The 56,648-nt window shown below is 75.8% G+C and carries 48 protein-coding genes; 25 read left to right on the top strand and 23 right to left on the bottom strand.

Translation table 11 applies throughout. From position 1 onward, the window contains the following. Nucleotides 1-848: 848 nt before the first annotated feature. From ACIQUR_RS32555 to ACIQUR_RS32565, 3 genes are all read right to left on the bottom strand, one after another. Nucleotides 849-2,546 carry a GAF domain-containing protein gene (locus ACIQUR_RS32555; RefSeq protein ID WP_403672327.1) on the bottom strand — a complete coding sequence of 566 codons (1,698 nt, stop codon included), beginning with the start codon at nt 2,544-2,546 and terminating at the stop codon, nt 849-851. A gap of 143 nt (nt 2,547-2,689) precedes the next feature. Further along, on the bottom strand, nt 2,690-3,676 hold the full coding sequence (locus tag ACIQUR_RS32560) for an Acg family FMN-binding oxidoreductase (protein ID WP_403672330.1): 987 nt from the start codon (nt 3,674-3,676) through the stop codon (nt 2,690-2,692). Nucleotides 3,677-3,790: 114 nt separating this feature from the next. Continuing rightward, complete coding sequence (locus ACIQUR_RS32565; protein ID WP_403672333.1) at nt 3,791-4,135, bottom strand: zinc ribbon domain-containing protein YjdM; 345 nt, start codon at nt 4,133-4,135, stop codon at nt 3,791-3,793. Between the two features lie 103 nt (nt 4,136-4,238). On the opposite strand from ACIQUR_RS32565, the gene ACIQUR_RS32570 reads away from it, so the two are divergent. Continuing rightward, nucleotides 4,239-4,538 carry a dsRBD fold-containing protein gene (locus tag ACIQUR_RS32570; RefSeq protein WP_403672336.1) on the top strand — a complete coding sequence of 100 codons (300 nt, stop codon included), beginning with the start codon at nt 4,239-4,241 and terminating at the stop codon, nt 4,536-4,538. Nucleotides 4,539-4,769: 231 nt separating this feature from the next. Here ACIQUR_RS32570 and ACIQUR_RS32575 read toward each other — a convergent pair whose 3' ends face one another. The 6 genes from ACIQUR_RS32575 to ACIQUR_RS32600 form a co-directional block, all read right to left on the bottom strand. Beyond that, on the bottom strand, nt 4,770-6,164 hold the full coding sequence (locus ACIQUR_RS32575) for an NADP-dependent succinic semialdehyde dehydrogenase (RefSeq protein WP_403672338.1): 1,395 nt from the start codon (nt 6,162-6,164) through the stop codon (nt 4,770-4,772). A 151-nt stretch (nt 6,165-6,315) separates the two neighbouring features. Further along, nucleotides 6,316-9,372 carry a poly(A) polymerase gene (locus tag ACIQUR_RS32580; RefSeq protein WP_403672341.1) on the bottom strand — a complete coding sequence of 1,019 codons (3,057 nt, stop codon included), beginning with the start codon at nt 9,370-9,372 and terminating at the stop codon, nt 6,316-6,318. Then, nucleotides 9,372-11,252, bottom strand: a complete 1,881-nt coding sequence (locus tag ACIQUR_RS32585) for an RNA ligase family protein (protein ID WP_403672344.1) — start codon at nt 11,250-11,252, stop codon at nt 9,372-9,374. Before ACIQUR_RS32585 ends, ACIQUR_RS32580 begins: the two co-directional genes overlap by 1 nt. A 241-nt stretch (nt 11,253-11,493) precedes the next feature. Beyond that, entirely contained in the window at nt 11,494-12,495 is a 1,002-nt protein-coding gene (locus ACIQUR_RS32590; protein WP_403672347.1) for an NAD(P)-dependent alcohol dehydrogenase, read from the bottom strand. 154 nt (nt 12,496-12,649) lie between these two features. Then, nucleotides 12,650-14,146 (bottom strand): tetratricopeptide repeat protein, encoded by a 1,497-nt coding sequence (locus ACIQUR_RS32595; RefSeq protein ID WP_403672349.1) that lies wholly within the window; start codon nt 14,144-14,146, stop codon nt 12,650-12,652. A gap of 560 nt (nt 14,147-14,706) precedes the next feature. Further along, nucleotides 14,707-15,504, bottom strand: a complete 798-nt coding sequence (locus ACIQUR_RS32600; RefSeq protein WP_403672351.1) for a DeoR/GlpR family DNA-binding transcription regulator — start codon at nt 15,502-15,504, stop codon at nt 14,707-14,709. A gap of 69 nt (nt 15,505-15,573) precedes the next feature. On the opposite strand from ACIQUR_RS32600, the gene galT reads away from it, so the two are divergent. Together galT and galK are read left to right on the top strand one after the other, a co-directional pair. After that, nucleotides 15,574-16,605 carry a galactose-1-phosphate uridylyltransferase gene (gene galT, locus ACIQUR_RS32605; RefSeq protein WP_403672354.1) on the top strand — a complete coding sequence of 344 codons (1,032 nt, stop codon included), beginning with the start codon at nt 15,574-15,576 and terminating at the stop codon, nt 16,603-16,605. A 26-nt stretch (nt 16,606-16,631) separates the two neighbouring features. After that, the gene (gene galK / locus ACIQUR_RS32610) at nt 16,632-17,783 is read left to right on the top strand and encodes a galactokinase (protein WP_403672356.1); all 1,152 of its coding nucleotides are present in this window, start codon (nt 16,632-16,634) and stop codon (nt 17,781-17,783) included. 107 nt (nt 17,784-17,890) lie between these two features. Here galK and ACIQUR_RS32615 read toward each other — a convergent pair whose 3' ends face one another. Further along, the gene (locus ACIQUR_RS32615) at nt 17,891-19,000 is read right to left on the bottom strand and encodes a PP2C family protein-serine/threonine phosphatase (protein WP_403672358.1); all 1,110 of its coding nucleotides are present in this window, start codon (nt 18,998-19,000) and stop codon (nt 17,891-17,893) included. A gap of 114 nt (nt 19,001-19,114) precedes the next feature. On the opposite strand from ACIQUR_RS32615, the gene ACIQUR_RS32620 reads away from it, so the two are divergent. Both ACIQUR_RS32620 and ACIQUR_RS32625 read left to right on the top strand, forming a co-directional pair. Further along, complete coding sequence (locus tag ACIQUR_RS32620; RefSeq protein ID WP_403672361.1) at nt 19,115-20,209, top strand: magnesium and cobalt transport protein CorA; 1,095 nt, start codon at nt 19,115-19,117, stop codon at nt 20,207-20,209. Further along, nucleotides 20,200-20,562, top strand: a complete 363-nt coding sequence (locus ACIQUR_RS32625) for an NTP pyrophosphohydrolase (protein ID WP_403672364.1) — start codon at nt 20,200-20,202, stop codon at nt 20,560-20,562. Before ACIQUR_RS32620 ends, ACIQUR_RS32625 begins: the two co-directional genes overlap by 10 nt. Nucleotides 20,563-20,626: 64 nt before the next feature. Here the strand turns inward: ACIQUR_RS32625 and ACIQUR_RS32630 are convergent, their stop codons facing one another. Beyond that, a complete protein-coding gene (locus tag ACIQUR_RS32630) occupies nt 20,627-21,982 on the bottom strand; it encodes an MFS transporter (RefSeq protein ID WP_403672704.1) in 1,356 nt (451 codons plus the stop codon). Nucleotides 21,983-22,050: 68 nt separating this feature from the next. Continuing rightward, nucleotides 22,051-22,755, bottom strand: coding sequence for a helix-turn-helix domain-containing protein (locus ACIQUR_RS32635; RefSeq protein WP_403672367.1), 705 nt, complete (start codon nt 22,753-22,755; stop codon nt 22,051-22,053). A 273-nt stretch (nt 22,756-23,028) separates the two neighbouring features. Here ACIQUR_RS32635 and ACIQUR_RS32640 point away from each other — a divergent pair, with 273 nt between their 5' ends. Beyond that, nucleotides 23,029-23,568, top strand: coding sequence for an HPP family protein (locus ACIQUR_RS32640; protein WP_403672370.1), 540 nt, complete (start codon nt 23,029-23,031; stop codon nt 23,566-23,568). Between the two features lie 24 nt (nt 23,569-23,592). On the opposite strand, the gene ACIQUR_RS32645 is transcribed toward ACIQUR_RS32640, so the two are convergent. After that, nucleotides 23,593-24,585 (bottom strand): BadF/BadG/BcrA/BcrD ATPase family protein, encoded by a 993-nt coding sequence (locus ACIQUR_RS32645; protein ID WP_403672373.1) that lies wholly within the window; start codon nt 24,583-24,585, stop codon nt 23,593-23,595. Nucleotides 24,586-24,904: 319 nt separating this feature from the next. Here ACIQUR_RS32645 and ACIQUR_RS32650 point away from each other — a divergent pair, with 319 nt between their 5' ends. The 5 genes from ACIQUR_RS32650 (at nt 24,905) to ACIQUR_RS32670 (ending at nt 31,544) form a co-directional block, all read left to right on the top strand. Next, nucleotides 24,905-25,294, top strand: a complete 390-nt coding sequence (locus tag ACIQUR_RS32650; protein WP_403672376.1) for a tyrosinase cofactor — start codon at nt 24,905-24,907, stop codon at nt 25,292-25,294. A 164-nt stretch (nt 25,295-25,458) separates the two neighbouring features. Continuing rightward, on the top strand, nt 25,459-26,286 hold the full coding sequence (locus ACIQUR_RS32655) for a tyrosinase family protein (RefSeq protein ID WP_403672378.1): 828 nt from the start codon (nt 25,459-25,461) through the stop codon (nt 26,284-26,286). A gap of 162 nt (nt 26,287-26,448) precedes the next feature. Further along, a complete protein-coding gene (locus ACIQUR_RS32660) occupies nt 26,449-28,089 on the top strand; it encodes a peptide-N4-asparagine amidase (protein ID WP_403672381.1) in 1,641 nt (546 codons plus the stop codon). Nucleotides 28,090-28,294: 205 nt separating this feature from the next. Next, nucleotides 28,295-29,536 (top strand): helix-turn-helix domain-containing protein, encoded by a 1,242-nt coding sequence (locus ACIQUR_RS32665; protein WP_403672384.1) that lies wholly within the window; start codon nt 28,295-28,297, stop codon nt 29,534-29,536. Nucleotides 29,537-29,624: 88 nt separating this feature from the next. Then, a complete protein-coding gene (locus ACIQUR_RS32670) occupies nt 29,625-31,544 on the top strand; it encodes an ABC transporter ATP-binding protein (RefSeq protein WP_403672386.1) in 1,920 nt (639 codons plus the stop codon). Here the strand turns inward: ACIQUR_RS32670 and ACIQUR_RS32675 are convergent. Together ACIQUR_RS32675 and ACIQUR_RS32680 are read right to left on the bottom strand one after the other, a co-directional pair. Next, complete coding sequence (locus ACIQUR_RS32675; RefSeq protein ID WP_403672389.1) at nt 31,448-31,864, bottom strand: hypothetical protein; 417 nt, start codon at nt 31,862-31,864, stop codon at nt 31,448-31,450. The genes ACIQUR_RS32670 and ACIQUR_RS32675 overlap by 97 nt on opposite strands. Nucleotides 31,865-31,910: 46 nt before the next feature. Continuing rightward, the gene (locus tag ACIQUR_RS32680; protein WP_403672392.1) at nt 31,911-32,978 is read right to left on the bottom strand and encodes an N-acetylmuramoyl-L-alanine amidase; all 1,068 of its coding nucleotides are present in this window, start codon (nt 32,976-32,978) and stop codon (nt 31,911-31,913) included. A 504-nt stretch (nt 32,979-33,482) separates the two neighbouring features. On the opposite strand from ACIQUR_RS32680, the gene ACIQUR_RS32685 reads away from it, so the two are divergent. Beyond that, nucleotides 33,483-33,815, top strand: coding sequence for a response regulator transcription factor (locus ACIQUR_RS32685; RefSeq protein WP_403672395.1), 333 nt, complete (start codon nt 33,483-33,485; stop codon nt 33,813-33,815). Nucleotides 33,816-33,846: 31 nt separating this feature from the next. Next, the gene (locus ACIQUR_RS32690; RefSeq protein WP_403672398.1) at nt 33,847-34,119 is read left to right on the top strand and encodes a hypothetical protein; all 273 of its coding nucleotides are present in this window, start codon (nt 33,847-33,849) and stop codon (nt 34,117-34,119) included. 27 nt (nt 34,120-34,146) lie between these two features. Here the strand turns inward: ACIQUR_RS32690 and ACIQUR_RS32695 are convergent, their stop codons facing one another. Further along, on the bottom strand, nt 34,147-34,437 hold the full coding sequence (locus ACIQUR_RS32695; protein ID WP_403672401.1) for a hypothetical protein: 291 nt from the start codon (nt 34,435-34,437) through the stop codon (nt 34,147-34,149). Between the two features lie 127 nt (nt 34,438-34,564). On the opposite strand from ACIQUR_RS32695, the gene ACIQUR_RS32700 reads away from it, so the two are divergent. Then, nucleotides 34,565-35,650, top strand: a complete 1,086-nt coding sequence (locus ACIQUR_RS32700) for an S-(hydroxymethyl)mycothiol dehydrogenase (protein ID WP_403672403.1) — start codon at nt 34,565-34,567, stop codon at nt 35,648-35,650. A 200-nt stretch (nt 35,651-35,850) separates the two neighbouring features. Then, nucleotides 35,851-37,152 carry an alpha/beta fold hydrolase gene (locus tag ACIQUR_RS32705; protein WP_403672406.1) on the top strand — a complete coding sequence of 434 codons (1,302 nt, stop codon included), beginning with the start codon at nt 35,851-35,853 and terminating at the stop codon, nt 37,150-37,152. 47 nt (nt 37,153-37,199) lie between these two features. Here ACIQUR_RS32705 and ACIQUR_RS32710 read toward each other — a convergent pair whose 3' ends face one another. Further along, nucleotides 37,200-38,000 carry an MBL fold metallo-hydrolase gene (locus tag ACIQUR_RS32710; protein ID WP_403672409.1) on the bottom strand — a complete coding sequence of 267 codons (801 nt, stop codon included), beginning with the start codon at nt 37,998-38,000 and terminating at the stop codon, nt 37,200-37,202. Nucleotides 38,001-38,052: 52 nt separating this feature from the next. Between ACIQUR_RS32710 and ACIQUR_RS32715 the strand changes: the two genes are divergently transcribed. Beyond that, the gene (locus ACIQUR_RS32715) at nt 38,053-38,784 is read left to right on the top strand and encodes a PIG-L deacetylase family protein (protein WP_403672412.1); all 732 of its coding nucleotides are present in this window, start codon (nt 38,053-38,055) and stop codon (nt 38,782-38,784) included. 91 nt (nt 38,785-38,875) lie between these two features. Then, a complete protein-coding gene (locus tag ACIQUR_RS32720) occupies nt 38,876-39,709 on the top strand; it encodes an enoyl-CoA hydratase/isomerase family protein (protein WP_403672415.1) in 834 nt (277 codons plus the stop codon). Between the two features lie 125 nt (nt 39,710-39,834). On the opposite strand, the gene ACIQUR_RS32725 is transcribed toward ACIQUR_RS32720, so the two are convergent. Continuing rightward, nucleotides 39,835-40,425, bottom strand: coding sequence for an SMI1/KNR4 family protein (locus tag ACIQUR_RS32725; protein WP_403672418.1), 591 nt, complete (start codon nt 40,423-40,425; stop codon nt 39,835-39,837). 257 nt (nt 40,426-40,682) lie between these two features. Between ACIQUR_RS32725 and ACIQUR_RS32730 the strand changes: the two genes are divergently transcribed. Further along, on the top strand, nt 40,683-44,132 hold the full coding sequence (locus ACIQUR_RS32730; protein ID WP_403672421.1) for an NB-ARC domain-containing protein: 3,450 nt from the start codon (nt 40,683-40,685) through the stop codon (nt 44,130-44,132). 35 nt (nt 44,133-44,167) lie between these two features. Here the strand turns inward: ACIQUR_RS32730 and ACIQUR_RS32735 are convergent, their stop codons facing one another. Together ACIQUR_RS32735 and ACIQUR_RS32740 are read right to left on the bottom strand one after the other, a co-directional pair. Continuing rightward, nucleotides 44,168-45,166 carry an SDR family oxidoreductase gene (locus tag ACIQUR_RS32735; RefSeq protein WP_403672423.1) on the bottom strand — a complete coding sequence of 333 codons (999 nt, stop codon included), beginning with the start codon at nt 45,164-45,166 and terminating at the stop codon, nt 44,168-44,170. A 51-nt stretch (nt 45,167-45,217) separates the two neighbouring features. Beyond that, nucleotides 45,218-46,363 (bottom strand): hypothetical protein, encoded by a 1,146-nt coding sequence (locus tag ACIQUR_RS32740; protein ID WP_403672425.1) that lies wholly within the window; start codon nt 46,361-46,363, stop codon nt 45,218-45,220. A 231-nt stretch (nt 46,364-46,594) separates the two neighbouring features. Between ACIQUR_RS32740 and ACIQUR_RS32745 the strand changes: the two genes are divergently transcribed. The 6 genes from ACIQUR_RS32745 (at nt 46,595) to ACIQUR_RS32770 (ending at nt 52,238) form a co-directional block, all read left to right on the top strand. Next, complete coding sequence (locus ACIQUR_RS32745; RefSeq protein ID WP_403672428.1) at nt 46,595-47,566, top strand: NADPH:quinone oxidoreductase family protein; 972 nt, start codon at nt 46,595-46,597, stop codon at nt 47,564-47,566. Further along, the gene (locus ACIQUR_RS32750; protein ID WP_403672431.1) at nt 47,563-48,798 is read left to right on the top strand and encodes an acyl-CoA dehydrogenase family protein; all 1,236 of its coding nucleotides are present in this window, start codon (nt 47,563-47,565) and stop codon (nt 48,796-48,798) included. The genes ACIQUR_RS32745 and ACIQUR_RS32750 overlap by 4 nt, the downstream gene beginning before the upstream one ends. Then, the gene (locus ACIQUR_RS32755) at nt 48,795-49,898 is read left to right on the top strand and encodes an acyl-CoA dehydrogenase family protein (RefSeq protein WP_403672434.1); all 1,104 of its coding nucleotides are present in this window, start codon (nt 48,795-48,797) and stop codon (nt 49,896-49,898) included. Before ACIQUR_RS32750 ends, ACIQUR_RS32755 begins: the two co-directional genes overlap by 4 nt. Before the next feature lie 192 nt (nt 49,899-50,090). Continuing rightward, complete coding sequence (locus ACIQUR_RS32760) at nt 50,091-50,636, top strand: GNAT family N-acetyltransferase (protein WP_403672437.1); 546 nt, start codon at nt 50,091-50,093, stop codon at nt 50,634-50,636. A gap of 223 nt (nt 50,637-50,859) precedes the next feature. After that, complete coding sequence (locus ACIQUR_RS32765) at nt 50,860-51,300, top strand: tyrosinase family oxidase copper chaperone (protein WP_403672440.1); 441 nt, start codon at nt 50,860-50,862, stop codon at nt 51,298-51,300. A 74-nt stretch (nt 51,301-51,374) separates the two neighbouring features. Further along, nucleotides 51,375-52,238, top strand: a complete 864-nt coding sequence (locus ACIQUR_RS32770; RefSeq protein ID WP_403672443.1) for a tyrosinase family protein — start codon at nt 51,375-51,377, stop codon at nt 52,236-52,238. A 135-nt stretch (nt 52,239-52,373) separates the two neighbouring features. On the opposite strand, the gene ACIQUR_RS32775 is transcribed toward ACIQUR_RS32770, so the two are convergent. Both ACIQUR_RS32775 and ACIQUR_RS32780 read right to left on the bottom strand, forming a co-directional pair. After that, on the bottom strand, nt 52,374-52,649 hold the full coding sequence (locus ACIQUR_RS32775) for a chaplin (protein WP_403672446.1): 276 nt from the start codon (nt 52,647-52,649) through the stop codon (nt 52,374-52,376). Between the two features lie 93 nt (nt 52,650-52,742). Further along, complete coding sequence (locus ACIQUR_RS32780; protein WP_399950969.1) at nt 52,743-53,069, bottom strand: hypothetical protein; 327 nt, start codon at nt 53,067-53,069, stop codon at nt 52,743-52,745. A gap of 218 nt (nt 53,070-53,287) precedes the next feature. Here ACIQUR_RS32780 and ACIQUR_RS32785 point away from each other — a divergent pair, with 218 nt between their 5' ends. Then, complete coding sequence (locus ACIQUR_RS32785) at nt 53,288-54,691, top strand: carboxylesterase/lipase family protein (RefSeq protein WP_403672449.1); 1,404 nt, start codon at nt 53,288-53,290, stop codon at nt 54,689-54,691. A gap of 99 nt (nt 54,692-54,790) precedes the next feature. Here the strand turns inward: ACIQUR_RS32785 and ACIQUR_RS32790 are convergent, their stop codons facing one another. Next, on the bottom strand, nt 54,791-56,560 hold the full coding sequence (locus ACIQUR_RS32790) for an alpha/beta hydrolase-fold protein (RefSeq protein ID WP_403672452.1): 1,770 nt from the start codon (nt 56,558-56,560) through the stop codon (nt 54,791-54,793). Between the last annotated feature and the right edge of the window lie 88 nt (nt 56,561-56,648).

Here is a 56,648-nt window from a genome sequence, read left to right on the forward strand (position 1 = left end):
GGCGGACGCGACAGCGTCCGTAGGCCCACCAGACGGCACGGCGGCCTCCGGGCCAGCCGTGGCCGGACATAAGCCGCCACAGATCGCTACGCGCTCCCGCAGTCTCAGCGACCGCAGGCCGTCCGGGGCCGATCATCCCGCCAGCAGGGCAAAGCCGCCGGTTCTGAGCCCTCCCGGCGTCTGGGCCCGCGGATGACCGTTCGACAATTCCGCTCAGCGGACCTCAGGGCCCACCAGGTGCCGGATGACCCGGGCCGGGAGGGCGCGACGCTGTTCTGGTCATGCCGATAGGCGATTTGTGCTGGTTTCGAGCCCTCCTGGTGCCTGGGTCCGCGGATGACCGGTCGACAGTTCCGCTCAGCGGACCTCACCGCCCACCAAGTGCGGGATGCCCCGGGCCGGGAGGCCGCGACGCTGTTCCCGTCACGCCGGTGGGCGATTTGTGCCGGTTCCGAGCCCTGCTGGCGTCTGGGCCCGCAGATGACCGGTCGACAGTTCCGCTCAGCGGACCTCAGGGCCCGCCAGGAGCGGGATGACCCCGGCCGGGAGGGCGCGACGCTGTTCCCGCCATGCCGGTGGGCGATTTGTGCCGGTTCCGAGCCCTGCCGGCGTCCTGGCCCGCAGATGACCGGTCGACAGTTCCGCTCAGCGGACCTCAGGGCCCACCTGGTGCCGGAGGCCCCCGGCCGGGAGGGCGCGACGCCGTTCCCGCCGTGCCGGCCCGCGATTCGTGCCGGTTCCGGGCCCTCCCGGCGTCTGGGCCCGCACCCGACCCGCCCACAACCCCTCCCAGCGGACCCGGCCCGGCAGGGTGCCCCCGCACCCTGCCCCGCCGGTCCGCAAAGGGATCAGGCCGGGGACGACGCGCGGCTCGGCGTCAGCGGGGCCGTCCAGGCCAGCCGGCTGCCGCCGGTTTCCGGGCGCTCGATCGTGAACGCCCCGCCCACGCTGCGGGCCCTGGCCGCCAGGTTGCCCAGGCCGCTGCGCCGGCCCTGGTCCGGGATGCCGCGGCCGTTGTCGTCCACCGACAGCATTACCTCGTCGGCCGTGGCGCGCAGCGCCACCCGTACCCGGGTCGCGTGCGCGTGCCGCGCCGCGTTGCTCAGGAGTTCCGCCAGCGCCGCCAGGACGTGGTCCGCCACCTCCGGCGCCACATCCGTGTCCAGCAGCCCCTCCATGGTCAGCTGCGGGGCGAACCCCAGGGAGGCGGCGGCCTCCCCGACGGCCCGGGCGGCCCGCGCCCGCAGGCCCGGCTCCGAGGCCGGATCCGTCGCCCGCAGGCCGAAGATGGTCGAGCGGATGATCTTGATGGTCTCGTCGAGGTCGTTCACCGCACGCGACACCCGGTCCGCCGCCCCCTCGTGGGTGACCAGCCGCGCCGCGCTCTGCAACGTCATGCCGGTCGCGAACAGCCGCTGGATCGCCAGGTCGTGCAGGTCCCGGGCGATCCGGTCCCGGTCCTCCAGCAGCGCGATCTGCTCCGCGTCCCGCCGCCGGTCGGCCAGCTCCAGCGCCAGCGCCGCCTGCCCGGCGAACGCCGTCAGCGGCTGGATCTCCGCATCCGTGAACACCGGTCCGCCCAGGTCCCGGGCCAGCAGCAGCACCCCCCGGTGCCCGTCCGGACCGGTACCCAGCGGTACCGCCACCGCGGGCCCCAGACCCAACCGCGACCACAGCCCCCCGGCGTACCGGTCGTCCTCCGCCAGGCACCCCGACACCGCCGGCAGCCCGCTGGTCCGGCTCGCTCCCGCCAGCGTGCCCGACACGGACACCACGGCCCCGCGCCGTTCGCGCTCCTCCGCCCCGACCGCCAGCTCGACGATCAGACCGTCCGTACCCGCGAGCGGCACCACCAGGTCGGCCAGCCGGGCCCCGGTGATCTCCCGGGCCCGGCGCGCGATCAGTTCCATCACGTCCGTGCGCGGACCGTCCGACAGCAGCCGCTGGGTGATCTCCGCGTTCGCCTCCAGCCACCGCTGCTGGCGCTGCGACGCCTCGTACAGGCGCGCGTTGTCGATGGCCACCCCGGCCGCGACGGACAGCGTCGCGATCACCGCCTCGTCCTCGGCGTCGAAGTCCAGCCCGCCCCGCTTGTCGGTCAGGTACAGATTGCCGAAGACCTCCTCCCGCACCCGGATCGGCACCCCCAGGAAGGTCCGCATCGGCGGGTGGTCCGCCGGGAAGCCGTACGAGGAGGTGTGCGCCGCGATACTGGTCAGCCGCAGCGGCTCCGGGTGCCGGATCAGCTCGCCCAGCAGCCCGTGCCCGGCCGGCAGCGGCCCGATCCGGGCGATCTGCGCGTCCGGCAGACCCACCGTCAGGAACTGCGAGAGCGTACGGCCGTCCGGCCCGATCACGCCCAGCGCCCCGTACTCCGCGTCGACCAGCAGGGCCGCCGCCTCCACGATCCGGCGCAGCACCTGCGACAGATCCAGCTCCCGCCCCACCGAGACCACGGCCTCCAGCAGGCTGTGCACCCGGTCCCGGGTGCCCCGCACCGCGTCGATGCGGACCTGCAGTTCCTCCAGCAGCTCGTCGAGTCTCATCTTGGGAACCTTCGACAGCCCCTGGTCCGCCACGCCCACCAGCCCCTCCTGTGCACTTCACGCCGTGGGCCAGGGTATCGACGGCGGGGGGCGCCCGCAGGACGTTGACCGGCCGATGGGCAGAACGTGCCCCCGGGACCGGCTCAACGCCCCTCCAGTACCTCCAGCACCTCCGCCACCGGGCGCCGGGGCGACGCCGGGCCCGGAGGTCCGTACCCGTACCGGATCACCATCTGTACGTGCCCCGTGCCCCGCAGCGGATCCCTGACGGTGGGCCGGAGTTCGGGCCATTCCAGCGGCTGCGAGGTCATCGAGGTGGCCAGGCCGTCCGCCGTGGCGCGCAGCAGCACCCGGTGCAGTGCCTGCCCCGCCCGCAGCCAGTCCGCGGGCCCGTCGTCCCGCGTTCCCAGCAGCGCCAGGCCCGGCCGCCGCTCGAACACCGCCCGCCCGCGGTCCGGTACGTGCCGGGCGCGGCCGAAGTCCCGTACGCCCGCGGCCCCTCCGGACCGCGCCGGCCCGAAGGCCGCCGCAGGCACGCCGTCGGCCTCGCCCGTACCGGCGCCCCGCATCCACGCGGCGGTCTCGGCGCGCAGCTCTGCGTCCATGTCCTCACGGTGCTCGGCGTCCTGAACCAGCGTCAGCACGGTGTCGGTGTGCCAGTCGTCCGGCACCGTGAGCCGGCAGCCCTCCAGCAGCGCGGCCGCCCGCAGCCCGTCCACGACGGCCTCCGGCACCGCCTCGTCCCGGAACGGGAACCGGCTGGTGTGCCGCGCGCGCAGCGCCGGACGGAGCGCGGCGAGCTCCTCCTCGGGAACGCCTCCCGACAGCCGCACCGAGGCGAAGAGCCAGGGATCGGCGGGGTCGGGCAGCAGCTCCACGGCGCACGACAGCCCGGCCCGGGCGGCGGACACCCGCAGCCCGAACAGCGCCGCCCCGCATCCCAGACGCAGCGCCCGGTGCTCGGGATCGGCGTGCGGGACGGCCCGGCCGGGGTCCCCGCGCAGGTCGAGCGTGCCCGCCCGGTGCCGCAGCACGAACCGCCACGGCTGGGCGTTGTGCATGGACGGCGCACGGACGGCGTCCTCGACGAGCGCCACGACGGTGGCGAGGTCCGGAAGGGTGCTGACCATGGGACTCCTCCTGCCCTCGGTACCCCGCTTCCAGCCTAGGCAGGGGTTCGGACCCCGTAATAGGCCGAACGGCCCCCTCGGGGGGTCCCCACCGGACCTACCGCACGCCGACGCTCACACCTTCTTCACCACGCTGGACTTCAGCTGCATGGCGCCGAACCCCTCGATCCGGCAGTCGATGTCGTGCCCGTCGACCCCGTTGACGAGCCGGATGTTCCGCACCTTCGTCCCCGCCTTGATCCCCGAGGCGCTGCCCTTGACCTTCAGGGCCTTGACCACGGTCACGCTGTCGCCGTCGTGCAGCACGTTCCCGACGGAATCCCGCACCACCCGTTCCTCCGTGGCCCCGGCCTCGCCGGGCACCCACTCGTGCCCGCACTCGGGGCAGACCATGAGCGAGTTCATCTCGTAGGTGTACTCGCTGGAGCACTGGGGACACGGGGGCGGGGTCGCGGTCATGGTGTTTCCTGAGGACGCAGTAGTACGGACGCCCTCACGCTACGACAATGGACGCAGGGCGCGAAGCGCCGGGCCCAGCCGGCCCGCGCCGCTGGAGGAAGCCATGTCACACACGGTCGAATGGCAGGTCCGCCTCTCGCTCCTGGAGGACCGGGGCACGACCAGGGCCAGCCTGGAGGTCGACACCGGCACCGCCACGCTCACCGGCCACGGCACGGCCAGGTGCGCGCCCCAGGACACCGACATCCCGGCGGTGGGCGACGAGCTGGCGGCGGCCCGCGCCCTGGAAGACCTCGCGGTCCAGCTGCGCCGGACGGCGTACGGGGACATGCAGGCGGCAGGCGCGCCCTCGGCGGGCTCGCTGAAGCCGTACGCGGGCTGGCTGGACATGTCGGCGTCGTAGGAAGCCACCCCCCGGGCCCCGGGGCCGGGTGGGAGGGCCCCGGCGCGTGGGGATCGTCGGCGGCCCGTGCATGGGCGGCCTGGCCGGCCCGGAGGCCGCCGAGCCGTCCGGCGGGCCTACGGCCGCTGTCGCGTCCGCCCCCCTCGCGCGTCGCGTCCCCGCGTCGGCCTCCCGCGTCCGCCCCCCTCTCTCTCGTCCGCCCCCCTCGCGCGTCCGCCCCCCGCGCCCCAATCAGCCGGCCGCGTGCCAGACCGTCGTCACGTTGCAGAACTCGCGGATGCCGTGACCCGACAGTTCGCGGCCGTAGCCCGAGCGCTTCACGCCGCCGAAGGGGAACGCCGGGTGGGAGGCGGTCATGCCGTTGAAGAACACGCCGCCCGCCTCCAAGTCGCGTACGAAGCGGGCCACCTCGCCGTCGTCACGGGTCCACACGTTGGAACTCAGCCCGAACGGCGTGTGGTTGGCCCGTTCGACCGCCTCGTCGAGGTTGCCGACCCGGTACAGCGTCGCGACCGGCCCGAACGCCTCCTCCTGGTCGATCCGCATCCGGGAGGTGATGCCGGCCAGGACGGTCGGTTCGTAGTACCAGCCGTGTTCCTCCTGCGGCGGCCGCCGGCCGCCGCACAGCACCTCCGCGCCCTGCTCGACGGCGTCGTCCACCAGCTCCTCCACGTCCGCCCGGCCGCGCTCGGTGGCGAGCGGGCCCACGTCGGTGTCGTCGCGCATCGGGTCGCCGACCCGGAGCGCCGCCATGCCCTCGGTGAACCGGCGCGCGAACTCCTCGTACACGTCGGTGTGGACGATGAACCGCTTCGCGGCGATGCACGACTGGCCGTTGTTCTGCACCCGGGCGGTCACGGCCGTGCGCGCGGCCCGTTCGACGTCCGCCGAGGCCATCACCACGAAGGGGTCGCTGCCGCCCAGTTCGAGGACGGTCTTCTTCACCTCGTCCCCGGCCGCCGCCGCGACGGCGCGCCCGGCCGGCTCGCTGCCCGTCAGGGTCGCTGCGGCCACGCGCGGGTCGCGCACCACCGCCTCCACCTGGGACGATCCGATGAGCAGCGTCTGGAAGCAGCCGTGCGGATAGCCCGCCCGCTCGAACAGCTCACCCAGGTACAGGGCGGTCTGCGGAACGTTCGACGCGTGCTTGAGGAGCCCGGTGTTGCCGGCCATCAGAGCGGGAGCCGCGAACCGCACCACCTGCCAGAGCGGGAAGTTCCACGGCATCACGGCCAGGACCACCCCGAGCGGCCGGTAGTGCGTGCGCACGGAGGACGCGCCGCTGTCCCGTACGTCGGCCTCGGCGGGCCGCTCGTCGGCGAGCAGGGACTCGGCGTGGGCCGCGTACCAGCGCATCGCCTTGACGCACTTGGCCGCTTCCGCGCGGGCCGCGCCCAGCGGTTTGCCCATCTCGGTGGTCATCACCCGGGCGATGGCCTCGTTCTCCTCCTCCAGCAGTGACGCGGCCCGCTCCAGCAGAGCCGCCCGTTCGGCGAAGCCGGTCGTGCGCCACGAGGCGAACGCCGCCGCGGCGTCGGCGATGACGCGCTCGACCTCCTCGGGGCCCAGGGTGGGGAAGGTACGCACCGTCTCACCCGTCGCGGGATTCACCGTGGCCATGGACATGGTCGCCTCCACGTGGGACTCGGCCGCCTCTTCGACCCTCCTCCCTCCCGGCGGCCCGCGCAAACGCGGGGCCCGCCGGGGGGAGGGGCAGGGGTACGGTCACCGGCCACGGGCGGTCCGGCGTTGGGGACCGGCCCCGCGACGGCCCCGCTCAGGTGAGCGTCGGCAGTGCGCCGCCCTCCACGGAGGTGACCTCCACGCCGCGCAGGTCGTGGGACCAGGTGTGGGCCACGGCAGCGAGGGTGGCCGGGCCGGGTGGGGTGCGGCCCAGGCCGATCGCGAAGCGGGCGGTGCGGGGGCCGGTGCGGTACGGGCGCGGCCAGGCGTGCGCGTCCGGTGCCCCGGCCTCTTCCAGGGCGGTCAGCAGGGCGCGCGTCCGGCCCCGTACCCGGCCCAGCAGCTCGTCGAACTCCGCGTCGCCGTGCGCCCGTACGGTCACCACCGCCCAGGCCGCGTGGCGGCGGTGCAGCGGCGGCGGGCCCGCCCAGGCCGCGGTGTCGCCGGCCTCCAGCGCCTCCCAGGCCTGGTACAGCTCCTGGACCAGCAGGTCCCGGAACCCGGGGGAGACCTGCGCCGTGCAGCTGCGTACGGGCGCGGAGGGCGTCAGTACGGTGACGGCGCCCGGTGCCGCGGGCGGCGGCACGGGAACGTCGTCCGGGGCGGTCAGGGACACCGGGGCGTGCCAGTCCCAGGCGGCCCAGGTGGCGTGGAACTCCCGCAGCAGCGCGTCACCTCCGGCTCCCTCGGGCGCGTCCAGCACCGTCCGCGCGGCGAGGACCGTCCAGGCCAGGCCCGGCAGGCCGCCGTGCGGTGCGGAGTCCAGGCCGCGGGTGCGGGCCCAGGCCTTGACCCGCCGGGCCAGCTTCTCGAAGGCGGGCGCGCGGGTGCCGACGGCCTCCCGTACCGCGTCCGCGTCGGACACCGCGCTGAGCGCCACGGCCGCCGCCTCGCCCAGCTCCGTCCGGCGGTCCACCGCTGCGGCCGGCGGGAGCGGGCCGGCACCGACCACGACCAGGTCCACGTCGAGACCGCCGAGCGCGAACCGCAGCCCCGGGACGCGGGCGCCCCGCACCTCGCGGAGCCGGGTGAGGTCCGGCAGCGCGGCGGCGAGCCGGTCCGCCACGGCTGCGGCGTCCGCGGTCCCCGGCAGCACCGCCACCAGGTCCAGGTCCGCACCGGGCAGGGCGCACCCCATCCGGCGCGACCCGACGACCCGGACGACGGCGTCGTCCAGCACCCGTGCCACGGCCAGGGCCCCCACCTCCCCGGCGTCCGGTGCCGGGGCATCCGCCGAACCCGCCGCCGGCAGGGCACCCGCCGCGTCACCGGAAGCCCCGGCACCGGCCTCCGCCGCAGCCCCAGCGCCGGCATCCCCGGCCCCGGCACCGGCCTCCACCGCGTTCACCACCCCGGCATCCCCGGCCCCGGCCCCGGCACCGGCACGGGCGCCGGCACGCTCGGCCCCCGCCCGTCCCGGTGCTCCCGCCCCCTCCCCGGACTCCGGCAGCCACCGGACCTCGCCCGTCCCCAGGGCCACCGTCGCCCGGACCCGCATCGGTTCGTCGCCGCGGCGTGAGAGGAGGGCCAGGTCACCGACGCGGGCCGTCGACGGGGCGTCCGCCAGGGCTTCGGCGCAGGCGGCCGCCACCCGCTGCGGGTCCTCGGTACGTCCCAGCGTGAGGTGCGGGGTGAAGCCGCCGGCACGGCCCCGGCAGCGGGGGAAGCGGGCGACCAGGGCGGCCCGCAGCGCCTGCCACGGGGCGTCGCCGTCCGCGGCCGGGTCGAGCCACACCGTCGCGTCCTCGCGGTGCCCGAACGTGTCCACCCCGGACAGCCGCACCGGGAAGGAGGCGGTGCCGGCGGCCACTTCCGCCACCAGACCCGCGGCCCGCTCGAACTCGTGCTCCGGCACGAAGCCGAACAGCAGGTTCACGTGCGGCGGCCACCGCCGCACCGCCGGGTCGTGCGCCAGTCGCAACTCCTGCACGAAGGGCCACAGTTCGCGCGGCGGCAGCCAGGCGAGCGCGGTGCGCACGGTCGGCGGCACATCCAGCACGTCCAGCACGGGCGCGGCCGGAGCGTCGGCCGACTCCGGTTCCCCGTACGACAGTTCGGCCCGCACCCCGTAGTGGTCCGAGACGAAGAGACCGTCCGGGTCCGGCGCGTCGCCCAGCAGCCCCGCGCCCGTCACCCGGGCGGCTCCCCGCAGCAGGATCCGGTCCAGCCGCGAGGCCCGCCCCGAGAGGGAGGACACGGCGGCCAGGGGATTGGCGGCCGGATCGAAGGTCGGGGTGGCGTCGCCGGGCCCGTACGCCTCCTCCCACGCGTCCCGCAGCCCCAGCGCGGCCGCCGGCCCCGCGTCGCCCGCCCGGCCGTCGTTGAAGTCGCCGAGCAGCACCACGTCATCCGGCACCGACGCCAACGCCTCGCCCAGCCGTGCCAGTTCCTCCTCGCGCCGCTGCGGCCCGCGCTCGGAGTGATCGCTCGTCAGATGCGTGGCCGCCACCGTCAGCGACCCGGCCCCCGTGTCCAGCACCGCGGCCGAGACGGCCTTGTGCGGGCCGAGCACCTGGACGCCCGCCTCCCGGACCGGCAGCCGGCTCAGCACCACCAGCCCGTACTCCGCCACGTCCCGGCCCGCCGGGTCGGCGGTCAGCGTGTACCCGGCCCGCACCCAGTCGGCGGCGAGGAGCCGGACCAGCAGGGCGGGCTCCACCTCCTGGAGCGCGATCACGTCCGCGTCCGCCTCCGCCAGCGCGGCCAGCAGTCTCGGCCGCCGCAGCTCGGTGCCGATCCGCTCCGCGTCGTACCGGTCCCACAGGGTGTTCCAGGTCAGCAGCCGTACGCCGGTCCGCACGGGAGCGGCCGCCGGGCCCGTACCGCCGTCCACCGGCCGCCAGGCGTCGCCGTCCCACGCGCAGGGCGTGCGGGCGGCGAAGAACGGCGCACGCAGCCGCCGGGGCTCGCGCACCCGGCCGGCCTCCGACACGCCCACCCGGTCCAGGCCGCTCGCCCGGTCCCACACCAGCTCGCCGTCCGCCTCCACGAACAGCACCCGGTGCCAGGGGATGTCGCCCCCGGGGACGAACGCGGGCAGCGGGATCCGCTTCGGCGGCGCCCCGCGCTGGAGCAGCCCCAGCACGAACCGCGCCGGATCGAACCGCGGATCCCAGCGCACCTGGTGGTAGATCTCCTCACTGGTACGCATCAGTCACCCACACCCCACACATCGCTGTCTCCACGGGAGTCCCACGGCTCCCGCTCCACCAGGCCCCCGGCCCGGTCCCCGATCCCGCCGTCCGGACCGGCGTACCAGGTCCGGTGCGCCCGCCCGGGGTACGGCGGGCCGTACCGGCGCAGCTGCCGCTCCAGCACGGCGGCGGGCACGGGGTGCGGCCGGACGGCGTTGCGCCGTACCAGTTCATCCTCGCCCACCACCGCCAGCACCTGAGTGACCAGCGCATTCCGCCGCCGGGCCGCCTCCAGTACGGGCGTCCGCTGGCGCTCGGTGAGCGAGGTGGTGTCCCACACCACCGTGCCGCCGGCGGCCAGCGCCGCGTCCAGCCCGGTCAGGCCCTCCCGCAGCACCGCCGCGTTCGCGGACTGGTCGGCCCGGTCGCCGCGGTCGGCCCGCAGGTCGTCAAGGGAGACGCGGACCGCCCCCGGGATCCGCGCGGCCACCGTGCTCTTGCCGCTGCCCGACGGGCCGACGAGCTGGAACAGCCGCGGGAAGCGGCCGTCCCGCCACCGCCAGGTCAGCGCCACCGCCTCCGGAACGGTGGAGATCCGGCCCGCCGCGTACGCCTCACGGGCCTCGGCCCAGCAACGGTCGGCCGCGTCGCCCGTCACCCCCGCCCCCTCGAGCGCCTCCCGCAGGCCCTCGCGGAGGGGACCGAGGGGGTCCTCGCCCAGCAGGCCCGCCTCGTCGGCGACCAGCGCGGACCACTCCACCCGCTCACGGGCCGGGTCCGTACGCCCGGCCGGGACGGCGGCGGCGACGGCGTGCAGCACCCCGAGGTCGGCGGCCGACGCCATCCGCAGCAGGCCGGACCGGCGCTCCTCGTCCGGGAAGGGGGCGTGCAGCAGCGGGTGCAGCCCGGCCAGGTCGGCGACCCGGCGTGCCAGGGGCATGCCGAGCGGGCCGGCCAGGCGGGCCATGAGGCCCGCCCGCGGCCGGTCGTACGCGGCTGCGGCGAGCAGTCCGGCGAGCCGGCCGTCCCCGGTGCGGCCGAGCACGTCGACCCGCTCGGCGGCCGCCCGGACCACGTCGTCCCGGGGTACGCCCTCCGCCGGACCGGCCCCGGCCGCCGGGCCGGCCCCCGGTCCCGCACCCCAAGCCGCACCTCCACCCGCATCAGCACCGGCACCCTTCGCCACACCGGCACCCGTCTCCGCGCCCAGCCCCGCGGCCGCGAGCAGCGCCCGGGCATCCGGGGTGGCTCCCGAGCGGGCGGCCCACAGGGGCGCGGCCGGCCCGAGCCCGTTCTCGACCACCGCCGCGTGCATCCAGTGCGTACCGGTCGTGACGTGCCGCGGCCGCACCCACTTCGCGACCCGCGCCCCGAACTCCGCGCGGGGGAAGCCCTCTGCGGTGCGCACCACGTAGCCCTCCTCGCGGGAGGTGTCCACGCGCAGCCGGCGCAGGGCGCGTTCGTCGAAGGTGCCGCGCCACAGCACCCGGGGCGCGGGCACGCCGAGCCGCCGCAGGAAACGGACGGTGTCGTCCCAGTCCAGGCAGCGGTCGGCCGCGTCCCACACCGAGAACCCGTAGAAGTAGCCGTCGAGTTCGTCGTACGCGAGGGAGTGCCGTGCGTACAGGTTCTCGCCGCACACCCGCCACCCGGCCGGGATCCCCGCCCCGACCCGGCCCTGGAGGGCCTTCACCCAGGCGCGGGAGGGGTGGTGCGCGGAGTCGAGCGAGCGGGCGTGCAGCCCGTCCGCGTAGAGGGTGGTGTTCTCCCCGTCGAGCTTCTCGGTGACGACCACCTCGCGCCCGTCCAGCCCGCCGAGTCCGCCGACCCGTACGTCGTCGCCGGAGGCCCCTGGTGACCAGGGCAGATGGGGGGTCCGGGGATAGTGCGTGCGCATGGGGCGTCACTGTAGGAACCGGACACCACACCTGGCGACCGAATAACCCACCCCGGCCTCGGCTCCCGGCCTCGGCTCTCGATCTCACCCCCCGACCTCACCCCCCGACCTCACCCCCCGGCCTCGGCTCTCGATCTCACTCCCCGACCTCCCCCGACCTCCCCCCGACCTAGGCTCCCGACCTCGGCCCCCGACCCCGGCCCCCGCTCCCAAGTCCGGCCCCGCTCCCGCCCCCGCCGAACTAGCCCGTCCCCTCCGTCCCTTCCTCCGCCCCCGCCACCGTCACCACCAACTTGCCGCGCCCGTGCCCCCGCCCCAACTCCCGGAGCGCCTCCGGCGCGTCCCGCAGCGCGAAGGTGCGGCTGATCACCGGGTGGACGGTGTCCGCGGCTGCGAGGTCGGCCAGGACCCGTACGTCCTGGCCCCGCTCCACCGCGACCAGCGCCTTGGTGCGCTGCCGGGCGAACGGCGACGGCAGCGACGCCCGGAGGGTACGGCCCAGGGTGCCGAAGAGGCGTCCGCCGCCCTCCGCGCCCACGATCACCAGCGTGCCCGCCGGCCCGAGCACCCGGCGCAGCTCGGCCGGCGGCCGGTTGCCGGCGGTGTCGAGGACGAGGTCGTACCCCGTGCCCACGGCCTCGAAGGGCTCGCGGGTGTAGTCGACCACCCGCTCCGCCCCCAGGGAGAGGACCAGCGGAGCCTTGGAGCCCGAGCACACCCCGGTGACCCGGCCGCCCCCGGCCCGGGCGAGCTGGACGGCGTACGAGCCCACCGCGCCGCCCGCCCCGATCACCAGCACCCGCGCCCCGGCGGCCGGCGGACCGCCCGCCCGCAGGGCCTGCAGGGCGGTGCCGCCGGACACGGGCAGCGCGGCGGCCTCGATGAAGCCGAGCCCGGCCGGTTTGGCGGCGAGCCGGTCCTCCCGGGCGAGCGCGTACTCGGCGAACGTCCCCCTGCCGGTGCCGAGCACCTCGTCGCCGGGCCGGAACGCGGTGACGCCGGAGCCGACCGCCTCGACGGTGCCGGCGAGTTCCGTGCCCCTGACACGCTGACGGGGCCGCGTCAGGCCGAGCCCGAGACGGGCCACGGCGGGCAGCCCGGTCATCATGTGCCAGTCCCCGATGTGCGCCCCGGCCGCCCGTACCCGGACCAGCACCTCCCGCGGGCCCGGCACCGGCACGGGAACCTCGGCGAGCCGCAGCCCGTCCGCGGAGCCGTAGCGGTCCTGCACGATCGCCTTCATCCGCATCCCGTCCTTCCGGCGGGGTCGGGCGCCCGACGCGCCGCCGTCCCCGCGCGAGGCACCGCAGCACCCTCGCCCACCGCCACGATAGGTACGGGCCGGGCACCCCGGAATCATGCGCGGGTCGCAGCCGCCCCCTGACCCGGTGTCAGGGTCACCCCCTACCACCGGAAGGGTTGACACCCGTCCCCGGCTCCGTGTCCGTCCCCGCCTCCGTCCCCGCCCCCGGCCGGCCCCGGAGCGCTTCGGCTGCGGCCGCGGCGGAGGTCCGGGCGTGGTCGCGGGCGGTGGCGGCCCGGGCGGTGTCGCCCAGGGCGTCGGCGAGGCGGGCCCGGGCGGACCAGTTGTACGAGCTGTCGGGCCGCAGCCCGGTCCGCTCGCTGATGAGCACGCGGGCCAGGTCGTGCCGTCCGGCGCCGAGCGCGGAGTCGACGAGCGTCCGCTGGAGGGCGTCGCGCTGCGCGTGGCTGCCCCCGAACTCGTGCAGCCTGCGGCGCAGCGGCCACAGCAGCTCCACGACCCGGGTGTGGTCGCCCCGGCCGTGTGCGAGCAGCGCCTCGCACGCGGGCAGTCCGATGTCGGCCGTCATCCGGCGGTTGGTGACGACGTCGGCGCTTCCCGCGGCCAGCCACCGCCGCCGGTCGGCGATGAGCCGCTCCGCCGCCCCGAACCGCTCGGCGCCCACGTAGGACATGACCGCGTGGACGTCGTTGAACGCGTAGAACGGCGGGTCGGCCCGCGCGGCCCACGCGTCGGCCAGCGCCTCCCAGCGGGCCGTCGGCCGCGCTCCCGCGAGCCGGATCCGCCACAACAGCGCCGCCGCGTCCAGCAGTTCCATCGCCAGCCCCGCCGAACCCTCGTGGTGCAGGGAGGCGTCGTAGATCGCCAGCGCGGTGTCGGTGTCCCCGGCCTCCAGGGCGTACAGGGCGTAGTGCCACCAGTTGTGGACGTCGAGGTAGTTGTCCCGCGTCCAGTGGGCGCGCCGGGCGTCGAGGTAGCCGATGCCCTCGGAGACGCGCCCCTGCATCTCGTACGTGTGGACGACGGCGTGGATCGCCCAGACATCGCGCGGGTCCTGCTCGACCGCGGCCAGTCCGGCCTCCTCGGCCTGCCGGTAGTGCCCGGACTCCTCCAGCCCGAACGCGTACATGCCGAGCACCAGGCCCCGGTGCGGATCCTCGGTGTCCCAGGCGGACAGGGCCCCGCCGATCCGGTCGCGCAGGCGCACGGCGTCGCCGGTGAAGAAGTCCAACTGGTGTCCGACGGCCAGGGCCAGCGCGTCGGTCGGGTACGCCGCGGACAGCTCCTCCAGCAGTCCGGAGGCGCCCCGCAGGTCTCCCGCCAGCCATGCCCCGGCCGCCTCGACGTGCAGGCGCTCGCGCGGCGGCAGGGCCGGGAGGTCCGTGCCGGCCACGTACCCGTCGAACCGCCGCCGGGCCGCGGCGGCGTCGCCCGGCTCGGTCCCCAGCACGCCCAGGTACGCGCCGAAGGCCTGCGCGAGCGGCGAGGCGGGCCCGCTGTCGAGGGCGTCGCCGACGGCCCCCTCGACCTCGGGGCTGAAGTGGAGCAGCGCCTCGACGGCGCGGTCCAGGTGCCCGGCCGTCTCCGGGGTGCACTCGTGCAGGGGGTTGCCGTACCGGTCCGTCACCATCGGGGATCACCTCGGCGCGCCTGGGGGATGGGATGGCGGGCGAGGCACGGGCACGCCGCCGTGGTCATCCTGCGCCGGTCGGCCCCGCGCCACGCCGCGAACACCCCAAGGCCCCCCGGCCGGAGGACGCGGAACCGGCTGCCGCCGCCCACGCCGCCCACGCCGGCCACGCCGGCCACGCCGCCCACGCCTCCCACGCCGCCCACGCCGGCCACGCCTCCCACGTCGGCCACGCCGCCCGAAGCGGCACCGTCCGGCGCTGCCGGACCGGGCCGCCCCCGCCCGGGCGACGACCGTCTGCCGTGCCGCGGCGTCGCCCGCCGGCCCGGCGCCGCCCCCTGCCCCCGTGCAGTCCCCACCCCGAGCCCGCCCGGCCATCCGGCCGGACCACCTCGGCTGCGGCCACGCCGGTCCTGCCGTGCGGCCGTACCGGCGTGGTGCGTGCAGGCCGCCCGGGCCCGGGTTCGGCTCGGCCCGGTGCGTCCGGGACCGCCCGGGCGTGGGGTTCGGACCGTCCCGGTGTGTCCCGGACTGTCCGGGCGCGGGGTCCGAGCGGCCCCCTACGCCCCGTTCTCCGCCACCACCAGTTCGCCCACCGATTCCGCGAGGACCGTGCGGGCCTCCTCCGGCATGGCGGTGTCCGTGACGAAGCGGTCGATCCGGTCCAGGGCGGCGAAGCCGCTGAGGCCGACCACCCCCCACTTGGTGTGGTCCGCGACCACCACCACCCGGCGGGCCGCGGCGACCAGCGCGCGGTTGGTCTGCGCCTCGGCCAGGTTCGGCGTGGTCAGTCCGGCCCGCTCCGACACCCCGTGCGCGCCCAGGACCAGCAGGTCCACGTGGAGCGAACCGATGACCAGGTCGGCCAGCGGCCCGACCAGGGCCGCCGACGGGGTGGGGGAGCCGCCGGTGAGCAGCAGTTCCGGCACCCGGTCGGCGCCGCGCTCGCGGGCGGCCGTCCGTACCAGCTCGGCCACCGGCAGGGAGTTGGTGACCAGCGTCAGCCGCTCCACCTCCAGCAGCCGGGCGGCGACCGCGCAGGCCGTGGTCCCGGCCGACACCGCGACCACCGAGCCCGGTTCCACCAGCGCGGCCGCGGCCCCGGCGATGGCCGCCTTCGCGGCGCCCTGGAGGGCGGACTTGGTGTCGTAGCCGGGCTCCTCGGCCCGGGTGCCCGATACGGCGACGGCCCCGCCGTACACCTTCTCCACCGCGCCGCGCGCGGCCAGCGCGTCGAGGTCCCGGCGGACCGTCATGTCGGACACGCCCAGGCGTTCCACCAGGTCAGCGACGCGCACCGCGCCATCGCGGCGCACCGCTTCGAGGATCAACGCTCGTCTCTGCTGGGCCAGTTGCACCGGCACAAAATAACACGCCCGCACACCCCCGTCTGTTGGATTCTGCGTGATTGTGTTTAGTCTTGGGGCGTGAAGAAGAGCATCGCGAAGCTCGCCGACGGCCGCGAGCTGATCTACTACGACGCGGACGACAGCGCCGTACGCGAGGACGTGCCCGACCCGCGCCCCCTGGACCGCGTCGTGAGCAACCCCGAGATCCGCCTCGACGAGGCGACCGGCGACCACGTCACCATCGCCTCCCACCGCCAGGCCCGCACCCACCGCCCGCCCGCCGACGAGTGCCCCCTCTGCCCCTCCCGGGACGGCCGGCAGACCGAGATCCCGGCACCCGACTACGAGGTCGCCGTCTTCGAGAACCGCTTCCCCTCCCTCGCGGGCCAGGCCGGCCGCTGCGAGGTGGTCTGCTTCACCCCGCAGCACGACACCGGCTTCGCCGGCCTCACCCCGGAACGCGCCCGCCTCGTCCTCGACGCCTGGACCGACCGCACCGCACAGCTCTCCGCACTCCCGGGCACCGAGCAGGTGTACGTCTTCGAGAACCGCGGCGCGGAGATCGGTGTGACCCTCTCCCACCCGCACGGCCAGATCTACGCCCTGCCGTTCACCACCCCGCGCACCGCCAAGATGACCGCCGCCGCGGCCCGGCACCGCGCCGCCACCGGCCGCAACCTCTTCGAGGACCTGCTCGCCCGCGCCCGCGCGGCCGCCGGACGGGTGGTCACCGCCGGGGAGCACTGGACGGCGTTCGTGCCGTACGCCGCCCGCTGGCCGTACGAGGTGCACCTCTACCCGCACCGCCGGGTGGCCGACCTGACCGGGCTCACCGAGGCCGAGCGGGCCGAGTTCCCCGGCCTCTACCTCGACCTGCTGCGCCGCTTCGACCGGCTCTTCGGCACGGCCGCCCCCACCCCCTACGTCTCCGCCTGGCACCAGGCGCCGCTCGTCGGGGGAGACGAACTCGCCCTGCACCTGGAGCTGTTCACCGTCCGGCGCGCCGCGGACAAGCTGAAGCACCCGGCCGGCACCGAGTCCGGCATGGAGGCCTTCATGAACGACGTGGCGCCCGAGACCGCGGCCCGGCGACTCAGGGACGCCCGGTGACCGGGGGAGGGGCACCGGCCGGCGCCGTGACCCCCGTCCACCCGATCGAGGCCGCCTTCGAGGACCGCTTCGGCACCGCGCCCGACGGGGTCTGGGCCGCTCCCGGCCGGGTCAACCTCATCGGCGAACACACCGACTACAACGACGGCTTCGCCCTCCCCATGGCCCTGCCGCAGACCACCCGCGCCGCCGCCCGCCGCCGCACCGACACGCTCCTGCGCCTGCACAGCACCCGCTCCGAGGGCGCCGTCACCGAGGTCCGCCTGGACGCCCTCGCCCCGGGCACCGTGCCCGGCTGGGCCCGCTACCCCGCGGGCGTGGTCTGGGCGCTCGCCGAGGCCGGACACCCGGTCGGCGGCGCGGACCTGCACATCGACAGCACCGTGCCCACCGGCGCCGGCCTGTCCTCCTCCGCCGCCCTGGAATGCGCGGTGGCCGCCGCCTACGACGACCTGTACGGGCTCGGCCTCGGCCGCACCGAACTGGCCCGCGCCGCCCAGCGCGCCGAGCACGTCTTCGCCGGCGTGCCCTGCGGGATCATGGACCAGATGGCCTCCGTCTGCGCCACCGAGGGCGCCGCCCTGCACCTCGACAGCCGCACCCTGGAACACCGGCAGGTCCCCCTCGACCTCGCCGGCCACGGCCTGGAACTGCTGGTGGTCGACACCCGGGTGAGCCACGACCTGGCCGACGGCGCGTACGCCGCCCTGCGCGCCGGCTGCGAACGCGCCGCCCGGCTCCTCGGCCTGCCGGCGCTCCGCGACCTCGCCCCGGACGGCCTCGCCGCGGCCCTCACCGCGCTGCCGGCGGAGCTGGCACCGCTGGTGCGGCACGTGGTCACGGAGAACGCCCGGGTCGAGGCGGCCGTGGCCCGCCTCGACGCGGGCGACGTCCCGTCCCTCGGTCCGCTGCTGACGGAGGGTCACGCCTCCCTCCGCGTGGACTACGGCGTCTCGTGCGCGGAGACCGACCTGGCGGTCACCGCGGCCCTCGGCGCCGGAGCCCTCGGCGCCCGGATGACGGGCGCGGGCTTCGGCGGCTGCGTCATCGCCCTCACCCCGACCGCCCTCACCGGCACGGTCGGCGACGCCGTCACCACCGCCTTCCGCGCCGCCGGCCACCGCCCCCCGCACCTCCTCACGGCCACCCCCTCGGCAGGCGCGACCCGCACCGCCTGACCGGCCCGCGGCACGGGGACAGGAGACCCGTCGGCCGGGGGTCAGGAGGTCCACCGGCCGCGGTCAGGAGGTCCACCGGCCGGGGTCAGGAGGTCCACCGGCGGGCGTCAGGAGACCCGCGCCACCGCCACCAGGGCCGCGTCGTCGCCCAGGCGGCCGCCCGGGACGTGGGCCAGGAGGTCCGCGCGCAGGGCGTCCAGGAGCGCGCGGGGACTCCGGCCGGACCAGGACGCCAGGCGGTCGGCCAGCGGGTAGAACGCCCCGGCCTCGTCCCGGGCCTCGATCACCCCGTCCGTGTAGAGCAGCAGCAGGTCGCCCGGCTCGAAGACGAAGGCCTGCACCCCGTAGCCCTCGGGCGCGAACTCCGCCAGGCCCAGCGGCGGCGCCGGCTCCGCCACGTCGAGGCTCGTCACGGTGCCCCCGCGGAGCAGCAGCGGCGGCGGGTGGCCGCAGTCGACCAGGTGCAGTACGTGCTCCCCGTCCGGTACGTCGAGCACCGCGGCGGTGATGAACGCCTCCCCGCGGTCGTCCGCGGCATCGGGTTCCGGCTCCGGCGCCACCGTGCCCTCCAGGTACGCCACCAGGGCCGGCAGGTCCGCCTCCTGGTGGGCGGCCGCGCGGAACGCCCCCAGCACCAGCGCCGCGTCCCCGACCGCCGCCAGCCCCTTGCCGCGTACGTCGCCCACGATGAACCGGGTGCCCCGGGCGGTCCGCGCCGCCGCGTACAGGTCGCCGCCGATCCGGGCCTCCGCCTCCGCCGCCAGGTACACCGAGGCCACCCGCAGCGGCCCGAGCCGCTCGCGCGGCGGACGCAGCACCACCTGCTGCGCGGCCTCGGCGACCGTGCGCAACTGGACCACCTGGCGCTCGTGCTGCTCCCGCAGGTACGCGAAGAACGTGACGATCACCGAGATCAGGATCAGCGCGGTGATCTGGAAGGTGTGGTTCAGGTCGGTGAGGGTGGTACGGGTCACCGAGACCACCGCCTGCGCGAGGACCGCCACCAGCCCGACCAGTGCCGTGGCCCGGGGCCCGGCGAAGGAGGCCGTCAGCGCCGGGGCGGCCGCCAGGAAAGGCCCCAGGTGCACCTCGGGCGGCGCCAGCACGTCCACCACCGTCACCACCGCGATCAGCGCCAGCGGCACCGCGAGCAGCGCGTGGCGTGGTCCCTCCCCGGCCCTTCCGCGGCCGCGGCCCCCACGGGTCCAGTGATCCATCGTTCCTGCATACACCGTGACCGGGCCCCGCCGCCGCAGGCCCGCCAGGGGCCGTCGAAGCTCGCCCCCGGGCCCTGGCAGACTGGGCCCGCACCAGATGAAGGAGACGTCCGCATGTCCGTGGTCGGCAATCTGCGCAAGGTGGCCCGCATGGCCCGCCGCCTGCGCCCCGTGGACCTCAGCCATCCCGCGCGCTCCCCGCTCGGTTCCACGGTGGTCAACTGCATCACCTACCGCGACGGGCAGCGGCACGGCGGGTTCCGCTCGGTGTCTGAGGCGCTGGCCAGGGTGCGCAAGGACGGCGAGGGCTTCCTGTGGCTCGGGCTGCACGAGCCCGGCGAGGAGGAGTTCGCCGGGGTCGCGGAGCTGCTCGGGCTGCACCCGCTGGCCGTCGAGGACGCGGTCCACGCCCACCAGCGGCCCAAGGTCGAGAGCTACGGCGACGTGCTCTTCGCCGTCTTCAAGTCCGTCTGCTACGTCGAGCACGAGCGGCTCACCTCGACCAGCGAGGTGGTCGGCACCGGCGAGATCATGGTCTTCGCCGGGCCCGACTTCGTCGTCACCGTCCGGCACGGCCACCACGGCTCCCTGGGTCCGCTCCGCGAGGCCCTGGAGGCCGACCCGGACCAGCTCGCCAAGGGGCCGGCCGCCGTACTGCACGCCATCGCCGACCACGTCGTGGACGAGTACCTGGCCGTGGCCGACGCCGTCCAGAACGACATCGACCAGGTCGAGGCGGAGGTCTTCGCCGCGGACGGCGCGCGCGGCGCCGACCCGGGCCGCATCTACCAGCTCAAGCGGGAGCTGCTGGAGCTCAAGCGGGCCGTGGTCCCGCTGGCCCGGCCGGTGCAGCAGCTCGCCGGGCAGCCGATGGCCGGCATCGACGCGGAGATACGGACCTACTTCCGCGACGTCGGCGACCACCTGACCCGGGTCACCGAGCAGATCGCCTCGTTCGACGCGCTGATCGACTCGATCCTCCAGGCCCACCTGGCGCAGGTGACGGTGGCCCAGAACGAGGACATGCGCAAGATCACCGCCTGGGCCGCGATCGTCGCCGTGCCGACCATGGTGTGCGGCGTGTACGGCATGAACTTCGACCACATGCCGGAGCTGCGCTGGACCTACGGCTACCCGCTGGTCCTGGGCGTGATGGCGGTGGCCTGCTTCGTCATCCACCGCGGCTTCCGGCGGAACGGATGGCTGTGACCCCCCTGCTCGTGGTGGACGGCGCCAACGTCGTCGGCTCCGTGCCGGACGGCTGGTGGCGCGACCGGCGGGGCGCCGCCGAGCGGCTCCGGGACCACCTCGCCACCCGCGCCGAGGGCGAGGAGATCGTGCTGGTCGTCGAGGGCGCGGCCCGCGGCGTGGCCTCCGTGCCCGGGGTCCGCGTGGACGAGGCGCCGGGCAGCGGCGACGACCGGATCGTCGAACTCGCGGCCGCCGCCGCGGAGCAGGGCCGCACCTGCGTGGTCGCCACCGCCGACCGGGAGCTGCGCGAACGGGTCCGCCGGCACGGCGCGGAGTGCATCGGCCCGCGCACGGTCCACCCCAAGGGCTGACGGCCCTCCGTCCCCGGCCGCCCGGCTGACGCCCCTCCGCGCGGCGAGCACGCCGCCGACCGCGTCAACGGCCGCTCCGGCCGGCCGCCCCCGCCGCCTCCGGGCCGGGGACGGGTGTGCCGGCAGCGTCGGTACCGGCAGCGTCGGTACCGGCAGCGGCGGTGGCGGCCCCGGCCGTGCCGGCCTCGCTGGTGCCCTCCGCCCTGACGCCGCTCCCGGTGGTGTCCGGCCGCGGTGGGGAGCCGGGGGCCGGGGCGGGGCGGGTCCACAGCAGGGCGCCCGCCAGCAGGACCGCGGCGGCCAGCAGCCAGGGGCCCGGCCCGGCCGGCAGGGCGCTGACCACCAGGCCGGTGAGCGCGCCGGCCAGCTGGAGGGCCAGGGACTGCACGGACAGCGCGGTGGCGCGGCCCGCGCTCGGGACGCGGCCGTGCAGCAGCTCGTTCTCGTTCGGCCCGGCGATGCCGAAGCCGAGGTAGACCAGGCCGTATCCGGTGACGGCCAGGGCCGCGGGGGCCGGTCCGTCGGCGGCCGCGGTCACGCCGAGCAGGGTCAGCCCGCCCGCGCCGGCGGCGAAGCCCGCGAGGACGGCGCGCTCGCCGCTGCCGGTCAGCCGCGCGGCGAGCGGTGCCAGGTGACTGCCTGCCGCGGAACAGACGAAGCCCGCGCAGGCCAGGCCCGCGAAGAGCGCGGCGCCCGACTCCGGGGCCCCGGTGAGGGCCGCGGCCCGGCCCGGGGTGAGCAGTTCGAGCGCGGCCAGGCCGCTGCCCGCGGCGGCCGCGGCGAGCAGCACCCGCCGGACCAGCCGGTCGCGCCCGCCCAGCCGCAGTCCCGCCGCCACGGTGGCCGGTATGCCGCGCAGGACGCCGGCCACGGTGGCGGCCGGCCGGGGCGGCTCGCGGAGCGCGGTCAGCACGTACAGCACGAACACGAGCAGCCCGGCGGCACCCAGCAGCGGCGGTACGGAGAGCGGCAGGACCGGCCCGGGCAGGGCGGCGTGGCCCAGCAGCCAGGGCAGGGCGCCGCCCAGCAGGGTGCCCGCGGCGAGGGCGGCGGAGGTGGCGGCACTGCCGCGGGCCAGGCCGGTGCGCAGGTCGGCTTCGGGGCTGGCGGCCTGGACGGTGTCGACGTACCAGGCCTCGGCCGGTCCGCTGGAGAGGGCGCGGGCCGCGCCCATGAGGACCGTGCCGGCGGCGAGCACCCAGGTGGTGGTGCCGAGGGCCAGGAGCAGGAGGGCGGCGAGGTTCAGCAGTCCGGCGGCGGTGAGCACGGCGCGTCGCCCCAGGACGTCGGAGAGCCCGCCGGTGGGCAGCTCCAGGACGGCGGCGGTGAGGGAGTGCGCCGCGAGGAGGCCGGCCACGGCCGCCACGGTCATGCCGCGCTCGGTGAGCAGCAGGACGAGCGGGGCGATCGTCAGACCCATGGGGAGCCAGAACAGGGCGCAGGCCGTGGCGTAACGGCGGCGCGCGGTCCGGGAGTCGAGGGGGGCGGTCACTCGGCACCTCCGGCGTGCGCCGAGGCATCGGCCGCGGCCTCGGGGCCGGTCGCGGCTTCCGCTTCGGCCGCCGCCCCTGCGCCGGCCGGAGCCTCGCCGTCGGCCGGCGGGGCCGGCTGGTGCGGCGCCAGGGGGAAGCCGGCGGCGAGGAAGACCACCTGGGCGGCGCGCGGGTCCCCGGCGTCCCTGGCGGTCAGCTCGCCGAGGGTGCGCTCGACGACCGCCCACAGCTCGGTCAGCGACTCGGGCGTCAGCACGGGCAGCAGGTCGGTGATGCCGGACGGCTCCAGCCACTCCTCGCCCAGCCGTCCCTCGGCGACGTCCGTCTCGTGCCGCACGAGGGAGTCCTGCAGGTGCTCGACCTGGCGCCGTCGTGCGAGGCCGACGAAGGCGCGGCTGCCCGCGGTGGCCTCCATGGCGCGGTTGTCCCAGGAGGTGACCGCGTGCACGGCCTGCCAGCGGCGCTCCCGGCCGTCGCGGTTCCGGGCCCCGGCGACGAACGCGTACTTCGCCAGCACCCGCAGGTGGTAGCTGGTGGACGCGGAGGACTCGCCGGTCAGCACCGCGAGTTCGCTCGCCGTCGACGGACCGTGCTGCCGCAGCAGTCCGAGCAGCCGGATGCGCAGGGGGTGGGTGAGTGCCTTGAGTGCCGCGGCGTCCCGGCTGGGGTCGAGGACCCGTCTCTGCTCTTCGCTGACCATGCCCCCGAGCGTAGGGCCCGACGATCGGTCTGCAAAAGAATTTTTGCAAAAATCTTTTGGGGGACGGGTCCGGAACCCGGTCAATCCGGGCGCGCCGGGGGTGGGGTGGCCGGCGCCGGGGGCCGGGTGGCTAGTGTTCTGAGCGGACTGTGCCGGTTTCCACCGAGACGGGCGCATGGCCGGGCCGCCGTGGACCACGGCAGGCAGCGCGGCGCCGCGCGTCGGCCGTTCCTCCTGCCCCCCGTCCGCCGAGCCGCCCGAGACAGCCCTGCCATGCCCACGCACCCCGCGGCGCCCCTGCCGCACGCCCCCGAGCCCCCCGTCGCCGTGCCCGTACGGGCCCCCGCCCGGCCGACGCCCGTGGCCGCCGCGCACAGCATCAGCGCCGTGACCGCGGTCCTGCTGACCCTGGTCGGCATCGGCGCGATGATCCACGAGCCGGTGCTCATACCCTCCCTGGCCGCCAGCGCCGCCCTGGTCCACAGCGCCCCGGCGCTGCCCCTGGCCCAGCCCCGCAGCGTCATCGCGGGCCACCTGATCGGCGCCCTGGTCGGCTACGGCGTACTCGCCGGGCTGGGCAGCAGCCCCTGGGCGGCGGCCGTCGCCGGCGGCCTCACCCTCGCCCTCACGATGGCCGCGCGCACCCCCCACTCCCCGGGCTGCGCCAGTTCCGTGATCGTGGTGCTCCAGACCCCGGAACCGGACACCTTCGTGCCGCTCCTCCTCGGCGCCACCGTCCTCCTGGTCCTCACCGGCTGCCTGGCCTCCCGCATCCGCCCGGGCGCCACCCGCTACCCGGCGTACTGGTGGTGACCGGGAGTCGCACCGGTCCGCCCCTCAGCCGCCCAGGGTGAGGACGTCCAGCAGGGGCGGGGACGGCGGCCAGGGCGGGGACGGAAGGGCGGACGCCAGGCGCAGGGCGCCCAGCAGGGGCGGGCCGTCGGGGGCCGTCCAGCGGGCGTCCGGCAGGTGCGCGGCCACGTGGCGGCGTACCGCGTCGGCGAGCCCCGGAAGCCGGAACAGCCCACCCGTCAGGCACAGGTGGGGGGAGGGGAGTCCGGCCGCGGCGGCCGTCGCGCTCGCCGCGATCTCCTCCGCGGCCCGGTCGAGGACCAGTGCCGCCACCGGGTCGCCCTCCGCGGCGGCCCGGCCCACCGCGGGCGCGAACCCCGCCAGCAGCCCGGCCCGGTCGGCCCGCGGCTGCAGCGCCGCGGGCAGTCCCGCCACCGGGCCGAACTCCTCGGCGGCCAGGGCCAGCAGGGCCGCCGAACCGCCCGCCCGGCCGTCGTGCTGCCGCAGCGCCGCCTCCAGACCGGCCCGCCCGATCCACGCGCCCCCGCCGCAGTCGCCCAGCAACTGCCCCCATCCGTCGGCCCTGCGCCACCCCTCCGCCGGGTGGGAGCCGACGGCCACCAGCCCGGTGCCGCCCGCCACGACCACGCCGTGGCGGGTCCCCAGTGCGCCGATGTGGGCCGTGACCGCGTCGCTGGCCAGGGCGAGGTACCGGGCCCCGGTCTCCCGCGCCAGCGGCCCCGGCAGCCGGGCGGCCAGGTCGCGGCCCAGCAGGGCCATGCCCGTGGCGCCCACCGCGACGGCCTCCGCCCCGGCCGCGCCCGCCGCGTCCAGCAGCCCGCGCAGCGCGGGCAGCACGGCGGCCAGCAGTGCCTCCCCGTCGTGCCCGGCCGCCGTGATCCTGGCCGGGGCGGCGAGTTCGGCGGTCCGCGCCGCCTCGAGGGAGGCCGGCCGGCCGCTCCGCGCGAGGGCGATCCGGATCCCCGTACCCCCGACGTCGATCCCCGCGAACCAGGGCTCCCCGGCTCCGTCGGACATGACGTACCTCCTTCGCTTTCCGGCCAGCTTCGCGGTGTGAGGCCGACCATAGCGGCACCGTTTTGCAGAAGATCTTTCAGATCTACGCGGGAAGAATGAAAGATCTTCAGTTGGCGGGCCGGGGAACCACATCCTCCGCAAGATCCCCGAAATGGTTGCATGGACAACTTATGGGGTGATGTCCGGATCGCGGCCAACCTGCCGGCCGCCGTTTCCGGGCCGCCGTCACCCGCTGGTACTCATCGCCTTGCGCCGCGTACGACAAGCACACCGCGGCGCCGGAAACCCGTACCACCACGTACCACCAGGGGGGACACCCATGTCCGTCATGACCCGACGCCGCGCTCTCGGCGTCACCGCCTCCGCGGCCGCCGCGCTCGCCGTGGCCGGCGCCACCGGTGCCGCGGCCGCCGGCTCCGCGGACCACGCGGACCACACCGGCCACACCGCGCCCGGCTCCTTCGACGAGGTCTACAAGGGCCGCCGCATCCAGGGCGGTCCGACCGCCCACGGCGGCCACCACGGCGACCACGGCGGCGGCCACTCCGTCCGCATCGACGGCCAGGAGCTGCACATCATGCGCAACGCCGACGGCACCTGGATCAGTGTGGTCAACCACTACGAGACCTACCGCGACCTGCGCTCGCTCGCCCGGGCCGCCGTGGTCGAGCTCCAGGGCGCCAAGCTCGTGCCGCTCGCCACCGCCTGACGGCCTGACGGCCCGACGGCGGACCGACCGGGACCGCCCGACCGGGACCGCCCGACCGCCGGCCCCGGGCCGGGGCCTGCCGATGCGGGACACCCTGACCACGTGACCCCCGCACACCACCGACCGACCACCGCACCACCCCAGAAAGACACGGGGACGTACCAGTGACCATACGCAAGAACCAGGCCACGCTGACCGCCGACGAGAAGAAGCGATTCGTCAACGCGGTGCTGGAGCTCAAGCGCGCCGGGACCTACGACACCTTCGTCAGCACCCACAACTCCTTCATCATGAGCGACACGGACTCGGGCGACCGCGTCGGCCACCGCTCGCCCTCCTTCCTGCCCTGGCACCGGCGCTTCCTGCTGGAGTTCGAGCAGGCCCTCCAGGCCGTCGACCCGACCGTGGCCCTGCCCTACTGGGACTGGAGCACCGACCGCACCACCCGCGCCTCCCTCTGGGCCCCGGACTTCATGGGCGGCAACGGCCGCGCCCGCGACGGCCAGGTGATGGACGGCCCGTTCGCGTACTCCGGCGGCAAGTGGGAGCTCAACGTCCGCGTGGACGGCCGCCCCTACCTGCGCCGCGCCCTCGCCTCCTCGGTGGCCCAGCTGCCGACGAAGGCCGAGGTGGACAGCGTGCTCGCCATGGCCACGTACGACGAGGCGCCCTGGAACAGCGCCTCCAACGGCTTCCGCAACCACCTGGAGGGCTGGCGCGGCGTCAACCTCCACAACCGCGTGCACGTCTGGGTCGGCGGCCAGATGGCCACCGGCGCCTCGCCCAACGACCCGGTGTTCTGGCTGCACCACGCCTACATCGACAAGCTGTGGGCCGACTGGCAGCGCCTGCACCCCGGTTCGACGTACCGGCCCGCGGCCGGCACCGCGAACGTGGTGGACCTGAAGGACACCATGCGGCCGTGGAACAACGTCACGCCGTCCGACATGCTCGACCACACCCGCCACTACACCTTCGACACGGCGGCGTGACACCCGCCTGACGGGACGAACCCGAGGGGCGGGGGAGGGGCCGGGACGGGCCGGGGAAGGACCGGACGGGGCCGGGGGCGGGTCCGCGGGAGGGGGAGCGAATCCGCCACCCCCGCCCCGCCCCCTGGCGCCGCACCGGCGTCCGCGCTTCACTCTGGGCCCATGAGACGACAGCGGATCATGAGCATGATCAGCGGGCTCGCCCTCGTGGCGGGCTCGCTGTTCGCGGGCGCCTCCCTCGCCCGGGCGGACACCCCGCCCGCCGAGTTCGGCACCGACTGGCACGACCCGATCACCGCGGACCCGCCCCTCACCCGGCCCGCGGGCCGCTCCTGCGAAGTCACCCTCGCCGCCGCGCAGTTCCGGGACTTCACGCCGTACCGGGGGAGCTACACACCCCCGGAGGCCTGCCCGGGTCCCTGGGCCAAGGTGGTGCTCCGGCTCGACGGGAAGGTCAAGGGCCGCCAGTACGACCGCCTCGGCAACCTCACCGTCGACGGCGTCGAGATCCTGCGCACCTCCACCCCGCAGCCCTCGCCCGACGGCATCACCTGGTCCGTCGAGAAGGACGTCACCCGGTACACCGACACCCTCCGCCGGCCGGGCGCCGTCGAGATGCTCATCGGCAACGTCGTCAACGACACCTACACCGGCGTCCTCGACGTCCGCGTCACCCTCACCTTCCACACCGGACGCCCGGCCGCCGGCCCCGGCCGCGGAACCGGCGGTGGCGCCCCCGGAACCGCCCGCGGCACCGACCGCGCCGTCCCCGACCGCGTGCTGCCCGTCACCGCCGCCCCCGTCACGACCCCGCGCAACACCGAGCGCCTCCTCGCCGAGGTGTACGCCACCGGCTCCGGCGGCGGCTGCGAGGAATACTGGTACCTCACCGTCCCGGACGCCGCCCCGTACTCCTGCAAGGCGGCCGAAGGCCCGTACCGCGAGGTCCGGATCTCGGTCGACGGCCGGCTCGCCGGCATCGCCGCCCCCTTCCCGACCGTCTGGACGGGCGGCTGGTCCAACCCCTTCCTCTGGTACGTCACCCCGGGCCCCCGCGCCTTCGACGTCCAGCCCGTCACCTACGACCTCACCCCCTTCGCCGCGCTCCTCAACGACGGCCGCCCGCACGCCGTCGAGGTCTCCGTGGCCGGCGTCCCGGCCGGGCAGAGCGGCTGGAGCGTCCCGGCCAACCTGCTGCTCTGGCAGGACCACGGCCGCCGCACCGTCACCGGCGCCCTCACCCGCCACCAGCAGACCGAACCCGTCAACACCCCCCGGTACACGGCCGGTTCACCACACCGCCTGGACACCACCGGCGGCCACTCGCTCACCGTCTCCGGCTACCTCGACACCTCCCACGGCCGTGTCACCACCACCGTCACCCGCACCCTCGCCCACACCTCCGCGCACACGTGGACCGACGGGGAGGACCGCGACGCGCTGACCGCCGAGTGGCGCGACGACGAGACCGTCACCACCGGCGGCGTCACCACCCGCACCGCCCGCACCCACACCATGGACGGCGAGACGACCCTGGGCGCCGACAGCCGCCTGCGCACCGTCCTCGGCCTCGGCGACCGCGCCGACACCACGGTGTACCGTCCCGGCCGCCCCGCCTCCCGGACCCGCCTGGACCACACCTACACCGGCGACGCCACCTACACGTACGGCGTCCCGCGCGACCAGCGCCACGCGGTCGGCACCACCACCGACCGCTACCGCCTGCGCACCCCCGACGGCTGCTACGACCACACCCTGCGCACCGCCCAGGGCGTCCTCGTGGAGGACAGCAGCGGCTGCTGACGGCTGGTCACCCCGGCCCCCGCGGTCGGTCTCCGCCCCGGCCGCGGTGCCCGGGGCGGAGGGGCAGGGGGCGCTCCTGCAGCCCTCTGACCAGCACATGTGCCGGAACGGCCACGGACACCGGCACACCGGCAGGTGGCCCATAATTGTGCCTGCTCGCGGGGTGGGCCAGGCGAGCAGGCACAACTCAAAGGGGACGCGCCAGATGGCACAGGGAGCGGACGGGACCACCGGGCGGGGAAGGCCGGAGACCGAACTGTCCGCGGAGATGCGCCGGATGAAGGAGGCCGCGCGGCTCAGCTACAACCGGCTCGCGGACAGGACGCACTACAGCCGCTCCTCCTGGGAACGCTTCCTCAACGGCAAGCAGGTGCCCACCAGGGTCGCCGTCGAGGAGTTCGCGACCGCCGCCGGAGCGGACCCGCGGCCGCTGCTCGCCCTCCTCGACCGGCTCGACCGGAACCCCGCCGCCCCGGCCGCGGCTCCCGCTGCCGCCGCCGCGGGCGGGGGCGCAGCAGCCCCCCGACCAGCGGAGGCGGAGCCGGTGTCCGCGCCCGGCGTGCCGTCGGATCCCGCGGCCGCGGCGGGTACGGGCGCTGCGGGTACGGGCGCTGCGGGTACGGGCCGTTCGGATACGGGCCGTTCGGGTACGGGCCCGTCGGATACGCGTCCCCAGCCGCCGGCCGCTGCGGCATCCGCGCCACCGTCCGCGCCGGAGCCGGTCCCGGCTGCGGAGCCGGCGGCGGGGCCGGGCCCGCAGCCGGGGCGCGCCGCCGTGCCGGTGCCCGGTGCCGACGCCGCCGCGCCCGTGCCCGTACCGGCCGCGCCCCACCCCGTACCCGGGGCCTCCGCCGCAGCCGACCACGACCACCGCACCCCGCGGGCCCGCCGCCGCACCGTCCTGGCGATGGCGGCCTGCGCCCTGGCCGGAGCCGTGCTCGGCAGCGTGCTCACCGTCATCGGCCTCAGCGGCGTGGTCGGCGCCTCCGGCGGCGCCCACGCGGCGTTCGGCTCCCAGGGGAGGTCCGCCACCACCCCGACCGCCGGCACCGGCACCGAGGCCCCGGCCCCCCGCCCCACCGGCCCCGTCAGGACCGGCTGCAAGAGCGACACCTGCCTGCTCCGCGAACCCCAGGCCATGGACTGCCACTGGGACGCCACGACCGTACGCAAGACCTGGCTGCGCGGCATGAGCATCCAGCTGCGCTACAGCCCGGCCTGCCAGGCGGTCTGGGGCCGCATCGAGGCCGGGAACATCGGGGACACCGTCACCATCCGCGACCGGCGGGGCCTGTCCGACCAGGCCGCCATCCGGATGGAGCACGACACGTACACGCGGATGCTCGCGGTCACCCCCCAGGAGCCCTGGGAGACGATCACCGTCTGCGGCTCCATCCCGGCCCAGAAGGAAGAGGAGTGCTCCCCGCTCGGCGGCGTCAAACCCTAGTCACCGCCGCACCCCGCCGCCGCCTCCCGCAGGACCCGTTCGAGGAATCCTTGACCTCAATCGGACTTGAGGTCCTAGCGTCGGGGCCATGGACATGGAGATCACGGCCTGGCAGTCGCTGCACAGCACGATGAACGCCCAGACCCACCGGCGGCCCTTCGACCGGGCCACCCTGCGCCGCATCGGGACCTTCGCCCGCCCCCACTCCCGGCGCATCGGCCTCTACCTGCTGGTCAGCGTGGCGACCGCGCTGCTCGCGGTCGCCACCCCGCTGCTCGCGGGCCGCGTCGTCAACGCCATCGTCGGCCGCGGCGACTCCGGCACGGTGGTCCGCCTCGCCGTGCTCATCGCCGGCATCGCGCTCGCCGAGGCGGCCCTCGGACTCGTCGGCCGCTGGCTCTCCGCCAACCTCGGCGAAGGCCTCATCCTCGACCTGCGCACCGCCGTCTTCGACCACGTCCAGCGGATGCCGGTGGCCTTCTTCACCCGCACCCGCACCGGAGCCCTCGTCAGCCGGCTCAACAACGACGTCATCGGCGCCCAGCGGGCCTTCAGCAACACCCTCTCCGGCGTGGTCGGCAACCTCGTCACCCTCCTGCTGACCCTCACCGTGATGCTGGGCATCTCCTGGCAGATCACCCTCCTGGCACTCGTCCTGCTCCCCGTGTTCGTGCTCCCCGCCCGCCGGATGGGCCGCCGCATGGCCGGCCTCCAGCGCGAGGCCGCCGACCTCAACGCCGCCATGGGCACCCGTATGACGGAACGCTTCTCCGCCCCCGGTGCCACCCTCGTGAAGCTCTTCGGCCGGCCCGCCGAGGAGTCCGCCGAGTTCGCCGCACGCGCCGGCCGGGTCAGGGACATCGGCGTCCGCACCGCCATGGCGCAGTCCGCCTTCATCACCGCCCTCACCCTCGTCTCCGCCCTCGCGCTCGCCCTCGTGTACGGACTCGGCGGCGTCCTCGCCCTCGACGGGCGGCTGGAGGCCGGCGCCGTCGTCGCCCTCGCGCTGCTGCTCACCCGGCTGTACGCGCCCCTGACCGCACTGGCCGGGGCCCGGGTCGAGGTGATGAGCGCCCTCGTCAGCTTCGAGCGGGTCTTCGAGGTGCTCGACCTCGAACCCCTCATCGCCCAGAAGCCGGACGCCCGGCCCGTCCCCGACGGCCCGGTCTCCGTGGAGTTCGACGGCGTCCGCTTCGGCTACCCCTCCGCCGACAAGGTGTCCCTCGCCTCCCTGGAGGAGACCGCCGTCCTCGACACCCGCGGCGGCACCGAGGTGCTGCGCGGCATCTCCTTCCGCGCCGAACCCGGCCAGATGGTCGCCCTGGTGGGCTCCTCGGGCGCCGGCAAGTCCACCATCGCCCAGCTGCTGCCCCGGCTCTACGACGCCGACGAGGGCACCGTACGGATCGCCGGGGTCGACGTGCGCGACCTGGACGCGGACTCGCTGCGCGGCACGCTCGGCATGGTCACCCAGGACGGCCACCTCTTCCACGACACCGTCCGCGCCAACCTCCTCCTCGCCCGCCCCGGCGCCACCGAGGGGGAGCTGTGGGAGGTGCTGCGCCGGGCCCGCCTGGACGGCCTCATCGCCGGCATGCCCGACGGCCTCGACACGGTCGTCGGCGAGCGTGGCTACCGGCTCTCCGGCGGCGAACGCCAGCGCCTCACCATCGCCCGCCTCCTCCTGGCCCGGCAGCGCGTGGTCATCCTCGACGAGGCCACCGCACACCTGGACTCCACCTCGGAGGCGGCCGTGCAGGAAGCGCTCGCCGAGGCGCTGGAAGGCCGCACGGCCGTGGTCATCGCCCACCGCCTGTCCACCGTGCGCGCCGCCGACCAGATCCTCGTCGTCGAGGACGGCCGCATCGTGGAACGCGGCCGCCACGAAGACCTCCTGGCCGCCGGCGGCCGCTACGCGGAACTCCACCGCACCCAGTTCGAGGGCGGCGCGGACAACCCCCCGGCGTCCGCCACCAGCACCGCGGACACCTCGGGGTCCGCGCAGTAGACCTCGACGTCACCGTCGCGGCCGCGGTCCGGCACCCGCTCCCACAGCCACTCGCGGCACGCCCGGCACGGGGTACGCGGGCGGCCCGGCTCGCCGCCGACGAGCGCGACCGCCCGCAACGCCATCCCCAGGCCTCCGTCGATGCCGAGGGTGTGTCCCCGGAGCGGGCAGCAGCCAGCCCGGTCCCCCTTCCCGGCCCGCAGCGGCACGACCACCGTGCCGTCCACGGTCAGCAGGGCCGCACCGCCACGGCGCGCCTGCTCCAGCAACCAGGCCGCCCGGGGCGGGATCCCCTGCCCCGGGCTCACCTCGAGCGTCATCGGACCGCCCCCTCCTTCGAGCGCCGCTGCCCGAACCGCGCGGGGGTCAGGCGAGGAGGCGGCTCCAGGTGCGGGCGTCGACGGTGCCGTCGGCGGGGAGCCTGCGGGCCTTCTGGAAGGCGGTGACGCGGGATCTGGTGCCGGGGCCGAAGAGGCCGTCGACGGGGGTGTCGTAGCCGAGCGAGTGGAGCCTGCCCTGCATGGCCCGTACGGCCTGGCCGGCGGCGCCCTGCGAGACCGGGGTGCTGAGCTGGTTCCAGGTCTGGGTGCCGGCGACGCCGTCCACGACCGTCTCGTTGCGGGTCTGGAAGGCCCGCAGGGCGGATTCGGTGGCCGGGCCGAAGGTGCCGTCGACCGGGACCTGGGCGCCGTGCTGGAGGAGCAGGTGCTGGAGGATGCGGACGCGTTCGCCCGTGTCGCCCGGCCGGAGCACCGTCCACATGGGTCCCACCGGGTCGCCGCCGACCCGGGCCGCGACGTCGGAGCGGAGCTTGGGGAGCAGGGCGTAGAGGCGGTCGCCCGGGCACGCGGTGGCGTTGAAGTCCCGGTGCCCGTAGATCTGGTAGGCGTCGATGCCGTACTGGCGGCAGATGTACGTGCACAGGTCGACCAGGGCCTCGTACAGCTCGGCGCGGGGCTCGACGGTGCTGTACGTGCCCTCGTTCTCGATGCCGATGGCGACCCGGTTCTGGCCGGTGCAGTGCGCGGCCTCGACGGTCTCGGATCCGCTGAGGAGGGAGTTGAGGCTCTCGTGCCGGCCCTCGGTGACGTAGCCGCCGCGGCTGATGGTGAAGTGCTGGCCGGTGTCGATCCAGCCGTTGGTGTCCATCTGGTAGTTCTGGATGGCCCGGGCCAGGACGAGGGAGCGTTTCTGCGAGTAGTCGGTGACGTTCGGGGTCGCGGTGTGGTGGACGACGATCTTCTCGGGCGAGGTGGGCAGTACCCGGACGGGGCTGGTCGGTTGCCGGGCGCCCCAGGAGTCACAGTCCGTGATCTCCGGGGCGCCCGCCGCCCAGGCCCTTCCCGGCGTCCCGAGGGCGGCCAGCGCCCCCAGCGAGAGGGCACCCGTGAGCACCGTCCGGCGGCGCAGCAGGGGTCGCAGCGTCGGCAGCATGTGCGATTCCGTTCCGTGGAAGAGCGGACGGCGGCTCACCCGGTGCGAGGCATACGGGTGATCCGCCGTGGCTTGAGCGGGATGTCCGACACCCCCGTGTCCGGACAGTCCGCCAACGCGTCAGCACGCTAGAGATCAAGACCGGTTCCGGACAAGCCAGATCGCCGTGTGGGACGTCCCGTGTCGTCCCATGGGACCCCTGGGACACCCGGGACGGGTGACGCGGGGTCGGCCGAACGGCCCAGCGCCGCTGGGACGGTACGACCGGCACATGACCGATGGCCGTGCGACCCGTGACCTCCGGCTCACGATCCGGCCGGCCGGCACTGGGGCCGGCGGGCCGCCGCTTCCTACGGTCGGGCGTGTCCGGAACAGGAACACCGACGCCTTGGAGCGCCGCCCATGACCCCTCCCAGCACCCCCACGCCCGACTCGCCCGCCACACCGGCCGGGTCCGCGCCACCGGGTGTGTCCGGGGTCCCCGTCGTGTCCGGGGCGCCCTCCGTGTCCGCGTCACCGGCCGTGTCCGTCGCGCCCGACCTCGTCGCGGTGTCCGGACCCACGGCATCCGTCGCGCCCGCGGGGCACCCCGTACCCAGCCCCGGCCTCCAGCGGTTCGGTGCCGTGGGCGGGGTGTTGCTCGCGCTCGGTCTCGGCGTGCCCGGGGCCGTCGAGGCGTTCACCGGGGAGACCGCCGCCACCAACCGCGAGATCGCCTCACGCCTGCGCCTCACCGAGGGGACGGTGAAGAACCACGTCTCCCGCATCCTCACCCGCCTCTCGCTCCGCGACCGCACCCAGGCCGCCCTCTACGCCCGTGACCAGGGCCTCCTCTGACGAGCCGCCGGAGCCGCCGTACGCTGCGGTCATGCAGAAGATCACGGTGGACAACGACACGGGCGCCCCGCTCACCCTGTGGGTCGAGCCCCTCGGCGAGGACTACTGGCTGAAGCCCGGCGAGCGCTTCACCGTCAGCTCGGACACCGACCTCGCCGACCCGGCCGGTGTCGCCCCCTTCGAGGTCACGGTCCACGCCCGGGGCATCAGCGTCCACTCCAACGTCGGCCACCCGGCCGGCGTCCACGACGCGTCCGGCACCGAACTCCACTGCGGCCACCAACGCCCCACGGAAACCCCCTGACACACGACCGCCCCGGGCGCCCCCGGGTCAGCCCGCCGGGATGACGTCGGCGGTCCACGCGTCGGGAGCGGCCGGCGGGTGCCAGACCACCGTGACCTCCGTGCCGTGGAAGTCACGGGCCAGGGAGGCGACCAGGTCGGCCGCCGCTTCGCGGGCCGCGGCGGCGGGCGCGTCCGCGGGAACGCCCACCAGACCGCCGCACACCGTGCCCCCGTCGGCGGTCGTGAGGCTGTGCCGCCAGCCGCGCGGGCTCGCCATGAGGAGGATGCCGCGCGGCAGCGCGAACGGCGGCCGGGGGGCCTTCCTGCGTCGTGCCATGCCGTCATCCAACACGCCCGGTCGGGATGGGGGGAATCCGGGTCGGGGTGGGTAGGGGGATCGTCCGGGCCCGGGGCGGCTGATACGTTCGAAAGTCCTGGTCGAAGCTGACAAAGGTGGTTGTACTGTGACGCATCACGTACGAGGTGTCATCGCGCGCGGCAAGGGCGCACCGGTGGAGACGGCCACGATCCTGGTCCCCGACCCCGGGCCCGGCGAGGCGCTCGTACAGGTCAAGGCCTGCGGCGTGTGCCACACCGACCTCCACTACCGCGAGGGCGGCATCAACGACGAGTTCCCCTTCCTGCTCGGCCACGAGGCGGCCGGGATCGTGGAGGCCGTCGGACCCGGCGTCACCGACGTCGCCCCCGGTGACTTCGTGATCCTGAACTGGCGTGCGGTCTGCGGAAGTTGCCGGTCCTGTCGGCGCGGCCGCCCCTGGTACTGCTTCGCCACCCACAACGCCTCCCAGCCCATGACGCTGGAGGACGGCACGCCCCTCTCGCCGGCGCTCGGCATCGGTGCCTTCGCGGAGAAGACCCTCGTCGCGGCCGGCCAGTGCACCAAGGTCGACCCGGCCGCCTCCCCGGCCGCCGCCGGGCTCCTCGGCTGCGGCGTCATGGCCGGTCTCGGCGCCGCGCTCAACACCGGCAACGTCGGCCGCGGCGACTCCGTCGCCGTCATCGGCTGCGGGGGAGTCGGCAACGCCGCCGTCGCCGGCGCCCGTCTGGCCGGCGCGGCGAAGATCATCGCCGTGGACCTGGACGACCGCAAGCTCGACCTCGCCCGCACCCTCGGCGCCACCCACACCGTCAACGGCCGCACCGACGACGTGGTCAAGGCCGTCCAGGCCCTCACCGACGGCAACGGCGCCGACGTGGTGATCGACGCCGTCGGCCGGCCGGAGACCTATCGGCAGGCGTTCTACGCCCGGGACCTCGCCGGCACCGTGGTGCTGGTCGGCGTACCCACCCCGGAGATGAAGCTGGAACTGCCGCTCCTCGACGTCTTCGGCCGGGGCGGCGCGCTCAAGTCGTCCTGGTACGGCGACTGCCTGCCCGAACGCGACTTCCCCGTCCTCATCGACCTCTACCTCCAGGGACGGCTCGACCTCGACGCCTTCGTCTCGGAGACCATCGCCCTGGACGAGGTCGAGGAGGCCTTCGCGCGCATGGAGCGCGGCGAAGTCCTCCGCTCCGTGGTGCAGTTCTGACCCGGTGACGGACGGCGGGGCCGGCGGGACGCGACCCGCGGGCCCCGCCGGTTCCACCGCTCCACCGCTCCACCGCTCCACCGCCCCGCCGCTCCCCGCCGCACGTCCGCGCGCCCGGGCCCCGCACGACCCTGCGCGCCATGTCACACCTCACCGCACCACCGTCCACCCCCGTCTCCCGCCCCACCAAGGAACCCCTCATGCACCGCTACCGTCAGCCGGGCGTGGTCCTGACCGACCACCACTTCACCGTCCCCCTCGACCACGACGACCCGGGCGGCGAGAGCATCGAACTCTTCGCCCGCGAGGTGACGGCGGCCGGGAAGGACCCGGCCGGCCTCCCCTGGCTGCTCTACCTGGAGGGCGGCCCCGGCTTCGGCGCCCGGCGGTTCACCGGCCGGCAGGCCTGGCTCGGCCGGGCAACGCAGGAGTACCGCGTCCTCCTCCTCGACCAGCGCGGCACCGGACGCTCCACCCCCGCGAACCGGCAGACCCTTCCCCTCCGCGGCACCCCGGCCCAACAGGCCGACTACCTCGCCCACTTCCGCGCCGACTCGATCGTCCGCGACTGCGAGGCCATCCGCCCCGGACTCACCGGCGGCGCGCCCTGGACCGTGCTCGGCCAGAGCTTCGGCGGCTTCTGCACCACCCACTACCTGTCCACCGCGCCCGAGGGCATCCACACCGCTCTCATCACCGGCGGCCTGCCCTCCCTGGACGCCACCGCCGACGACGTGTACCGCGCCGCGTACCCCCGCATCACCCGCAAGAACCTCGCCCACTACGAGCGCTACCCGATGGACGTCGAGCGGGCCCGCCGCATCGCCGCGCACCTCGCCGAGCGCCGGCCGGTGCTGCCCGGCGGGTTCCGGCTCACGCCCGAGGCCTTCCAGTCCCTCGGCCTGATGCTCGGCGTGGCCGACGGCAGCCACCAGCTCCACTACCTGCTGGAGGGGGCCTTCGTCCGCACGCCGTCCGGGCACGAACTGTCGGACGCCTTCCTGGAGGGCGTGCGGGCGGCGCTCTCGTACGCCGGACACCCGCTGTACGCGCTGCTGCACGAGGCGATCTACGCCCAGGACCCCGGCCGGCCCACCGACTGGGCCGCCGAGCGGGTCCGCGCCGAATTCCCGCGCTTCGACGCGGAGAAGACCCTCGCCGGGGACGAACCGCTGCTGTTCACCGGCGAGACCGTGCACCCCTGGCTGTTCGAGACCGACCCCGCCCTCGCCCCGCTGCGCGAGACGGCCGGGCTGCTCGCGGCGCGCACCGGCTGGCGGCCGCTGTACGACCGGGCGCGGCTGGCCGCGAACCGGGTGCCGGTCGCCGCTGCCGTGTACCACGACGACATGTACGTCGACACCGCGCACTCGCTGGACACCGCCCGGTCGATCAGGGGGCTGCGGACCTGGGTGACCGACGAGTTCGAGCACGACGGCGTCCGCGCCGGCGGCCCGCGGGTCCTGGACCGGCTGCTGGCGCTGGTACGCGACGAGGTCTGAGCGCGCGGGGCGTCGGGGACCCGGTGGGGGCGCCGGGCACGCGGCGGCTACGGCTCGACGAAGGGGCGGGTCAGATGCGGGGTGCCGAGCAGGGCGCCCCGCTTCCTGGCCAGCTCCAGCAGGGCCTCGCGCGAGGCGCGGGCCGGCACCGGGTCGCTCTCGTACACGTACGGGACCTCCGGGCTCACCCACTGCACGGCGTGCACCAGCACGTCGCCGGTCAGCACCAGGTCCCGGCCGGCGCCCTCGACCAGCACGGACTGGTGGCCGGGGGTGTGCCCGGGAGTGGGGAACAACGTCACATGTGAACCTATACGGTGACGTCCCGCCAGCTCCCGCAGCGCACCCGCCCGCCGCAGCGGCTCCACCACCCGGGTCAGCGCGGGCGCGCCGGGCGCGAGCGGTTCGGTCTCGTCCCGCTGCACCAGGTACGTGGCCTCGGTGAAGTACGGCTCGCCGTCCGGCCCCACCGCCCACCCCACGTGGTCCCCGTGCAGGTGGGTCAGCACCACCGTGTCCACGTCCGTCCGCGCGATGCCGGCCCGCGCCATGATCTCCGGCAGCCGGCCCGGCACCGGGGCCCAGTCGGCGGCCGGCGCGTCCGCGGGACCGACGCCCGCGTCCACCATCGTCACCCCGCCGTCGGGGCGCCGGACCGCGAAGCAGCGGAACTCGAGCCGCCAGGTCCCGTCCGGCCCGAAGGCCTCGGGATCGGCCGCCGCGGCCCGTTCCCAGTCCTCCTCCGTCGCCCCCGGGAAGAGCGTGCGCACCAGGGTGGTCGACTCGAACAGGCCCGATGCGTCGGACAGCGGGACCACCACGGGTCCGCCCGGCAGGGAAATCTCCAACTCGTCTCCTGAGTACGGGAATCACATCGTCGGCTGACCTATTGTGCGGATCATGACCGAGCAGCTGAAGCCCATGCCCACCGACTGGCAGCGCGCCCTCGCCGTGGTCGCGCACCCCGACGACCTCGAGTACGGGTGCGCCGCCGCCATCGCCGACTGGACCGACGGCGGCCGTGAGGTCGTGTACGTCCTCGCCACCCGCGGCGAAGCCGGCATCGACACCCTCGACCCCGCCACCTGCGCCCCGCTGCGCGAGGCGGAGCAGCGCGCCAGCGCCGCGGTCGTGGGCGTCTCCACCGTCGAGTTCCTCGACCACCGCGACGGCATCATCGAGTACGGCCTCGACCTGCGCCGCGACATCGCCGCCGCGATCCGCCGCCACCGCCCCGAACTCGTCATCACCCTCAACCACCGCGACACCTGGGGCGGCGTCGCCTGGAACACCCCCGACCACCGGGCGGTGGGCCGCGCCACCCTCGACGCGGCCGCCGACGCAGGCAACCGCTGGATCTTCCCCGAACTCACCGAGCAGGGCCTGGAGCCCTGGAACGGCGTGCGCTGGGTCGCCATCGCCGGCTCCTCGTCCCCCACCCACGCGGCCGACGCGACGCCGGGTCTCGAACGGTCCGTCAAGTCCCTGCTGGAACACCGGGCGTACATCGAGGTGCTCACGGACGAGGACCCCGAGACGTACTGCCGCACCTTCCTCACCCAGAGCGCCGAGCGCGCGGCGGAGCGCTTCGGCGGCCGGCCGGCCGTCACCTTCGAGGTGTTCGCCCGCTGACCGCCGCGGGGCCGGCCGGGCCCTTCACTCGCGTCACGCTTCCCCCTACCCTGACGGTTCGTCACATGAGGTGGGCGGAGGGGGAAACGACGTGATCGACACGATCGGCACGGAGATCGCCGAGGGTGAGGAGCGCATCCGCCTGGACGTGGCGGACCACCTCGCGGTCCTCACCCTCTGCCGCCCCGCGAAGCTCAACGGCTGGAGCTGGGAGTCGACCCGGCAGCTCGGGCTGCTCGCCGACCGGATCCGCTTTGACGACTCGGTCCGTGCCGTGCTGGTGCGGGCCGAGGGCCGGGCCTTCTGCGCGGGCATCGACGTGACCGCCCCCGGCGGTGCGATCACCGGGGTCTCGGCGGCCGCACGCACGCGCAACTACTACGAGGGCATCCGCTGGGTGCACGAGCGGTTCGCCGTGTTCTCCCGGCTGCCGCAGCCGGTCGTGGCGGCCGTCCAGGGCTACTGCCTCGGCTTCGGCTTCGAACTGGCGCTGATGGCCGACATCCGGGTGGCCGCCGACGACGCCGTCTTCGCCCTCCCCGAGGCCCGGCTCGGCGTGGCCGTCGACGCGGGGGGCGACCTGCGGATCGCCCGCGAGGCCGGCGCCGGCTGGGCGAAGTACCTGGCCCTCACCGGCCGCCGCATCGACGCGGCCACCGCCGAACGGCTCCGCCTCGTCCAGCAGGTGGTGCCGGCCGCCGAACTGGACGCGACCGCCCGGAACCTCGCCGCGGAGATCGCCGCCCAGGCCCCGCTGGCCGTCCAGGGCATCAAGCGCTCCGTCGACGCCTTCGCCGACGCGGGCCTCCCGGCCGCCCTGGACCGTACGGCCATGACCGCCGCCCTCACCCTCACCTCGGACGACTGCCGGGAGGGCTACACGGCCGCCGCCACCCGCCGCCCCCCGTACTTCCGCGGCCACTGACCGACACCGCCGGCGCCGCCCCGGCAGGCCCGTACGGCCCGTGGCCCGTACGACCCCGCCCGTACGACACCCCACGCGTACGGCATTCCGCCCGTACGGGACACCCCGCCCGGCCGCCGCCCGCCTTAGGCGTCGGGGAACCAGTCGCGGCCGGACGCCCAGTGAGCGGCCCAGCCCGTGAAGCCGGGGGTGCCGGGCATGAGGGCGTCCGGCGCGTCGGGGCCGAACGGGAGGGCACCCTCCCCGGCGATCTGCCAGACGTGGCCGCGCTGCGGGCCGGTGACGACCAGGTGCCAGTACATGCCGCAGCCGTCGGTGCCCAGCAGCAGCGAACCATGGTCGAACACGGTGGCCGTACGGGCCTCGAACTCCTCCACCGACAGCTCCACCACGGTGTCGTCCTCCTCCCACAGCCACGCCCCGGTGAGCGGGAAGGGTTCGGCGAGCAGGCGCTCCGGACGGTCCGCGCCCCAGTCCTGCGGGGTCTCCGCCAGCGGGAGGAGGCCGTAGTGGGGCGGTCCGGCGGGCAGACCGTCGCAGACCTCCGCCACGAACGTGCGGTACGGCTCGGGCAGCAGCACTCCGTGCTCCGCCTCGAACGACCGCACCGCCTCCCACCCGGCCGGCGGCGCGGCGCCGGGCCGTGAAGCGAAGATCTCACGCAGGGCGGCCAGCTCGGCCGGGCCGCAGGTTTCCGTGTTCATGCCGGCCATCATGCACGGGTGCCGGGATCCGGCGGGCGGCAGGGGAGGCAAGGCGGCAGGGCGGCCACGGCGCCGGGACCGGGCCGGGCGCCGAGTGAAGGGCGCCGAGTGGCGGGCGGCGGGCGCCGGGCCGGGCCGCCGGTGCCGGGACCCGGCCGGCGGCAGGGGAGGCAGGCCGCCCCGACGGGTGCCGGGGCGGTGGTGCGGATACGGCTGCGGCGGGTTCCGCGGGGCCGTTATCTTCGGGTTCGGGGGTGTGGATGCGGGGCGTGGTCAGGGGGGTTCTGCTCGGCGGGGTCGCCGCCGTGGTGGCCGTGCTCGCCTCGCTGGCCGCCAACGCCGCCACCGCGCAGGAGCGGTGGCCCGGCGCCCTCGACCAGATCCGCCAGCGGCCCTGGTGGTGGGTCGGCGGACTCGGGGCCCTGGCCCTGGCCGGCGCCCTGCTCACCGCCTGGCGCCAGGAGCGGCCCCAGGCCGTCGCCGGTGACCCCCCGCCGCCGGCCCCCGAGGACGTGGCGGACTGGGTGGTCGGCCGGGCGGAGGGCGCGCGTGCGGTCGCCGCGGTCTGCCGCCGGCACCGCCGCGGGACGGTGGCCCTCACCTCCTCGCTGGACGGCGACGGCGGCTTCGGCAAGACCGTCCTGGCCCGGGTCGTCTCCGCGCACCCGCGCGTCCGCAGGCGGTTCCGGGACCGCGTGTACGTGGTCACCGTCGGCCGGGACGTCCGCGGCCGGGCGGCGGTGGCCGCCAAGGTGGCCGAGGTCACCCACTACGTCACGGGGGACACCCGCACCTTCGACGACCCCGGCCTCGCCGGCCGGCACCTCGGCCGGCTGCTGGACCAGCGGCCCCGCACCCTGCTGGTGCTCGACGACGTGTGGGAGGAGGAACAGCTCACCCCCTTCCTCCAGGGCGGCCGCACCTGCGTGCGCCTGGTCACCACCCGCGTCCCGGAGCTGCTGCCGCCCGGCACCCGGCGCGTCACGGTGGGGGAGATGACCGCCGCCCAGGCCCGCGCCGTCCTGACCTCGGAACTCCCGCCGCTGCCCGAGGAACTGACCCTCGGTCTGCTGCGCGCCACCGGCCGCTGGGCACTGCTGCTCCGGCTCACCAACCGGCTGGTCGCCGGCCAGGTGGCCGCCGGCGCGGACCCGACCGCCGCCGCCCGCGCGGCCCTGGACGGGCTGACCGCGCACGGCCCCGCCGCGGGCGAATCGCCCGGACCGGTGGCGGCGCTCGACCTCGACGACCCGGTACGGCGCTCCACGGCCGTACGTGCCACCGTCGAGGCCGCCACCACGCTGCTGCCCGCCGGCGGGCCCCGACGCCTGGCGGAGCTCGGGGTGTTCGTCGAGGACGAGACCGTACCGGTGGCCCTGGTCGCCCGCCTCTGGGCGGTCACCGGCGGGCTGGACGAGACCGCGACCCGTACCCTCTGCGGGCGGCTGCACCGCCTCTCGCTCGTCTCCCTCACCCCCGCTGACGGTGGCCGGCTCACCCTGCACGACGTGCTCCGCGACTACCTGCGCGGCGAACTCGGCGAGGCCGACCTGCGCCGGCTGCACGCCCTGCTGGCCGACGAGGCCGGTCCCGCCCCCTGGGAGACCACCGACGGCTACCTGCTGGACCACCTCGTCGAGCACCTCCTCGCCGCCGGCCGCACCGACCGGGCCGAGGCGCTGGTCGCCGATCTCCGCTGGGTCGAGGCCCGGCTGCACCAGCGCGGTCCCTCGGCCCCCTGGCAGGACGCCCGCCGCGTCCCCACCGGCACCGGCACCCGCGTCGCCCGGGACCTCGACCGCATCGCGCACCTGCTCGCCCCGCTGGAGCCCGCGGGCGCCCTGACCGCCACCCTGCACAGCCGCCTGGCCCACGAGCCCCTCTGGCGCGAGCAGGTCCTGGTCAGGCAGCACGATCCGGGCGCCGGACCCCTCCTCTGCAACCGCTGGGACCTCCCGGACCTGCCGGACAGCCTGCTGCTGCGCACGCTCACGGGCCACACGGGCTCCATCGAGTGCATGGCCGTGTCCGGGGACGGCAGCCGGCTCGCGAGCGCGGACCGGGCCGGCAGCATCCGGCTGTGGGACCTGGAGTCGGGCCGGTGCGTGCGGGTCCTGCGGTCCGGAGACGGAACGGCGCTGATCAGGCTGGCGCTGTCGCCCGACGGGAGGGTGCTGGTGATCGCCGACAGCAATGGACGCATGCGGATCCGAGACGCGGTGACGGGCGCCCGGATCGCCGCCAGAAGGGGCGCATGGCCGGTCAACGGAGCGGCCTTCGCCCCGGACGGCGCCTGGCTCGTCACCGGGAGCGGCGACGGCGTCCTGAGGGTCTGGGAGCCGCGCCGGTGGCGGCCCCTCCGCGTGATCGCGACCGACGGACCGGTGTCCGGGCTGAGGCTGTCCCCGGACGGCTCCCGCCTCGCCACCGGCATCGGCCCGACGCTCCGGCTCTGGTCCACGGCCGACTGGCGGCGGATACCGGTCGCGAGCACGGGCGGCGCACGGTGGGCGCTGGAGGTCCTCGTCGCGGACGACCCCCTCGCCGGCCCGCCGGGCACGGCGGAGCGACACGGTTCTGAGGGGGACGGGTGGCACGGCGTGGCAGAGGACGACGGGCGGACCGACCGCATGGCACTGGCTCCGGACGGATCGTGGCTGGCCGTCGACGACGCGGAGGGGGTACACCTGCGGGCGATGCCGCAGGGGACCCCGCTCGGTACGGTGCGTGCCCGCGACGCCTGGAACCGGGCGCTGGCCGTCGCCCCGGACGGCAGTTGGCTGGCCACGGGCTCCCACGACGGCACCATCCAGTTCTGGGGGGTCCGCGGAGGGTTCGCCGGACGGATGGCCGCCGGCGCCGCCGAGCCGCAGTACGCCGTGGCGTTCTCCCCGGACGGCGCCTGGCTGACGGGCCGCGTCGGCGAGGTCGTACCGGTCGCCGGCCCGCCGGACCGGGGCCGCGACGCGGGGACGGTGCTCCACGCCGTCCACGCGGTGGCCGTCGCCGCTGACGGGAGCCTGATCGTGTCCGTCGGCGGCGACCGGCAGACGCGGGTCCACGACACGGTCGCGGGCACCCACACCGACCTCCCGGACAGTGCCTACGACGTGGCGCTCGCCCCGGACTGCTCCTGGCTGGCGCTGGCCCTCACCGACGGAACGGTGGCCGTCTGGGAGCCCGGGCCGTGGCGGCGCGTGACGACACCGCCCGCGCCCGCGGCGGCGTGCCGCTCCGTCGCCGCGGGCCCCGCCGGGGATTGGCTCGCCGCGGGGGACCTGCACGGAGCCGTCCGCGTCTGGACCAGAGGCCCCTCCGGGCCTGGTACGTGGCATGCCGGCCCGCCGCTCCCCGGCCACACGGGAGCAGTGCCGGCGCTGGCGGTCTCGCCGGACGGCCGTCTGCTCGCCTCGGCCGGAGCGGACGGCACGGTACAGATCAGGGACACCGCCACGTGGGCCCGCACGCACGCCCTGACGGGGCACGAGGGCGAAGTCCAGGGGGTGGCGTTCTCGCCGGACGGCGCCTGGCTCGCCTCCGTGGGCGGGGACGCGACCGTCCGCGTCTGGGACGCGGCCACCGGCCGGGCGGTGACGGCCCTGCGGACGGAGCGTCCGCTCGTCGGCTGCGCCTGGCATCCCGACGGCCGGGACCTCGCCGTGTGCGGCTCGGGCGGGCTGTACCTCTTCGGGTTCCTCGGCCCGCCCGCCACGGGGTGAAGGTCCTGCCGCCACGGGGGTGGACCTCCCGCCCCCTACAGGCTGAACGGCCCCCGCCCCAGTTGCTCGCGGAGCGGGGTGACCTCCGGGTTGACCAGGCTGCGGCGCTGCCAGTTGGCGCCGTCCACCACCAGCGTGTGTCCGGTGATGAAGGAGGCGTACGGGGAGGCCAGGAAGGTCGCGGCCCAGCCCAGTTCGCGGGGGAGGCCGACGCGGAGCGCGGGCTGGCGGAGGGCGGCGGGGCCCTCGTCGCGGGCCAGGCCGGCGCGGATGTCGGCGGTCATGTCGGCATGCGGGACCAGGCCCGGGACCAGGCCGTTGACCTGGATGCCGTACGGGCCCCACTCGACGGCCAGGGTCTCCGTCAGGCTCTTGACCCCGGCCTTCGCGGCCGCGCTGTGCGCGAAGCCGGGGCCGCCCGTCCAGGCGTACGAGGCGCCGATGTTGACGATCGAGCCGGGGGTGCCCGCGGCCAGGTGGCGGCGGCCGAACTCGCGGGTCGTCAGCCAGGTGCCGGTCAGCGTGGTGTCGACGACCGCGCGCCACGCGTTCGGCGACATGTCCTCCGCCGGTACGGGGAAGTTGGCGGCCGCGTTGTTGACCAGGACGTCCGGCAGTCCGGAGCCGGCCACGGCGGCGTCGAAGACCTCCGCGATCCGCTCCGGGTCCCGGATGTCGCAGACGGCGGCCGTGATCCGGCCGCCGCCCGTGTCCCCGCGGCCCGTGTCCCCACCGCCCCCGTCCGCCCGGCCAGGGCCGCCGGCCTCCGCACCGGCCGCGATCCGGGCCAACTCGGCTTGCGCCTGCTGGAGTTGTCCCGCCCTACGGCCCGCGATCACCACGTGCGCGCCGAGCCGGGCGAACTCGGCGGCGATGGCCTTGCCCAGGCCGGTGCCGCCGCCCGTCACCAGCACCGTCCGCCCCCGGTACGTACCGGGGGGCAGGGCGGAGGCGCCGAGCGGCGGCGGGGCCGGCAGGCCGGGCAGGGGCTGCTGCGGCGGGTGCGCCGCCGGACCGTGCTCCGTGGATTCCATGCGCGCATCGATAGCGCGCCGGGCCTCGGATCACCAGCCCCGTGCCGGCCGTCAGAGCGCGTACGCCTGCCTGCTCGCGCACGTCCAGACCGCCGCGGACTCGCCCACGAGGTGGTCGTGGTCGATGACGGTGCCGCCCACGCGGTCGTCGTCGGAGACGGCCTTCGCCCGGCCCGTCGCGTCCGCGTCCGGCAGGGGCAGGGTCAGCATCGGGCCCGAGCCCGGCCAGTACTGCGGCTTGAGCTGCTGCGGGTAGCCCTCCTCGTAGGTCATGGCCGAGCCGACGCTGACGTTCGTGGTGGGGCTGATCGCGTACAGCTCGCCGTCCTCGTGCCCGGGGAGCTTGCCCGGGAGGGTGGGCAGCGCGTCGTAGGGCTTCTTCCACACCTGGGCGGTGGTGCGGTACCAGGCCTTGAGGTCGAGGTCCTCGAAGCCCACGACCCGGCCCGCGGCGTCGATGTCGGTCGCGCGGTTGCCGATGGTGTAGTCGGTCTGGTTCTCCACGAGGAGGCTGTACGGGTCGTAGCCGCCGGCGGGCCACACCACCGGGAAGCTGTTCCCGACGGGGTAGTCGCCCGCCTCGTCCCAGTAGTACGTCGTCGCGGTGCCCACGATGTCGCCGCGCTTGTTGATGCCGGCCGCGCCGACCTTCGTGGCGGCGTGCGCGTCCGCGGGCACCGGCAGGCGCCGGACGACCCGGCCGTTGCGCCAGACGGTCGCGGTGCCGGCGGCGGTGCCGACCACGTACCCGGCGTCGTTGACGTCAGCCCCCCAGCTGTTGTCACCGGCCGCGCTGAGCAGGGTGACGGCGGCGTCGCCCTTGCGGTACGTGAACGCGACCGCCTCGCTCCCGTTGTTGCGGGTCAGCGTGCCCACCATCAGGCCGCCGGCGTTCACGGCGTTGACCCGGCCCGCGGCCCAGCCCGCGGGGAGCGGGACGGCGGTGACCTTCACGCCCTCCCAGAAGACCGGCCTGCCCTCGCTCGACCCCACCGACAGGTCGCCTGCACCGAAGCCGAGGACCTCCCCGTTCGCGTAACCGTCGCCGACGGTCAGCGACGTGAGGAGCAGCAGTTCGGGCTTGCACGGCTTGGGCGCCGGGGCGGCGCCGGCCGGGCCGGCGGTGCCGAGGAGGCCGGCCGCCAGGGCGGTGGTGATGCAGACGTGCTTGAGCTTGTTCACGTGGTGTCCCCCCATGTGAATGGTTCGTGTGGGGGACATGTTGCCTTGTGGGGCGGCGGATCGGGGCGGAACGGTACAGACCACTTTTCGTGGGGTGTTCGCGTCGAGTTCGAGTACCCGGGGCGGCTCGGTGCGGGCCCCGTCGGGCTCCTGGGCGCGGACCCGTCGCGGAGCATTCCCTTCCGGGCAAGCGACCGCTTAGTATGCCCCGGAGCGTGGTTCCTCGACGGCGGCTGGAGGCCCCGGATGCAGGCATGGCGAGTACACACCCACGGCGAGCCCCGCGAGGTCATGCGCCTCGACGAGGTGCCGGCCCCCGAACCCGGCGAGGGCGAGGTGCGGCTGAGGGTCCTGGCCGCGAACGTCAACTTCCCCGACGCGCTGCTGTGCCGGGGCCAGTACCAGATCCGCCCCGACCTGCCCTTCACCCCCGGCGTCGAGGTGTGCGGCGAGACCGAGGACGGCCGCCGCGTCATCGTCAACCCGCGCCTGCCGCACGGCGGTTTCGCCGAGTACGTCACCGCCGACGCCCGCGCCCTCCTGCCGGCTCCCGAGGCCCTCGACGACGCCGAGGCCGCCGCCCTGCACATCGGCTACCAGACCGGCTGGTTCGGCCTGCACCGCCGGGCCGGCCTGCGCGCGGGCGAGACCCTCCTCGTGCACGCCGCCGCCGGGGGCGTCGGCAGCGCCGCCGTCCAGCTCGGCAAGGCCGCCGGCGCCACCGTCATCGGCGTCGTGGGCGGCAAGGCCAAGGCCCGCACCGCCGAGGAACTGGGCTGCGACCTGGTGGTCGACCGGCACGCCGAGGACATCGTCACCCGGGTCAAGGAGTTCACCGGCGGCCGCGGTGCCGACGTCGTGTACGACCCGGTCGGCGGCGACGCGTACACCGCCTCCGCCAAGTCGGTGGCCTTCGAGGGCCGCATCGTGGTCGTCGGCTTCGCCGGCGGCACCGTCCCCGCGCCCGCCCTCAACCACGCGCTGGTCAAGAACTACGCGATCCTCGGCCTGCACTGGGGCCTGTACAACACCAAGGACCCGGCCGCCGTCCGCGCCTGCCACGACGAACTCACCCGGCTCGCCGGCACCGGCGCCATCCGGCCGCTCGTCAGCGAGCGCGTCCCCCTGGACCGCGCCGCCGACGCCGTACAGCGCGTCGCCGACGGCACCACCACCGGCCGCCTCGTCGTCCTCCCCGCCACCGGAGGCGCCCGATGACCGGCACCACCCCGTCCGAGGTCACCGCCGCCGACGTCACCGCCCGGGTACGGGACCTCCTCGCCGCCCACCCCCCGGCGAGCACCGACCGCCTGGACTTCCTCCGCGCCCGCTTCGACGCCGGCCTCGCCTGGGTCCACTACCCCGAGGGCCTCGGCGGACTCGGCGCCCCCCGCACCCTCCAGGCCGTGGCCGACGCCGAACTGGAGAAGGCCGGGGCACCCGACAACGACCCGCGCCGCATCGGCATCGGCCTCGGCATGGCCGCGCCCACGATCCTCGCGTACGGCACCGAGGAGCAGAAGCGCCGCTTCCTGCGCCCGCTGTGGACCGGCGAGGAGGTGTGGTGCCAGCTCTTCAGCGAGCCCGGCGCCGGCTCCGACCTCGCCGCCCTCGGCACCCGCGCGGTGCGCGAGGAGACCGCCCCCGGCACCGGCCCCACGGAAACCGCCGGCGGCTGGATCGTCGACGGCCAGAAGGTGTGGACCTCCAGCGCCCACCTGGCCCGCTGGGCCATCCTCATCGCCCGCACCGACCCCGGCCTCCCCAAGCACCAGGGCATCACGTACTTCCTCTGCGACATGACCGCCCCCGGCGTCGAGGTCAGGCCGCTCCGCCAGCTCACCGGCGAGGCCGAGTTCAACGAGGTCTTCCTCACCGGCGTCCGGATCCCCGACGCCCACCGGCTCGGCGCCGTCGGCCAGGGCTGGGAGGTGGCCCGCACCACCCTGATGAACGAGCGGGTCTCCATCGGCGGCATGCGACTGCCCCGCGAGGGCGGCATGATCGGCCCGGTCGCCGCCGCCTGGCGCGCCCGCCCCGGACTGCGCACCCACGCCCTCCACCAGCGGCTCCTCGGCCTCTGGGTCGAGGCCGAGGTGGCCCGCCTCACCGCCGAGCGGCTGCGCCAGCAGCTCGCCGCCGGCCAGCCCGGCCCCGAGGGCTCCGGCATGAAGCTCACCTTCGCCCGGCTCAACCAGGAGATCAGCGGCCTGGAGGTCGAACTCCTCGGCGAGGAGGGCCTGCTGTACGAGGACTGGACGATGCGCCGCCCGGAACTCGTCGACTTCACCGGCCGCGACGCCGGCTACCGCTACCTCCGCTCCAAGGGCAACTCCATCGAGGGCGGCACCAGCGAGATCCTCCTCAACATCGTCGCCGAACGCGTCCTCGGCCTGCCCCCCGAACCGCGTGACGACAAGGACCTGCCCTGGAAGGACCTGGCCAAGTGAGCGACCTGCGCTACACCGACACCGAGGAAGAACTCCGCGCCGCCGTACGGGCCCTGCTCACCGACCGGGCCCCCGCCGCCACCGTGCTCGCCCGCGCCGAGTCCGGCACCCCCCACGACCCGGCGCTGTGGCAGGCCCTCGGCGCCGGGATCGGCGCCGCCGGGCTGCTGGTCCCCGAGAAGCTCGGCGGCCAGGGCGCCGGCCCCCGCGAGGCCGCCGTCGTCCTGGAGGAGCTGGGCCGCGCCGTCACCCCGGTCCCGTACCTCACCAGCTCCGTCATCGCCACCGAGGCCCTCCTCGCCTGCGACGCCCAACTCCCCGCCGTCGCGAGCCTGCTGGCCTCCCTCGCCGCCGGCACGACCGTCGCCGTCGTCGCCCTGCCGCTCACCCTCGGACCCGGCGCGCCCGGCCCCGCCCCGGTACGCGACACCGGCGGCGGACTGCTCGACGGCACCGTCACCTCCGTGGCCGACGCGGCCGTCGCCGACGTCCTGCTCGTCCTCGCCGACACCGGCCTGTTCGCCGTACGCGCCGAGCAGGCCCGCATCGAGCCCGCCGTCCCCCTCGACCTCACCCGCCCCCTGGCCACCGTCCGCCTCGACGGCGCGTACGGCGAACCGCTCGCCGGACCCGTCACGGCGACCGCCGTGCTGCGCCGGGCCCTGCTCGCCGGCGCCGGACTGCTCGCCTCCGAGCAGCTCGGGCTGGCCGACTGGTGCCTGACCGAGACCGTGCGGCACGTCCGCGAGCGCCACCAGTTCAACCGGCCCGTCGGCTCCTTCCAGGCCCTCAAGCACCGGCTCGCCCAGCTCTGGCTGGAGGTGGCCCAGGCCCGCGCCGCCGCCCGCAACGCGGCGGACGCCCTGGCCACCGGGGACTCCGAGGCGGCCCTCGCCGTCTCCCTCGCCCAGGCCTACTGCTCGGGGGTGGCCGTGCGGGCCGCCGAGGAGTGCGTACAGCTGCACGGCGGCATCGGCATGACCTGGGAACACCCGGCCCACCTGTACCTCAAGCGGGCCAAGGCCGACTCGCTCGCGCTGGGCACCACCGGCCACCACCACGACCGGATCGCCCAGCTCGCCGCCCTCCCGGCCCCCTGACGCCCGGCCCGAGGGCACGCCGTCCCCGGCCACCCGCCGGCCCCCGGTCCGGGGCCGGCGTGCCCGCCCGGGGGCCGCCTGCCCGCCCGCCCGGGGCCGGCGTGCCCCCTCCCGCGCTGCTCAGGGCCCCGCCCACCCGGCCCGGAGGGGCAGCACACACGGCCGAAACATTCGGTCCCTACCCTGACCGGCATGATCATCCAGCCGCTCCCGGAACCCGCGCTCCGCGCCCAGCTCGACTCCCTCGCCGACCTGACGCTCGACACCGTCGCCGGGGGCAACTCCCTCGGCTTCCTCGCCGACGTGGGCCACGCCGAGGCCGCCGCCTGGTGGGAGTCGCTCCTGCCGGCCGTCTCCGACGGCACGCTCACCGTCTGGACGGCCCACGACGGCGACCGGGTCGCCGGCACCGTCAGCCTGCGCCGCGAGACCAAGCCCAACGGCCGGCACCGCGCCGAGGTCAACAGGCTGATGGTGCACCGGGAGGCGCGCGGCCGGGGCCTCGCCCGGGCCCTGCTCGCCGCACTGGAGCGGCACGCGGCGGAAGAGGGACTGGTCCTGCTGCACCTCGACACCGAGACCGGCAGCCCCGCCGAGGGCCTCTACCGCGCCCTCGGCTGGCACGAGGCGGGCACCGTCCCGGACTTCGCGGCCGACCCGGCCGGCGTCCTCCACCCCACGACCATCTTCTACAAGTCCGCGCGCACCCCCGCCGCGGCCGGCCCGGCGCCCCGCTGACCCCCGCCCTTCCCCTCGCGCACCCGCCCCCTCGCGCACCCGCCACCCTCGCGCACCCGCCACCCTCGCGCACCCGCCCCCTCGCGCAGCCCCACCGCCCCCGGCGAGCCCCCCGCGAGCCCCCGGGCGGCCCCCCCCGCGCGCCCCTTCGGTGACCTCCACTGCACCGGAGCGTTAGACCGTCGGAGTCGGTTGACGTCCCGAGAGGCACGGAGGAGCAGGGATGAGCGCCAGCAGCGGGAACATCGCCATCGCCAGGGCGGCCGGAGCACTCGCCGTCGGCCGCCGCACGGCACTGCGCGCGGCCTTCACCGCGGCCGTCGTCGCCGCCACGGCCGCGGCGCTGGCCCCCGTCGTCCGGGCCGGGCGCGCGGGCCGGCGCACCACCCGCGACGTCGAGCCGACCGTACCGGTCTTCGAGGAGACCTACCGCGGCCGCCACATCACCGCCGTGCGGTACGCCGCCCACGCGCCCGGCGCGCGCCCCCGCGTGGACGTGTACGTCGACGGGCGCTCCCTGCACGTGATGCGCCGCGCCGACGGCAGCTGGCTCAGCGGGGTCAACCACTACGAGTCCTTCGCCTCCCCCCGCGCCCTGGCCCGCGCCGCCGTCGACGAACTCGGCAGCGCCCGCCTCTCCGAGGCCCCCGCGCACCACGCCTGACGGCCCCGCCCGCCCCCCACGCCCGGCCGCCGGCACGCCACGGCGGCCCCGATCCCCGCCGAAAGGGCCGACCCGTGTACACCCGCCAGAACCAGAAGGACCTCACCAGCGCGCAGAAGAAGAGGTTCGTCGCGGCCGTGCTGGAGCTCAAGCGCGACGGTACGTACGACCAGTTCGTCCGCACGCACGACCGCTACTTCGTGCCGGACGACGACGACGGCCTGCGCGTGGGCCACATGTCGCCCTCGTTCTTCCCCTGGCACCGCAAGTACCTGCTGGAGTTCGAGAAGGCCCTCCAGGCGCTCGACCCGGGCCTGTCCGTCCCGTACTGGGACTGGACCACCGACCGCAGCCCCGCCTCCTCCCTCTGGGCGGAGGACTTCCTCGGCGGGACCGGACGGGCGGACGACCGGCAGGTGACGACCGGTCCCTTCGCCTACGAGAAGGGCAACTGGCCCATCACGGTCGGCATCCGGGAGGGCCGCTTCCTCACCCGCAACCTCGGCCGCCCCCACAACCCCATCACCCTCCCCACGGCCGCCGAGCTCCAGTGGGCCGTGGACGACCCGGTGTACGACACCGCCCCCTGGGACTCGACGGCCGTCGACGGCGGCTTCCGCAACAAGCTGGAGGGCTGGACCGCGCCGCGCCGCGAGCGCTGGCGGAACCACAACAAGGTGCACCAGTGGATCGGCGGCCACATGACCGGCGGCACCGCGCCGAACGACCCCGCGTTCTGGCTGCACCACTCGTTCGTCGACCTGATCTGGGACCGCTGGCAGCAGCGGCACCCCGGTTCCGGCTACCTGCCGGCGCAGCGCCTCGACCGCTTCGACCGGCAGTACGGGCGGGTGCTCAGCCTGGACGAGCCGATGCCGCCCTGGGGCGTGACGCCCCGTGAACTCCTCTCGCACCGGAACCTCTACCGGTACGCGTGACGACGCGCGGGATCGACGCGCGGGACCGGGGTGTGAGACCGGGGCGTGAGACCGGGGCCGGGTCCCCGCACAGGGGCCGGGCCCCCCGCCGCGGTTGCGGCGGGGGGCCCGGGGGGTACTGCGGAGTGCCGGCGATCAGTCGCCGTAGGCGCCCTTGGGCTCGTCGTGCCCGGAGACGTTCTCGCAGTGGTTGCCGAAGGCGGGGTTCAGGAGGCCGATCACGTTCACGGAGTTGCCGCAGACGTTGATCGGAACGTGCACGGGCACCTGGACGACGTTGCCCGAGGCGACACCGGGGGAACCGACCGCGGCGCCGTGCGCTCCGGCATCGGCGACGGCCATGCCGGCGCCGGCGGCCAGAACGGAACCGGCGGCAGCGGTGACGGCTGCTGCCTTCGCGATACGCGACATCGAGATCTCCTTGAGAAATGGAAGCGCCACAAGATCTGTGACGATGACATGGCGTACAACGCCGTGACCGCCCTGGGGTCACGGCCGCTGCGCCTACCTGGTGACGGGGAAGTGCACCGAGCCGAACGCCGGGCCCACCGGGGCGCTGGCACCGGGCTCGACGACCCCGACCACGCGTCCCGTGCAGCCCTCCCCGGCGTACAGCACCGCACGCCTGTCCGAGCCGTTCACCACGCCGCCGCCGGCGCCGCCCGCGGCGTCGAAGCAGCCGGCCGGGTCGTGGATGGCGTGGACCTTGTCGTCCGTGCCGAAGAACTGGAAGTCCTGACCGGCGGCGTGGGCCGTGCCCCCGGCAGCCGCCGTGGCGGCCAGGAGGAGTGCCGGGGCCGCCGCGGCCCTGAGGGTGCCGTTGATACGCATGAATGCCTCGCGGTGTGGGTGGAGTACCTGCCACCGGTCCAACCACCCGGCCCGGTGCGGGTCACGCCATGTCACCCGTAGGGGCAACGCCGGGCCCGGTACGGCCCCGGAGCCCGCGCCCCGCACCGGCCCCCCCTCCCCGCCGGGCGGCCCGCGCCGCCGCTGTTTATGCTCGCTTCCTGGGCCCACGGCGCACCGAGGAACTGCGGGAGGGCGACATGGCCATGGACGTGGTGGAACGCGTGGAGGCCGTCACGCGGTACGGCGCGGTACGGGGCACGCGCGAGGGCTCCGTCGCCGTCTTCCGCGGCATCCCGTACGCCGCCCCGCCCGTCGGACCGCACCGGTTCGCCGCGCCCGCGCAGCCCGAGCCGTGGGAAGGCGTCCGCGAGGCCGTCGCCTTCGGTCCCACGGCGCCCAAGACCCCGTACCCGGAGCCCTTCGCCACCCTCCTCACCGACCCCGTCCACCCGGGCGACGACTGCCTGAACCTGAACGTGTGGACCCCCGACCCGGTCGCCGGAGCGGCGCTGCCGGTCATGGTGTGGATCCACGGCGGCGCCCTGACCAGGGGCTCTTCGGCGGTACCGGTCTACGACGGGTCGTCCTTCGCCCGCGACGGCGTGGTCCTCGTCTCGCTGAACTACCGGCTGGGCGTGGAGGGCTTCGGGCACTTCCCGGACGCGGTGCCGAACCGCGGGCTGCTGGACCAGATCGCCGCCCTGGAGTGGGTGCGGGACAACATCGAGGCCTTCGGCGGTGATCCCGCCCGCGTCACCGTGTTCGGCGAGTCGGCCGGCGCCATCAGCATCGGCGCGCTGCTCGCCTCCCCGCGGGCCGAGGGCCTGTTCCGGCAGGCGGTCCTCCAGAGCGGTCCCCCGGAGGCGCTGCCGCACGTGAAGGTGCGGGCCATGGTGCGCAGGATGGCGGCCCGGCTCAAGGTGCCGGCCACCGCCGCGGCCTTCGCCCGGGTGGACCCGGACGCCCTGCTGGCCGCTCAGGCCGCCGTACTGCGCCGCTCCAGCCCGCTGCTGGGCGGGGCGGCCTTCGGGATCGTCGAGGACGGGGACGCCGTGCCCGGGGACCCGCTGGCCCGGCTCGTCTCGGGCGAGGCGGGGGCCGGGGTGCCGCTGCTGCTGGGCTGGACGGACGAGGAGTACCGGCTGTGGCTGGCGCCCACCGGCGTACTGGGCCACCTGAACCGGATGGGCCCGCTGGCCCTCGCGCTCACCGCGGCCCGGGCCGGGATGCCGCTGGCGGCCGTACGGGCCCGCCGGGCGGCGCAGCCGGAGCTGCCCGTGGGCGAGGTCGCGGGCCAGGTGCTCACGGACCGGCTGCTGCGGGACCCGCTGCGCGCCCTGGCCGCCGCGGAGCGCGGCGCGCCGGCGTACGTGTACGAGTTCGGCTGGCGCTCGGGCATACCGGGGCTCGGGTCCTGCCACGCGCTGGAGCTGGGCTTCGTCTTCGACGTGCTGGACATCCCGGCGGCCCGCGCGCTGGCGGGCCCCGGGGCGCCCCAGGAGCTGGCCGACGCCATGCACGCGGCCTGGGTGTCGTTCGCGGTCACCGGGGACCCGGGCTGGGCCCCGGCGCCCGGGGAGCCCCGCCGGTTCGCCGTGTAGCGGGGCCGGCACGGCTCACCGGGCGCCGGGGGCGCGGGCCGCCGCGGAGGCCGGGGCGCCTGGGAGGCCGGGGGCGCCCGGGAAGCCGGGGGCGCTCGCCTAGGAGGCCGGGGTCGGGCCCTCCATGTACTTGCTGATCCACTCGATCGGTCCCTCGCCCATGGCGGGGACGTAGGTGGCCGCGTTGTGCCTGCCGCCCTGGATCTCCTTCAGGGTGGTGTGGACCGGGCCCTTGTTGCCGTAGGTGGCGATGAACTTCTTCACGTCCGGGAGCGTCTTCTTGTTGCTCTCGTTCGTGCCGACCTGGAAGGCCAGGTAGACGTCCGGCCCCTTGCGGTCGATCAGCTGCTGCGCCAGGACCTGCGGGTTGTTCTCCTGCTTCTCCTTCTCGTGGCCCTTCCAGAGCCGCGAGTCCGGCACGATGTCCGGGCCGGAGGCGATCACGGCCTTGAACCGGTCCGGGTTCTTCAGCACCGCCTTGAGGCCGTTGAAGCCGCCGGTGGAGGAGCCCATGAAGGCCCAGCCGTCCCGGGACTTGATGGTGCGGAAGTTCTCCTTCATCAGGTCCGGGACGTCCTCGGTCAGCCAGGTGCCCATCTTGGGCTGGCCGGGGATGTCACTGCCGTCCCAGTACGTGCCGTCCGTGTCCGGCTCCGGGTTCTGCACCGGCATGGCCAGCAGGAAGGGCTTGCTCTTGCCCTCCTCGTACCACTTGGTGATGCTCTCCTGGAGCTTGAGGTCGGTGCCCATCCAGTAGTTCATCGGGTAGCCCGCGCCGCCGGGCAGGGCGATCATCACCGGGAAGCCGCTCTTGGCGAACTTCGGGTCCGAGTACGCCTTGGGGGCCCACACCCAGACCTTCCCCGTGAAGCCCGACTTCTTGCCCGTGTACGTCACCACGCCGATCTTGGTGCCGTCGTCGAGGGTGTTCGCCACCTTGAACTCGGCCTTCGGGCCGGTCGGCAGCGAGACCTTGGAGTCCGCGGGCTCGGCGGTGCCGCCGCCGGCCCGACCGCCGCCCGCGTCGGGGTCGGCCGGGGTCTGGTCGAAGGAGACCGGGTCGCCCTTGTCCGTGAAGGGCGGGATCTCGTAGTGGCTCATCACCTGCCAGGCGCCGACGCCGAGGACGGCGAGGGTGGTGCCGGCGACCAGCCAGCGGCGCCCGCGCCGGCGGGGCGGCCGGCCGCGGTCCTCGGGGGAGCGGTCGTCGTCGCCGGGGCGGGGCGGGAGCGGGGGCTCCTGGTGGTGGGCGGGGGAGTGGCCGTGGCCGGGGGGCTCGTACGGTTCGTACGCCTCGTGGGTGTCGTACGGGCCGGGGGCCTGGGGGGAGGCGGAGGCGGCGTACGCGGGGTTGCCGTAGGGGGCCTGGCTGCCGTACCGCGGCTGCTGGCCGTAGGGCTGCCGGGCCTGCTGGGGGTGCGGGGGCTGCTGCGGGTGCCGGCGGGGCGCGCCTGCGCCGTACGGGGCCTGGCCGTGGCCCTGGGGCGCGTCGTGGCCGGGGGTGCGGTACTGCGGGGACCCGTACGGGCCGGGGGCCTGCTCCGGCGTTCCGTACTGCGGCGAGCCGTGCTCGGGGGCCCCGTGGGACGGGTGGTGGTACGCCTGCCCGCCCCCGTACTCCGGCCCGGCCCCGTACGGCTGACCTGCCCCGTACTCCGGCCCTGCCCCGTACTCCGGCCCTGCCTCGTACTCCGGCCCGGACGCGTACTCCCGCCCGGCTCCGTACTCCGGCCGGGACCCGTACGGCTGCCCGGCCCCGTACTCCTGCGGGGAGCCGTAGCCGTGCGGGGACCCGTGGCCTTCGGGCGGGCGGTTCCCCTCGGGCGGGCGGTGGCCCTGGGGGGTGCCCCCGTTGGGTGCGTACGTCATCACGGATCTCCGGCTCGGGTCTGCCCCGAAGGGCGAACTGTCATTCGGCTCTGAGGATGTGGATCAGCCCCACCGGGTTGCCCGCTTT

Source organism: Streptomyces sp. NPDC101132, assembly GCF_044759225.1.
Taxonomy (GTDB): Bacteria; Actinomycetota; Actinomycetes; order Streptomycetales; family Streptomycetaceae; genus Streptomyces.

Coding starts and splice junctions, on each gene's coding strand:
- ACIQUR_RS32575 (WP_403672338.1), bottom strand. CDS start 6,164: ATGTCCATGGCCACGGTGAATCCCGCGACGGGTGAGACGGTGCGTACC.
- ACIQUR_RS32585 (WP_403672344.1), bottom strand. CDS start 11,252: ATGCGCACGCACTATCCCCGGACCCCCCATCTGCCCTGGTCACCAGGG.
- ACIQUR_RS32785 (WP_403672449.1), top strand. CDS start 53,288: ATGGCCATGGACGTGGTGGAACGCGTGGAGGCCGTCACGCGGTACGGC.
- ACIQUR_RS32740 (WP_403672425.1), bottom strand. CDS start 46,363: ATGGGGGGACACCACGTGAACAAGCTCAAGCACGTCTGCATCACCACC.
- ACIQUR_RS32565 (WP_403672333.1), bottom strand. CDS start 4,135: ATGACCGCGACCCCGCCCCCGTGTCCCCAGTGCTCCAGCGAGTACACC.
- ACIQUR_RS32620 (WP_403672361.1), top strand. CDS start 19,115: ATGTCCGTGGTCGGCAATCTGCGCAAGGTGGCCCGCATGGCCCGCCGC.
- ACIQUR_RS32695 (WP_403672401.1), bottom strand. CDS start 34,437: ATGGCACGACGCAGGAAGGCCCCCCGGCCGCCGTTCGCGCTGCCGCGC.
- ACIQUR_RS32625 (WP_403672364.1), top strand. CDS start 20,200: ATGGCTGTGACCCCCCTGCTCGTGGTGGACGGCGCCAACGTCGTCGGC.
- ACIQUR_RS32780 (WP_399950969.1), bottom strand. CDS start 53,069: ATGCGTATCAACGGCACCCTCAGGGCCGCGGCGGCCCCGGCACTCCTC.
- ACIQUR_RS32735 (WP_403672423.1), bottom strand. CDS start 45,166: ATGGAATCCACGGAGCACGGTCCGGCGGCGCACCCGCCGCAGCAGCCC.
- ACIQUR_RS32690 (WP_403672398.1), top strand. CDS start 33,847: ATGCAGAAGATCACGGTGGACAACGACACGGGCGCCCCGCTCACCCTG.
- ACIQUR_RS32630 (WP_403672704.1), bottom strand. CDS start 21,982: ATGGGTCTGACGATCGCCCCGCTCGTCCTGCTGCTCACCGAGCGCGGC.
- ACIQUR_RS32580 (WP_403672341.1), bottom strand. CDS start 9,372: ATGCGTACCAGTGAGGAGATCTACCACCAGGTGCGCTGGGATCCGCGG.
- ACIQUR_RS32705 (WP_403672406.1), top strand. CDS start 35,851: ATGCACCGCTACCGTCAGCCGGGCGTGGTCCTGACCGACCACCACTTC.
- ACIQUR_RS32570 (WP_403672336.1), top strand. CDS start 4,239: ATGTCACACACGGTCGAATGGCAGGTCCGCCTCTCGCTCCTGGAGGAC.
- ACIQUR_RS32635 (WP_403672367.1), bottom strand. CDS start 22,755: ATGGTCAGCGAAGAGCAGAGACGGGTCCTCGACCCCAGCCGGGACGCC.
- ACIQUR_RS32790 (WP_403672452.1), bottom strand. CDS start 56,560: ATGACGTACGCACCCAACGGGGGCACCCCCCAGGGCCACCGCCCGCCC.
- ACIQUR_RS32665 (WP_403672384.1), top strand. CDS start 28,295: ATGGCACAGGGAGCGGACGGGACCACCGGGCGGGGAAGGCCGGAGACC.
- ACIQUR_RS32745 (WP_403672428.1), top strand. CDS start 46,595: ATGCAGGCATGGCGAGTACACACCCACGGCGAGCCCCGCGAGGTCATG.
- ACIQUR_RS32715 (WP_403672412.1), top strand. CDS start 38,053: ATGACCGAGCAGCTGAAGCCCATGCCCACCGACTGGCAGCGCGCCCTC.
- ACIQUR_RS32640 (WP_403672370.1), top strand. CDS start 23,029: ATGCCCACGCACCCCGCGGCGCCCCTGCCGCACGCCCCCGAGCCCCCC.
- ACIQUR_RS32670 (WP_403672386.1), top strand. CDS start 29,625: ATGGACATGGAGATCACGGCCTGGCAGTCGCTGCACAGCACGATGAAC.
- ACIQUR_RS32650 (WP_403672376.1), top strand. CDS start 24,905: ATGTCCGTCATGACCCGACGCCGCGCTCTCGGCGTCACCGCCTCCGCG.
- ACIQUR_RS32775 (WP_403672446.1), bottom strand. CDS start 52,649: ATGTCGCGTATCGCGAAGGCAGCAGCCGTCACCGCTGCCGCCGGTTCC.
- ACIQUR_RS32680 (WP_403672392.1), bottom strand. CDS start 32,978: ATGCTGCCGACGCTGCGACCCCTGCTGCGCCGCCGGACGGTGCTCACG.
- ACIQUR_RS32660 (WP_403672381.1), top strand. CDS start 26,449: ATGAGACGACAGCGGATCATGAGCATGATCAGCGGGCTCGCCCTCGTG.
- ACIQUR_RS32615 (WP_403672358.1), bottom strand. CDS start 19,000: ATGGATCACTGGACCCGTGGGGGCCGCGGCCGCGGAAGGGCCGGGGAG.
- ACIQUR_RS32760 (WP_403672437.1), top strand. CDS start 50,091: ATGATCATCCAGCCGCTCCCGGAACCCGCGCTCCGCGCCCAGCTCGAC.
- ACIQUR_RS32725 (WP_403672418.1), bottom strand. CDS start 40,425: ATGATGGCCGGCATGAACACGGAAACCTGCGGCCCGGCCGAGCTGGCC.
- ACIQUR_RS32750 (WP_403672431.1), top strand. CDS start 47,563: ATGACCGGCACCACCCCGTCCGAGGTCACCGCCGCCGACGTCACCGCC.
- ACIQUR_RS32645 (WP_403672373.1), bottom strand. CDS start 24,585: ATGTCCGACGGAGCCGGGGAGCCCTGGTTCGCGGGGATCGACGTCGGG.
- ACIQUR_RS32555 (WP_403672327.1), bottom strand. CDS start 2,546: ATGAGACTCGACGAGCTGCTGGAGGAACTGCAGGTCCGCATCGACGCG.
- ACIQUR_RS32560 (WP_403672330.1), bottom strand. CDS start 3,676: ATGGTCAGCACCCTTCCGGACCTCGCCACCGTCGTGGCGCTCGTCGAG.
- ACIQUR_RS32675 (WP_403672389.1), bottom strand. CDS start 31,864: ATGACGCTCGAGGTGAGCCCGGGGCAGGGGATCCCGCCCCGGGCGGCC.
- ACIQUR_RS32765 (WP_403672440.1), top strand. CDS start 50,860: ATGAGCGCCAGCAGCGGGAACATCGCCATCGCCAGGGCGGCCGGAGCA.
- ACIQUR_RS32590 (WP_403672347.1), bottom strand. CDS start 12,495: ATGAAGGCGATCGTGCAGGACCGCTACGGCTCCGCGGACGGGCTGCGG.
- ACIQUR_RS32595 (WP_403672349.1), bottom strand. CDS start 14,146: ATGGTGACGGACCGGTACGGCAACCCCCTGCACGAGTGCACCCCGGAG.